This window comes from Bifidobacterium platyrrhinorum (assembly GCF_010667645.1).
GTDB lineage: Bacteria > Actinomycetota > Actinomycetes > Actinomycetales > Bifidobacteriaceae > Bifidobacterium > Bifidobacterium platyrrhinorum.
This window is the reverse complement of sequence record NZ_WHZV01000006.1, coordinates 1-57671: the sequence shown is the minus strand read 5'-3', so window position 1 is coordinate 57671 and position 57671 is coordinate 1. Positions and strand designations below refer to the sequence as shown.

At 65.2% G+C, this 57671-nt stretch carries 38 protein-coding genes and 1 pseudogene (1 of these 39 running past the window's edge); 26 read left to right on the top strand and 13 right to left on the bottom strand.

Annotation, left to right across the window (positions count from 1 at the left end; all coding sequences use genetic code 11):
• Positions 1–346, top strand: the final stretch of a protein-coding gene (locus GFD21_RS07480; RefSeq protein WP_163197353.1) for a peptide ABC transporter substrate-binding protein. It extends 1310 nt beyond the left edge of the window; 346 of the gene's 1656 nt are visible here — the last part of the coding sequence; its start codon lies beyond the left edge, outside the window; the stop codon is at positions 344–346.
• Positions 347–1249: 903 nt separating this feature from the next.
• Here GFD21_RS07480 and GFD21_RS07475 read toward each other — a convergent pair.
• Positions 1250–1729: a Dps family protein gene (locus tag GFD21_RS07475; RefSeq protein WP_163197352.1), complete on the bottom strand. Its 480-nt coding sequence runs from the start codon at positions 1727–1729 to the stop codon at positions 1250–1252.
• A 721-nt stretch (positions 1730–2450) separates the two neighbouring features.
• Here GFD21_RS07475 and GFD21_RS07470 point away from each other — a divergent pair.
• From GFD21_RS07470 to yicI, 6 genes are all read left to right on the top strand, one after another.
• On the top strand, positions 2451–4568 hold the full coding sequence (locus GFD21_RS07470; RefSeq protein ID WP_163197351.1) for a glycoside hydrolase family 36 protein: 2118 nt from the start codon (positions 2451–2453) through the stop codon (positions 4566–4568).
• Positions 4569–4655: 87 nt separating this feature from the next.
• Entirely contained in the window at positions 4656–6011 is a 1356-nt protein-coding gene (locus GFD21_RS07465) for an ABC transporter substrate-binding protein (protein WP_225431724.1), read from the top strand.
• 135 nt (positions 6012–6146) lie between these two features.
• Positions 6147–7082 (top strand): carbohydrate ABC transporter permease, encoded by a 936-nt coding sequence (locus GFD21_RS07460; RefSeq protein WP_163197350.1) that lies wholly within the window; start codon positions 6147–6149, stop codon positions 7080–7082.
• Positions 7079–7963, top strand: a complete 885-nt coding sequence (locus tag GFD21_RS07455; protein ID WP_163197349.1) for a carbohydrate ABC transporter permease — start codon at positions 7079–7081, stop codon at positions 7961–7963. The genes GFD21_RS07460 and GFD21_RS07455 overlap by 4 nt, the downstream gene beginning before the upstream one ends.
• A 144-nt stretch (positions 7964–8107) precedes the next feature.
• Positions 8108–9199, top strand: coding sequence for a LacI family DNA-binding transcriptional regulator (locus tag GFD21_RS07450; RefSeq protein WP_163197348.1), 1092 nt, complete (start codon positions 8108–8110; stop codon positions 9197–9199).
• Positions 9200–9262: 63 nt separating this feature from the next.
• Positions 9263–11707 (top strand): alpha-xylosidase, encoded by a 2445-nt coding sequence (gene yicI / locus GFD21_RS07445; RefSeq protein ID WP_163197347.1) that lies wholly within the window; start codon positions 9263–9265, stop codon positions 11705–11707.
• 3 nt (positions 11708–11710) lie between these two features.
• Here yicI and GFD21_RS07440 read toward each other — a convergent pair whose 3' ends face one another.
• Positions 11711–13042 (bottom strand): hemolysin family protein, encoded by a 1332-nt coding sequence (locus GFD21_RS07440; RefSeq protein ID WP_163197346.1) that lies wholly within the window; start codon positions 13040–13042, stop codon positions 11711–11713.
• An 872-nt stretch (positions 13043–13914) separates the two neighbouring features.
• Here GFD21_RS07440 and GFD21_RS07435 point away from each other — a divergent pair.
• The 6 genes from GFD21_RS07435 (at position 13915) to GFD21_RS07410 (ending at position 21307) form a co-directional block, all read left to right on the top strand.
• Positions 13915–15000, top strand: coding sequence for a LacI family DNA-binding transcriptional regulator (locus GFD21_RS07435; protein WP_163197345.1), 1086 nt, complete (start codon positions 13915–13917; stop codon positions 14998–15000).
• Positions 15001–15203: 203 nt separating this feature from the next.
• Complete coding sequence (locus GFD21_RS07430; RefSeq protein ID WP_163197344.1) at positions 15204–16508, top strand: ABC transporter substrate-binding protein; 1305 nt, start codon at positions 15204–15206, stop codon at positions 16506–16508.
• 193 nt (positions 16509–16701) lie between these two features.
• Positions 16702–17643 carry a carbohydrate ABC transporter permease gene (locus GFD21_RS07425; protein ID WP_055426679.1) on the top strand — a complete coding sequence of 314 codons (942 nt, stop codon included), beginning with the start codon at positions 16702–16704 and terminating at the stop codon, positions 17641–17643.
• 72 nt (positions 17644–17715) lie between these two features.
• Complete coding sequence (locus GFD21_RS07420; RefSeq protein WP_163197343.1) at positions 17716–18594, top strand: carbohydrate ABC transporter permease; 879 nt, start codon at positions 17716–17718, stop codon at positions 18592–18594.
• A gap of 120 nt (positions 18595–18714) precedes the next feature.
• Positions 18715–19842 (top strand): glycoside hydrolase family 172 protein, encoded by a 1128-nt coding sequence (locus GFD21_RS07415; protein WP_163197342.1) that lies wholly within the window; start codon positions 18715–18717, stop codon positions 19840–19842.
• A gap of 328 nt (positions 19843–20170) precedes the next feature.
• Complete coding sequence (locus GFD21_RS07410; RefSeq protein ID WP_163197341.1) at positions 20171–21307, top strand: ATP-binding protein; 1137 nt, start codon at positions 20171–20173, stop codon at positions 21305–21307.
• 24 nt (positions 21308–21331) lie between these two features.
• Here the strand turns inward: GFD21_RS07410 and GFD21_RS07405 are convergent, their stop codons facing one another.
• Together GFD21_RS07405 and GFD21_RS07400 are read right to left on the bottom strand one after the other, a co-directional pair.
• Positions 21332–22351, bottom strand: coding sequence for a hypothetical protein (locus tag GFD21_RS07405; RefSeq protein WP_163197340.1), 1020 nt, complete (start codon positions 22349–22351; stop codon positions 21332–21334).
• Positions 22352–22494: 143 nt separating this feature from the next.
• Positions 22495–23109 carry a sugar O-acetyltransferase gene (locus GFD21_RS07400; RefSeq protein WP_163197339.1) on the bottom strand — a complete coding sequence of 205 codons (615 nt, stop codon included), beginning with the start codon at positions 23107–23109 and terminating at the stop codon, positions 22495–22497.
• Positions 23110–23285: 176 nt separating this feature from the next.
• Between GFD21_RS07400 and GFD21_RS07395 the strand changes: the two genes are divergently transcribed.
• Positions 23286–24290: a hypothetical protein gene (locus GFD21_RS07395; protein ID WP_225431723.1), complete on the top strand. Its 1005-nt coding sequence runs from the start codon at positions 23286–23288 to the stop codon at positions 24288–24290.
• A 592-nt stretch (positions 24291–24882) separates the two neighbouring features.
• Here GFD21_RS07395 and GFD21_RS07390 read toward each other — a convergent pair.
• Together GFD21_RS07390 and GFD21_RS07385 are read right to left on the bottom strand one after the other, a co-directional pair.
• Positions 24883–27564: an FHA domain-containing protein gene (locus GFD21_RS07390; protein ID WP_163197338.1), complete on the bottom strand. Its 2682-nt coding sequence runs from the start codon at positions 27562–27564 to the stop codon at positions 24883–24885.
• Between the two features lie 133 nt (positions 27565–27697).
• Positions 27698–28423 carry a carbonic anhydrase gene (locus tag GFD21_RS07385; RefSeq protein WP_163197337.1) on the bottom strand — a complete coding sequence of 242 codons (726 nt, stop codon included), beginning with the start codon at positions 28421–28423 and terminating at the stop codon, positions 27698–27700.
• A gap of 806 nt (positions 28424–29229) precedes the next feature.
• Here GFD21_RS07385 and GFD21_RS07380 point away from each other — a divergent pair.
• The 6 genes from GFD21_RS07380 to GFD21_RS07355 all read left to right on the top strand — a co-directional run bounded on the left by GFD21_RS07380 (position 29230) and on the right by GFD21_RS07355 (position 37355).
• Positions 29230–30753, top strand: coding sequence for a sugar ABC transporter ATP-binding protein (locus GFD21_RS07380; protein WP_163197423.1), 1524 nt, complete (start codon positions 29230–29232; stop codon positions 30751–30753).
• Positions 30743–31786: an ABC transporter permease gene (locus tag GFD21_RS07375; protein WP_163197336.1), complete on the top strand. Its 1044-nt coding sequence runs from the start codon at positions 30743–30745 to the stop codon at positions 31784–31786. The genes GFD21_RS07380 and GFD21_RS07375 overlap by 11 nt, the downstream gene beginning before the upstream one ends.
• The gene (locus GFD21_RS07370) at positions 31783–32748 is read left to right on the top strand and encodes an ABC transporter permease (RefSeq protein WP_163197335.1); all 966 of its coding nucleotides are present in this window, start codon (positions 31783–31785) and stop codon (positions 32746–32748) included. The genes GFD21_RS07375 and GFD21_RS07370 overlap by 4 nt, the downstream gene beginning before the upstream one ends.
• Positions 32749–32924: 176 nt before the next feature.
• Positions 32925–33968: an autoinducer 2 ABC transporter substrate-binding protein gene (locus GFD21_RS07365; protein ID WP_163197334.1), complete on the top strand. Its 1044-nt coding sequence runs from the start codon at positions 32925–32927 to the stop codon at positions 33966–33968.
• A gap of 724 nt (positions 33969–34692) precedes the next feature.
• Positions 34693–35256 (top strand): alkyl hydroperoxide reductase subunit C, encoded by a 564-nt coding sequence (gene ahpC, locus GFD21_RS07360; protein WP_163197333.1) that lies wholly within the window; start codon positions 34693–34695, stop codon positions 35254–35256.
• A 164-nt stretch (positions 35257–35420) separates the two neighbouring features.
• Positions 35421–37355, top strand: a complete 1935-nt coding sequence (locus tag GFD21_RS07355) for an FAD-dependent oxidoreductase (protein ID WP_163197332.1) — start codon at positions 35421–35423, stop codon at positions 37353–37355.
• Positions 37356–38138: 783 nt separating this feature from the next.
• Here GFD21_RS07355 and GFD21_RS07350 read toward each other — a convergent pair.
• Positions 38139–39401 (bottom strand): annotated as a pseudogene (locus tag GFD21_RS07350) (OFA family MFS transporter); the annotation flags it as partial.
• 716 nt (positions 39402–40117) lie between these two features.
• Positions 40118–42874, bottom strand: a complete 2757-nt coding sequence (locus tag GFD21_RS07345; RefSeq protein ID WP_163197330.1) for a phosphoenolpyruvate carboxylase — start codon at positions 42872–42874, stop codon at positions 40118–40120.
• Positions 42875–43145: 271 nt separating this feature from the next.
• On the opposite strand from GFD21_RS07345, the gene GFD21_RS07340 reads away from it, so the two are divergent.
• The 3 genes from GFD21_RS07340 (at position 43146) to GFD21_RS07330 (ending at position 49150) form a co-directional block, all read left to right on the top strand.
• Complete coding sequence (locus GFD21_RS07340) at positions 43146–45089, top strand: threonine/serine exporter family protein (protein ID WP_163197329.1); 1944 nt, start codon at positions 43146–43148, stop codon at positions 45087–45089.
• A gap of 380 nt (positions 45090–45469) precedes the next feature.
• Positions 45470–47116 (top strand): sodium/proline symporter, encoded by a 1647-nt coding sequence (locus GFD21_RS07335; protein WP_318643743.1) that lies wholly within the window; start codon positions 45470–45472, stop codon positions 47114–47116.
• 507 nt (positions 47117–47623) lie between these two features.
• Complete coding sequence (locus tag GFD21_RS07330; RefSeq protein WP_404801566.1) at positions 47624–49150, top strand: amidohydrolase; 1527 nt, start codon at positions 47624–47626, stop codon at positions 49148–49150.
• 56 nt (positions 49151–49206) lie between these two features.
• Here GFD21_RS07330 and GFD21_RS07325 read toward each other — a convergent pair whose 3' ends face one another.
• The 3 genes from GFD21_RS07325 to trpS all read right to left on the bottom strand — a co-directional run bounded on the left by GFD21_RS07325 (position 49207) and on the right by trpS (position 51590).
• A complete protein-coding gene (locus GFD21_RS07325) occupies positions 49207–49440 on the bottom strand; it encodes a hypothetical protein (protein WP_163197327.1) in 234 nt (77 codons plus the stop codon).
• On the bottom strand, positions 49437–50252 hold the full coding sequence (locus GFD21_RS07320) for a hypothetical protein (protein WP_163197326.1): 816 nt from the start codon (positions 50250–50252) through the stop codon (positions 49437–49439). The genes GFD21_RS07325 and GFD21_RS07320 overlap by 4 nt, the downstream gene beginning before the upstream one ends.
• A 237-nt stretch (positions 50253–50489) precedes the next feature.
• Positions 50490–51590 carry a tryptophan--tRNA ligase gene (gene trpS / locus GFD21_RS07315; protein WP_163197325.1) on the bottom strand — a complete coding sequence of 367 codons (1101 nt, stop codon included), beginning with the start codon at positions 51588–51590 and terminating at the stop codon, positions 50490–50492.
• Between the two features lie 181 nt (positions 51591–51771).
• Between trpS and GFD21_RS07310 the strand changes: the two genes are divergently transcribed.
• The gene (locus GFD21_RS07310; RefSeq protein WP_163197324.1) at positions 51772–52158 is read left to right on the top strand and encodes a DUF3073 domain-containing protein; all 387 of its coding nucleotides are present in this window, start codon (positions 51772–51774) and stop codon (positions 52156–52158) included.
• Positions 52159–52205: 47 nt separating this feature from the next.
• Here GFD21_RS07310 and GFD21_RS07305 read toward each other — a convergent pair whose 3' ends face one another.
• On the bottom strand, positions 52206–52634 hold the full coding sequence (locus tag GFD21_RS07305) for a sterol carrier family protein (RefSeq protein ID WP_163197323.1): 429 nt from the start codon (positions 52632–52634) through the stop codon (positions 52206–52208).
• Positions 52635–52872: 238 nt separating this feature from the next.
• Here GFD21_RS07305 and GFD21_RS07300 point away from each other — a divergent pair, with 238 nt between their 5' ends.
• Entirely contained in the window at positions 52873–55320 is a 2448-nt protein-coding gene (locus GFD21_RS07300) for a glycogen/starch/alpha-glucan phosphorylase (RefSeq protein WP_163197322.1), read from the top strand.
• Between the two features lie 284 nt (positions 55321–55604).
• On the opposite strand, the gene GFD21_RS07295 is transcribed toward GFD21_RS07300, so the two are convergent.
• Positions 55605–55844, bottom strand: coding sequence for a hypothetical protein (locus GFD21_RS07295; RefSeq protein WP_163197321.1), 240 nt, complete (start codon positions 55842–55844; stop codon positions 55605–55607).
• Between the two features lie 205 nt (positions 55845–56049).
• On the opposite strand from GFD21_RS07295, the gene GFD21_RS07290 reads away from it, so the two are divergent.
• Positions 56050–56757, top strand: coding sequence for a rhomboid family intramembrane serine protease (locus GFD21_RS07290; protein ID WP_163197320.1), 708 nt, complete (start codon positions 56050–56052; stop codon positions 56755–56757).
• The last annotated feature ends 914 nt before the right edge of the window (positions 56758–57671 follow it).

The following is a 57671-nucleotide window of genomic DNA, read 5'->3' as shown; positions in this document are numbered from 1 at the left end:
CCGCACCATCGACGCCGCGTTCACGCAGGGACTGCAATCCGACTACCCGCATCCCGAGGGCTATCTGGTGCAGGCGTACGACTCCTCCTTCGCCGACGGCAAGGGGCTCAACAACGGCGACTACAAGAGCTCCGGGTTCGACGCGCTGATCGACGAGGCCGCGAGGCAGACCACGCTCGACGGCTCGGTGAAGTACTACCATCAGGCCGAGGAGCAGCTGCTCAAGGACCTGCCGGTGATCCCGCTGTGGTACGGCAACGTCTCCGCGGGCGCGTCCAAGGGCGTCGAGAACGTGAAGTTCAACTACATGGGCCTGCCCGAGTACCAGAACCTGGTGAAGGAGTAGGACCGCGGCCGGGGTTCGTCCCCTGTGCCTTTCGCGCCATCCGTGCCATGGAACCCGTCCTCCTTGTGGGGGCGGGTTCCGTCGTTTTGCGGGTGGGTGCGCGATTCGTCGCTGCACACAACCGCGATTCGGCTGGTTTTGTTGTTGTGTGCAGCGAGCCTCCGCGTGGTGGTGATGTGATGAAATGGTGAATCGGCCATTTTCCAACGTTGCTGTGACGAGGGTCTTCGCCACTCACCGCATATCAATCGATTGACATGCGTCGAGGGGCAAATCGGGATCTCCCCCAACCCGAAAACCCGCCGACTTCGTATTGAGGGATACGGTTCCGGGGAATGATGGGGTGGCGCGGCGTGGCGTCGGCGTTCGGGAAGTGGATCTTGTTGAGCTGCAAGGATGCGGTTCCGGGGGGTGCCGGCGGTATGAGTCGCGGTGCGGGCCTCGTTGAGGCATGGGGGCGGCGCGGTGCCGGACTCAACGGGCCTGATCAGGTGGTCGCGGCATTGGGGTGTCCCGCAAACTGTGGTCTAGCGTGTCGTCTCGTCTGCGTCGGTTGCGCCGTCGCCGGTCACGCCGGCCTCGTCTCCCGTGGAGAGGGCGAACCGCACCCGATTGTCGGGTCGGATCGCTCCGGATTCGATGGTTTTTCGGGAGGACGCGGTTTTCCGTGTCGGGGAATCGTGGGCGGTGTTGCAACGGTGACGTCATGCGGATCAAGCGTCCGTTGTTACGGAGATGAGCCCATTGCTCCGTAACAACGGACGCTTACGTATGCTCAGCGGCGGACATTACGGAGCATAGGGTGGATTTCCGTAATTTCCGCCGCTGGGAACGAATAAGCGGCGGAAAATACGGAGCAATGGGATGTTCTCCGTAGAATCCGCCGCTCGTGGCCGTGTCGCCTCACGCGAGGTGGGAGCGCATGAACCACTGGAACTTCTCGAGTTCCTGGACGTGGTCCTGGATGATGTTGGAGCTGATCACGTCGAGTTCGTCCAGCTCGGCGATGGCCTTGCGGTCGTCGGCGATGAACGCGTCGTAGTACTCGATGAGCGCCTGCAGGTAGGCTTCGGTGCCGGCGCGGCCCTCGAGGTCGAACGGCTTCCACGTGCGGTTGCGGGTAATCGCGTCGGCGCGGCCGTCCGGGGTGCCGCCCAGCGTGGCGATGCGCTCGGCGGTCTCGTCCGCCTGCGCGAGCACGACCTCGACCTGCGGGTCGAGCATCTCGTGCACGGCGATGAAGTTCGGGCCGGTCACGTTCCAGTGCGCGTGCTTGAGGACGAGCGCGGCCTCCTGCTCCTGGCTGAGACGGTTCTGCAGAATGGCGATGGCCTTCTCCGAGGTCGCTTCGTCGAGGCCCGGGACGATGAATGCAAGGGTCATTGGTGTTCCTTCCTGTCCTTGTGGGAATCTCCCGTAAGGAACCTATCCTCCAAGTCTACGTTCCCCGGCTTCGCTCCGGGCCGAGACGGCGGTCCGGGAAAGGTGAGAAGTGTCACACCGTTGATGGCATACCCCTCTCGGACGGATTTATGTCCGGGTGGGGGCCGGTGGAATTCATGTCCGGGTGGGGGCCGGTCCGGGTGGGGGTCCCGACGGATCGTCCGGTCATCCCGGGGTCATCTCGGTGTGATCGTCCGATGAGTCGTCGGGATTCACTCCGCTTGTCGGTCTCTCCGTTGGCTTCTCCATTGGCCTCTCCGACGGATTCGTCGCCGCTGTTTCGATTGCCGTGTCCGTTGGTTCCCTCGATGCCGTTGCCGTCTCGGACGACGACGCCTTGGTGAATGAATGACGACGACGCCTTGGTGGATGAATCGCCCGTCCGTCTCCGGACCGTGGCCTCGGCGTGTCGCCAGTGATGACGCGCCTTATGCCGCTCGATGCAGAAACGACATTGGTCGCCAACTTGAATTCGAAACGTTACCAGTTTATGATGAGAGTCATAAACAAAGACGGAAAAGGTACGCTGAAGTACTGAAATATAAGGGTTTCTTACGCATATAAACACACGTTGAAGTGTTTGCATGTGCAATGAAATTAGAAACGTTCTTATATGTTGGTTTCACGTGCCGCAGCAGAACTGCGAAAGGGATGGGCAACGATGGCCGGAACGTTTACATGGGGCAATGACGCGGTGACATTGCGATTCGCGTACGCCGACGACAAACCCGTGGTGATCAATGGCATCGAGGACCGCAACGGTGCCGTCGCATTCCCGCACGAGCAGCCGTTCGTCGAGGTGCTCGCCGCCGGCCGCGGCACCGGCCACTGGATCTGCAACCACCGCCTCACCCAGACCTCGCTCGGCCAGTCGCTGCGCTACCGCTCCTCCAACGCCACGAGCACCGACCTCGGCGACGAACTCGACATCGTCATGGCATCCGACGAATACGGCTTCACCGCCACCGCGCACTTCCTGCTGCCGCGCGGATGCCGCATGTTCCGGACCACGGTGACCATCGCCAACACCGCGGACACCCCGCTGGTGCTGGAATCGGCGACCTCGTTCGCGGCGTCGTTCGGCACACGCGACCCGGACGGCGGCACCGACTTCGACGGCTGGAACCTGCTGCAGTGCGACACCGATTGGCTCGGCGAGGGCCGCTGGCATGAGACGCCGATGCGCGAACTGTGCCCGTTCCTCAACCAGCAGATGGTGGGCCGCGACCCGCAGGGCACCCATGAGGTGATCTCCGAAGGCACCTTCTCCACCGGCACCGCGCTGCCCATCGGCGTGCTCAGGAACGTTCGTGGCGGTCTCGCGTGGGCGTTCCAGGTCGAGCACAACGGCGCCTGGCGCTGGGAGGCCGGCGAGGACAACGCCGACGGCTACTTCGCGCTGTCCGGCCCCGACTACCGCGACCACGGCTGGACCGTCAGCCTCGACAAGGGTGAGACGTTCACCACCGTCCCCGCCTCCGCCGTGCTCGGCAAGGACTTCGACGACGCGATCGCCGAACTCACCGCGTACCGTCGCGCCATGCACAACCCCGACGACGACATCGTGACCAACAAGGTGGTGTTCAACGACTACATGAACACCCTCAACGGCGATCCCACCACCGACAAGCTGCTGCCGCTCATCCCGCGCGCCGCCGAGGCCGGCGCCGAGATCTTCTGCGTGGACGCCGGCTGGTACGACGACACCGGCTACTGGTGGCCGTCCGTCGGCGAATGGAAGCCGTCCACCGTGCGCTTCCCCAACGGCCTCGGCGAGGTCATCGACGCGATCCACGCCAACGGCATGGTCCCCGGCCTGTGGCTCGAACCCGAGGTCGTGGGCGTAGAAAGCCCCGTCGCCGAGCAGCTCCCCGACGAGGCGTTCTTCCTCAACCACGGCCAGCGCGTGGTCGAGCAGCAGCGCTACCTGCTCGACTTCCGCAACCCGATCGTCATCGACCACATGAACGCCATCGTCGACCGTCTCATCGACGAGTTCGGCGTGGGCTACTTCAAGTTCGACTACAACGTGATGCCCGGCCCCGGCACCACCCGCGACGCGGACAGCGCCGGCGACGGCCTGCTCGGCCACAACCGCGCCTACACGGAGTGGATCAAGGGCCTGTACCGCCGCCACCCCGGCCTCATCCTCGAGAACTGCTCGTCCGGCGGCATGCGCACCGACTTCGCGCAGTCCTCGAACTTCCAGCTGCTGTCCACCTCCGACCAGCAGGACTTCCGCCTGTACCCGGTGATCACGGCCGCCGCCCCGATGAGCATGCTTCCCGAGCAGGCCGGCAACTGGGCGTACCCGGAACGGTCGATGAACGACGAGGAGTTCACGTTCGCCATCACCAACTCGCTGCTGGGCCGCTTCTTCCTGTCCGGTTACGTCAACCGGTTCTCCGACCGCCAGATGGTGCTCGTCGAGGACGCGGTCGAGGCGTACAAGAACGTCGTCCGCCCGGTCATCACCCGGTCCGTGCCGTTCTGGCCGCTCGGACTGGCCGGCTGGACCGACGACGTCGTCAGCACGGGCCTGCGCGCCGACGACACCGCGCTCATCAGCGTCTGGTCGCGCAACTGCGCCGGCCGCGAAGTGGAACTCGTCGTGCCGGAGGCCGCCGGACGCGCGGCCGAGGTGACCACGCTGTACCCGGTCCGCGACGGGCTGCCGGAATGGGCATCCCGCTGGGACGCGACGACAGGCACGCTGCACGTCACCGTCCCCGCAAGCGAATACGTCGCACGCACCTTCCGGGTCGCCTTCGCGCGGTGACCGCCGGGGCCGCCGCCCCGAACCGCAACAGCTTTGCTCCGAGACAAGGAACACGGTCCCTCGGGATCGACAAAGGAAAGGAAAACAATGAGGTTCACCACGAACATGAAGCGAGTCGCCGCCGCGATCGCCGCCATGGCCATGCTGGGGGGGGGGCTAGCCGCCTGCGGTAACCCCACCGCCAAGACCGATTCCACCGACACCTCCGCATCCGACTACTGGCCGGAGGCCACCAAGGACCTCAAGGGCGTCAAGCTCACGTTCTGGTCCTCGCCCCAGGCGAACAAGATCCCGGTCCAGGTCATCAAGGACTTCGAGAAGGCCACCGGCGCCGAAGTCGACCTGCAGACCATCCCCGAGGTCTACGAGAACAACGCCCAGACGAAGATCACCACCGGCGACATGCCCGACATCGCCTTCTGGCAGCCCACCACCTCGATGCTCACCGGCTTCGTCGCCCAAGGCAAGCTCCAGAAGCTCGACAACGCCCCGTTCCTCGACAACTACAAGGACGGCCTGAAGGACGCCGCCGGCGTCTACAACGGCACCCGCTACGCGGTGCTCGTCTCCGCCCCGTCCACCATCGGCGTCTACTACAACAAGGACGTGTTCAAGTCCGCCGGCATCACCGACGTGCCGAAGAACTGGGACGAGTTCGTCGCCGACGCGCAGAAGATCAAGGACGCCAACGTCAGCGGCGTCGCCTCGCCGCTGTTCGAGATGGGCGGCTCCCAGTGGGGCACCCAGTGGGCCGTGCAGGCGCAGCTGGCCGAAGCCGCCAAGGACGGCCTGTGGGATCGCGTGAACACCGGCAAGGAGAAGTTCACCGACAGCACCATCATGGAGGCCATCAACAACTACAACGACCTGTTCAAGAAGGGCCTGTACAACTCCGACGCCGGCTCGGCGAAGGACACCGAGCAGGAACAGGCGCTGTGGGAGGGCAAGACCGGCATGATCTTCGGCAACGCCAGCCAGTTCCTCGCCATCGCCGCGCTCGCCAACAACGACAAGTCCGCTCTGGACGCGAAGATCGGATACTTCCCGATCTCCAAGGACGGCACCATGACCACGCTGATCCCGGACGGCTCCAGCGGCGTGGTCGCCTTCAAGACCGGTGACGCCACCCGTGAGGCCGCGGCCCGCCAGTTCATCAACTTCTGGATGAGCGACGGCTACGCGAACTTCGTGAAGCAGCAGAACATCGTCTCCGCCCTCAAGACCGTGGACACCCCGGACACCGTGCCGCAGGCCGCCATCGACGCCTCCGACTCCATCGCGAACAGCGTCGGCTCCATGCAGTCGCTGGCCATCGCCAATCCGGATCTCTACGTCAACCTGGCCAGCATGGTCAACGGCACGATGACCCCGAAGGAAGTCGCCCAGACCACCCAGGACCAGTTCAACCAGGTCGCCAAGGCGCAGGGCGCCAAGGGCTTCTAGCCCCTTCCCCGCCGATGCCGGTCGGCCCCGCAGGAGCCGGTCGGTCGGCATCGGCCACTCGTTCCGCTTACATCCGATCCGCAATCCAACCCGTATTTCATCCGCATTCCGATCCACGTGAAATAGAGAGGTCACATGTCCACCGCATCATCGACGAGCGGTGCCTCGCACGCCGGCGGCTCACCGGTCGAGCAACGCGCGTTGCTCAAGAAAAACTACCCGGTGAAGTTCGTCCTGCCGGCCGCGATCATCCTCGTCATCTTCTTCTTCGTCCCCACCATCCTGAACTTCGTCTACGCGTTCACCGACTGGTCCGCGTTCAAGACCACCATCGACTTCAACGGTCTCGACAACTTCACCAGCCTGTTCTCGAACGGCATGCTGTTGCGTGATCTGAGGATCACGCTGGTATTCGCCATCTGCGTCGCGTTCTTCCAGAACACGTTCGGCCTCGCGCTGGCCGTGTTCCTCGAGAAGGACACCGTCGAGAACCAGATCGCCCGAGTCCTGTTCTTCATCCCGGTGCTCATGTCCGCCCTGGCCGTCGGCTACGTGTGGCAGGCGATGCTCAAGTCCAACGGCGCCGTCAACCAGATCCTGTCGGCCATCGTCGGGCATACGGTCGCCACCCCGTGGCTGGGCAGCACGACGTGGTCCATCGTCCTCGTCTCCGCCATCCAGGGATGGAAGTGGGCGGGCCTGGCCATGCTCATCTACTTGGCCGGCCTGAAGACCATCGACCAGGACGTGCTCGAGGCTGCCGCCATCGACGGCGCGAACCGCTGGCAGATCTTCTGGAAGATCAAGTTCCCGCTGCTCGCCCCCGCGCTCACCTTCAACGTCGCCACCTCGTTGCTGGGCTCGATGAACGGCTTCGACACCGTGCAGGCCACCACGCAGGGCGGCCCCGGCGGTTCGACCGAGATCCTCAACCTGTTCGTGTGGCGCACGTTCGGTCAGGGACTGTATTCGCAGTCCACGATGATGAGCCTCATCCTGTTCATCGTCGTGATGATCATTGCCATCCCGTTGATTTGGTACCTGCGTAGAAGAGAGGCGAAGATCCTATGAGTAACGCGGCATTCGGCGCCACGAAGACCAATGACGGCGGCGCCGGCATCGTAGGCAAGAAGTCCCAGGGCGGACGCATCGTCCACATCATCCTGCTCACGCTGCTGGTGGTGATCTCCCTCGGACTGCCGTTCTATCTGCTCATCGTCACGGCCGGCAAGGACCAGGCGGAGGCGCTGCAGCTGTCGCTGAGCCTGCCCTCCCAGTGGCATCTGCTCGAGAACTTCGCGACGGTCCTGTCGCAGGGCAAGATGATCGCCGCCTTCTTCGGCAGCGTCATCGTGACGGTCCCGTCCGTGCTCATCGCGCTGCTGTTCGGCTCGATGGCGTCGTGGATCTTCGCCCGGCGCACCACGAAGACCATGTCGCTGGTGTACGCGCTGTGCATCTCCGGACTGATCCTGCCGCCGGCCGTCGTCACCGTGATGATGCTGCTCAAGATGATCGGCCTGGCCGGCACGGCCATCGGCATGATCTGCGTGTACGTGGGCATCTACCTCGCCACCGTCATCTTCTTCGTGACCGGCTTCATCCGTACGATCCCGATTTCCCTCGAGGAAGCGGCCCGCATCGACGGCGCCTCCCCGATGCGCATCTTCTTCACGATCGTGTTCCCGCTGCTCGGCCCCACCATGGCATCGGCGACGATCATGCTGATCCTGTACATCTGGAACGACGTCTTCTACGCGCTGTTCATCCTCTCCGGCAACATGGATACGCTGCCGCTGAACCTGTACAACGTGGCGTCCGCCGGCCTGTACCTCAACAACTGGCATCTCATCTTCGCCTACATCATCCTGATGAGCCTGCCCCTCCTGATCATCTTCGCCATCGCCCAGAAGAAGATCATCAGCGGCATCACGGGCGGAGCGGTCAAATAAACGGCCCGCCATCAATCCAGACCGACAACGTTGTCATCACGGTCTCCGTTTCGGGTACCATGTGAGGCAAGCTGTTACCGGTACCGTCGGCCACGTCCCGGCATCTCGGGGCGTGGCCGTTTCCATAGCATGTGAGGAAGCATCGTGGCCCAGGAAGCGAGAACGAAGAGCGTGGAGCGCAAGGCAGCGTCCATCAAGGACGTCGCCCGCTTCGCCGGCGTATCCATATCGACGGTGTCCCGGTATCTCAACGACGGCCCCCATCTGAGCGAGCAGAAGCGCATCGCCATCGAACAGGCCATCGACGTGCTCAACTACCGTCCGAACGCCATCGCCAGGGCATTGGTGTCCAGCGAGTTCTCCTCCATCGCCGTGGTGGCCTGCGACATCTCGCTGTACGGTCCGATGCAGCTGCTCGAAGGCATCGAGATGGAGGCGCGCAAGCGTGGCTACCTGGTGAGCATCACCCTGCTCGACGACGACGTGGTGAAGGCCAAGGAGACCGTGGACGCGCTGCTGCGCAACAACCCGGTCGGCTGCATCCTGCTGGACGTGGCCCGCACCTCGTCCCTGCACTCCCTGGTGGGGTACATCGAGAAGCGCGTGCCCACATCGGTCATCAACGAGGCCGCCGACGACAACAACGCGAAAAGCCTGATCATCGGCTCCTACCAGGGCGGCTACCAGATCACCAAATACCTGCTCGGGCTGGGGCATCGCACGGTGTGGCATGTGTCGATCCCGGAGAACGGCAACGAGTACACGCGTCAGTTCGGTTGGCGGCAGGCGCTGGAGGACGTCGGCGCGTTCGTGCCCGAACCCATCTCCACCACATGGGATGTGAGCAAGGCCGAGGCGATCGGCAGGTCCCTCGCCGCAATGGCCGACGTGACGGCCGTGTTCGCCGGCAACGACGAGATCGCCGCCGGCGTGATCCGCGGCATCGTCCGTAGCGGCAAGCGCGTGCCGGAGGACATCAGCGTGGCCGGGTTCGACGGCAATCCGATCTCCTCGCTCACCGTGCCGAGCATCACGACGTGGCGTCAGGACTTCCAGCGTCTGGGCCGTCTGTCCGTCGAGAAACTGCTGGCCGGGCATCGCGGCGACGCGCAATCCGGTGGTGGCGCCGACGATCCCGATTCCGTGGGCGACGTCTCCGGCGACGTGTTCGCCGGTGGCGACGTGAGCGAGCATCTCGTGATCCGCGAGTCCACGGCGCCGCCGCGCGAGGCGTAGCGGCCCGGTGACAATACCGGCAACACCGACCCACCCACATCCCCGATACAAGGAACGGCAACGATGAAGTTCACCAACGGATATTGGCTGATGCGCGACGGCGTCGACGCGCTGTACGCGCGCGAGGCGTACGGGATCTCCGCGGATCCCGACCGCGAATCACTGCACGTGCTCGCGCCCGCCGCGGTGATCCGCGGGCGTGCCGATACGCTCAACCTGCCCACCTTCGACGTGGACGTCACGTCGCCGGCGGAAGGCGTGATCCGCGTGCGCGCCGAGCACTGGCGCGGCGCGACGGCGTATCCCGGCTTCCCGCTCGACGAGGACGAGCCTGGCGGCCGCGACTACGTGACGGTGACCGCAAACGGCGACGGCGACGGCGAGACCGGCGAGGACGGCGCGACCGTCACGCTGACCACCGGCGGGCTGACGGCGAAGGTCGTCAAGGGCGCGCCGTGGAACCTCACGTTCCTCGGCGAGGACGGCAGGACGCTCACCGAATCCGCCGGCAAGTCGCTGGCCCGCTTCAAGCTGCGTCCCGATGCCAACGTCACCGCCCAGCCGGTCGGCGAGTTCGGCGTCAGCATGGACGGTTCCGCCTACGACGAATCGGACGTGTTCACCGCGATGCAGCTGCGCCTGTCGGTCGGCGAGACCGTGTACGGATTGGGTGAACGGTTCGGCGCCTACGTCAAGAACGGGCAGACCGTGGACGTATGGAACGAGGATGGCGGCACCGCCTCCGAGCAGGGGTACAAGGACATCCCGTTCTACATGACCTCCAACGGCTACGGCGTGCTGGTGAACAACCGCGGGCACGTGTCCTTCGAGGTGGGCTCCGAGAACACCGAGGCCGTGCAGTTCTCCGTGCCCGGCGAGGCCGTCGACTTCTGCGTGATCTACGGTCCGACGCCCAAGCGGATCCTCGACCGGTACACGCGGCTCGTGGGCCGCCCCGCCAACGTGCCGGCGTGGAGCTACGGCCTGTGGCTGACGACCTCATTCACCACGAAGTACGACGAGGCGACCATCAACTCGTTCGTCGACGGCATGGCCGAACGCGACATCCCGCTCGCCGCGTTCCACTACGACTGCTATTGGATGCGGGAATTCCACTGGTGCGACTTCGAGTGGGACACCCGTTTCTTCGGCGACATCGAATCGACGCTGCGCCGGCTGCACGAGGACAAGGGCCTGCATATCTGCGCGTGGATCAACCCGTACGTCGGCCAGCAGGGCGACATGTTCCGTGAGGGCATGGAACACGGCTATCTGGTCCGCAAGCCGGACGGCGAGGTCTGGCAGACCGATTTCTGGCAGGCCGGCATGGGGTTGGTGGACTTCACCAATCCGGAGGCCCGCGACTGGTTCAAGGGCAAGGTCAAGCGGCTGCTGCGCCAGGGCGTGGACGCCATTAAAACCGATTTCGGCGAACGCATCCCGCGCGACGTGGTCTGGCACGACCGCTCCCCCAAACTGTCGATGCACAACTGGTACACGCAGCTGTACAACCAGGCCGTGTTCGAGGCCATCGAGGAGACGTACGGCAAGGGCAACGCCTGCCTGTACGCGCGTTCCGCGACCGTGGGCGGCCAGCGCCAGCCCGTGCATTGGGGCGGTGACTGCGAATCGACGTTCAACGGCATGGCACAGACGCTGCGCGCCGGCCTGTCGCTGACCTCGTCCGGCTTCGGGTTCTGGAGCCACGACATCGGCGGGTTCGAGGGAGCCCACCCCGATCCGGCCGTCTACAAGCGCTGGCTGGCGTTCGGCCTGCTGGGATCGCACTCGCGCCTGCACGGGTCCAGCGTGTACCGCGTGCCGTGGCTGTTCGACGAGGAGGACCGGAGGAACGGCGTGGAGCCCGCTCCCGGCCAGACGGCCGTGGACGTGGCCCGCCGGTTCACCAAGCTCAAGCTCGAACTCATGCCGTACCTGTACGAGGCCGGTCTGCAGCCGCACGAGAACGGCACGCCGGTCATGCGCTCCATGTTCCTGGAATTCCCCGACGACCCCACTTGCCGCACGTTGGACCGGCAGTACATGTTCGGCCCGTCGCTGCTGGTGGCGCCTGTGTTCACCTACTCCGGCGAGGTGTCCTATTACCTGCCGGCCGGCGTGTGGACCAACTGGTTCACCGGCGAGCGGGCGCGCGGCGGCGTCTGGCGCCAGGAGACGCATGGTTATGATTCGGTGCCGCTCTGGGTGCGCGACGGCAGCGTCGTCGTCACCAATCCCGGCGAGACGAAGCCGGACCGCACGTACGGCGATCACGCGCTGGTGTCGGTGTTCCTGAGCGATGATGCCGATGGCGCCGGCGCCGATGGCGTTGAAGGCCGTGCCGAGGCGCGCGTCACCGAGATCGACGGGTCGTCGGTGACGTTCACGGCCGTGCGGACCGGTGACGGCGGCGTCGAGGTGCGCAGTTCCGACGGTCGCGCGTTCGCCGCCCGTCTCGGTTCGACGGGCGGGATCGTCGAGTCGGTCGGCGGCGTCGCGACGCTGTGACCGTCACGCCTTGGCCGGCGACGGCACATCGGCGTGATCGGGCGCGCCGGCCTTCTTCACGTCGATGGTGTCGATGCGGCGGCCGTCGATCTTGGTGACGACCATGTCGTAGCCGTCGGAGTGGAGCACGTCGCCGACCTCGCCCATCTTGCCGGTGTGCGCGAGGAAGTAGCCGGCGACGGTCTCGTACGGGCCGTCCTCGAGCTCGATGCCGGTCAGGTCCTCGAAGTCCTCGAGCGTCATGCCGCCCTCGATGGTGGCCACGCCGTTGACGAACGCGGTGCGGCGGTCGCGTCGCGCGCCGCCCGGTTCGCTCGGCAGATCGTATTCGTCGCGGATGTCGCCGACCAGCTCCTCGGTCATGTCCTCCAACGTGACGATGCCGTCCGTGCCGCCGTACTCGTCGATGACGACGGCCAGGTGGATGCCGCGCTTGCGCAGCAGTTCGAGGCTGGGCAGCAGCTTCGACGTGCCGGGCAGGGAGATGCCCTCGCGCGTCACGTCGGCCACGGTCTTCGCGTCCGGATCGCGCACGTCGAGCAGGTCGCGCACGTGCACGAAGCCGAGTACGTCGTCGAAGTCCTTGCCGGTGACCGGGTAGCGCGAGTACGGCATCTCGCGCACGTACGCGGCGGCGTCGGCGATCGGCATCGCGCCCTCGATGAACACGACGTCGGCGCGCGGGCGCATCACCTCGGCGACGATCGTCTCGGAGGCGTCGAACACGTCGTCGAGAATCGTGCGTTCGTCCTTGCTCAGGTTCGTGTTCGAGTTGACGAGCACGCGCAGTTCGTCGTCGCTCACCTCGGATTCGGTCTCGTTCGGATCGAAGCCGAGCAGACGCACCAGGCCGTTCGTGTTCTTGCCGATGAGCCAGATGATCGGGCTGCACACTTTCGCGAAGATGTCAATCGCGGGCACCACCGCACGCGCGATCGCCTCGGTGCGCTGCATGGCGATGCGCTTCGGCACCATCTCCGAGATGACGATCGAGCAGTAGGAGATGATGAGCGTGAGGCTGATCGTGGTCAGCGGCGCGGCGATGTGCGCGGGCACGCCCCAACCCTCCACGACGGGCGTGATGTACGGGGAGATTGACGATTCGCCGAACGATGCGGACAGGAAGCCGCACAGCGTGACGCCGATCTGCACGGTGGACAGGAACGTGTTCGGGTCGCGGGCGATCTTGGCCACGCGTGCGCCGCGTGCGTCCTCCTGCTCCATCTGGTCGACCTGGGAGCCGCGCAGGCTCACCAGCGCCAGCTCGGTGCCGGAGAAGATGGAGCCGAGCAGCAGGAAGACGAAGATCAGCAGGATGTTCAGGCCAAGTGACATGCCCTCCACTCTAAGGGGGAGGCGCGTCAAAGCGTTTCCTGTGGCGGCTTTGTCTGCGGTGTGGCTTTGTCTGCGGTGTGGCGGTGCCTGCGCGGAGCGGGGAAGAGTGCGCGGCGAATGATCCGAGCGCGGTGGACCGCCCGGTTCGGGAGGCGCACCTTTATGGTGCCCAGGTTTGTCGGGAAGCATGTCCACATGCACAGGGGGCGCAGCTGCGTGCCCCCGGTTCGCCCATGCGGATGGTTTTCGATTGCGGGGTACGGTCGTGTGCCCCAGTGGCAGTGTCGGGTACTTATGGCGGAACGGGGGCGTGATTTTGCGCCCCGGTAACGGCATTGGGCGTGTATGACAGAACAGGGGTGCAGCCGTGTGCCCCTGTGACGGCGTTGGATATGCATGGTGAAACAGGGGCACGGCATCGAAGCTGCAAATCGTTGGAATTCCGCCATTCTGTAGCAAGCATGCAAAAACCGGTCCGGAAGGTGAGTGCCCCGGAGACTCGGAATAGGTCAATATCGCGAACAGGGGCACACCATGGCGGGTCGTGCCGTCTGATTTGCGAGGGTCGTGCCCTCCGATTCGTTAGGGTCGTTCCGGATGCGGGGGCCGGATGCGCTGACCGTCTCCGTCGGAACGGTCGCATCGAAGCGGCGGCGTGTCGCGTTGTTGACAAGTCGAAACGATTCGACGTATGATGTTCGCGAAACGTTTCGACAGTGACTGTCGGAACGGAGACGACGTGGACGAGACCGCAATGGCGTGGCGATGACAGTCGACATGACGACGCGGGACCGGCCGCGAACGGTTCGGTGAGGATATCATCGAAGACAGTGCCGTCGACGCGCAAGCGCGACCGTGGAAAGGAGGCGATGATGGCTGGAATCAAGGATGTGGCTCGTGCCGCCGGGGTCTCGGTCAGCACCGTGTCCTATGTGCTGTCGGGCAAGCGCGCGATTTCGGAGAAGACCTCCAGCAAGGTGATGGAAGCGGTCCGGGAGCTTCGGTACACCCCGGACGCGTCGGCGCAGAAGATGCGCGGCCGCCGCAACCAGATCCTGGCGGTGAGCGAGCCGATCCGTGGCGACATCAACGAGGCAAAGTACAACGCGTACTTCCTCCACACCGCGTGGCAGGCGAAGAACGCCGGCTACGACGTGCTGTTGCTGACCGGCGAGGACGCGGTGGACGACATCCAGCGCGTGACCCGCAGCAACATGGTCGACGGCGTGGTCCTGCTCGACATCGTCGAGGACGACGACCGCGTCATGCAGGCCGATTCGTACGGCAAGCCGTGCGTCGCCATCGGCTACCCCGCGAACCGCGGCGACTGCGCGTGCGTGGACGTCGATTTCGACGCCGCCGCCACGATGGCGATGGACTACCTCCATGAGCGCGGCCACCGCACCATGGCGCTGCTGCGCGACAACGAGCGCGACTACGCGCGAGGCTCCGGTTATGTGGTGACGCTGCGTCAGCGCATGCTGGACCGCGCCGCCGGGCTTGGCATGCGGGTCGTCGAGTCCGGGAAGAACGAGGCCGGCAGCTTCGACGCCGCCGCGTTCGTCCGCGAGCTCATGGCCATAGACCCCCGTCCCACCGCGATCGTCAACCAGGCCGGCGCCACCGTGCTCAACATGGTGATGCAGGAGCTGGTCGAGCGTGGGCTGGACATCCCCTCCGACATCTCCGTGCTGTCGGTGGGCACGTTCTTCGAGAACGACCTGGTGGTCCGTCCGGTCACCGAGATCCCCCTGATGCCGAGGCTGCTGTGCTCCAAGGCCGTCGGACTGCTGGTGTCCGCCGTGGAGGGCGGCGCCGACATCGCCGACGCCGGCGAGTTCGTGCTCCCGCAGGTCCAGGAGCATGGCTCGGTCCATGCGGTGGACCCGGACGACGAGGCGGGACTTGACGTCCCCCCCCCCTATTCAAAGACTTCCCTGACGGAAAGCGTGGCGTGACGCCGATGAAGGAACATACCGCACTTTCCCCATCACGGTAATCGAAACGATTCGATTCCAGCGATGGCCGCCCCGGCCGCAAGGCCGGCCACCACGATGCCGGGCATGAAAGGAACCCGGTGTCCGTCCCTCTAATCGAAACGATTCGACAAGAGATGAAGCAGCTGTTGCGCAAGCAATAACCAAAGGAAAAGGAGAATCCCATGAACATCAAACGAGGCCTCGCAGCACTGGCCGTGGCGGCCATGTCCGTGACCGCGCTGGCGGCGTGCGGCAGCGACACCGCGCAGGACGAGGGCACCCCGGACAGCCTGTCCTTCTGGTACTACGAGGAGGAGGGCGCCGGCCAGACCCAGGCGTGGAAGAAGGCCGCCGAAATGTTCAAGAAGGAGACCGGCGTCACCATCAAGTTCGAGCGCAAGTCCTTCACCCAGATCGCGCAGAACGGCAGCCAGTTCCTCAACTCCGACGAAGCCCCGGACCTCATGGAATCCAACCGCGGCAACGGTTCCGCCGGCGTGCTGTCCACCATGGGCCTGCTCACCGACCTCGGCGACTACGTCGACCAGTACGGCTGGGACAAGAAGGTCACCGGCTCCAACGCCGAAACCGCCAAGTACGACGAGAACGGTATCATGGGCGGCGACACCTGGTACGGCATGTCCAGCTACGCCGAGTTCCAGCGCGTCTACTACAACAAGGACCTGTTCGCCAAGTACGGCATCGAGATCCCGACCACCTACGACGAGTTCGTCGACGCCTGCCAGAAGTTCGTCGACGCCGGCGTGACCCCGATCGCCGCCGACGCCCAGGAGTACGGCGTGATGTGGCTGTGGTGGCAGCTGGTCTCCAAGAACGCCGACGCCAAGTTCATGGACGCCTGGCACCTGTACAAGGGCGACGTGAACTGGAACTCCAAGACCCTCACCGGCGCCACCAACACCATCAGCGACTGGCTCGACAAGGGCTTCATCTCCAAGAACGCGACCGGCATGAAGGCCGAGGACACCACCCAGGCGTTCATCAAGGGCGAGTACCCGATCTACCAGACCGGCACCTGGAACCAGGGCCGCTTCGCCAAGCAGATCAAGAACTTCGACTGGACCGCCGCCGTCATGCCCGACTCCGAGTACGCCGTCGGCTGCGCCGGCAACCTGCTGGTCATCCCCGAGCGTTCCAAGCACAAGGACCTCGCCGCCAAGTTCATCAACTACGTGCTCTCCGATGACGTCCAGAACTTCCTCGGCAACGCCGGCGGCATCCCCGTCGCCGCCGACCCCGACAAGATCACCGACGAGAAGAGCAAGGCCATGATCGAGGAGTACGACTCCTACGCGAGCAAGAGCAAGCTCAGCTACTACCCCGACTACGCCGCCTCCAGCCTCACCGACGCCATCCCGGCCTCCTTCCAGGAGCTCGTGAACGGCACCAAGGACTCCTCCGCCGTGCTCAAGGACATCCACTCCAAGTACGACTCCGGCGTCGAGGAGATGGGCTTCGCCAACTGATCCCGGCCGGGCGGGCCGACCCCAACGCGATCGGCCCGCCCTCCCCACCGAAACCATCCGTGGCGGGGTGCGTGCGCCCCTTCCCGCATCCCGCCCTCCACACTTCATCCGTCACCATTCATCCATCGCATCCGTAAGACATCGCGCATCGCATCGACCGCACATCGTCATCGCACATAAGGAGTAGAGAGCAATGGCAGGCAACCGCAAGCATGCTCATCACGAATCGCTGTCGCGACTTCCCGGCAACAAATCCTCGCGATTCGTGCCCTACCTCATCCCGGGCATCCTGGGCCTGACCATCATCGTCATCGTCCCGTTCGTCTGGAACATCTACCTGAGCTTCACCCGCTGGCGCGGCGTTGGCCCGGTCCGCTTCATCGGACTGCAGAACTGGCAGCGCCTCTTCAAGGACTCCACGTTCTGGATCTCCTTCCTCAACTCGTTCTGGATCATCGTGGCCATCGTGGTCATCCCGACCATCCTCGGCCTGTTCATCTCCTCCCTGCTCACCGACGTCATCCAGAAGAAGTTCGGCGGCAAGACCGCATCCTTCCTGCGCGCCCTGTTCTACCTGCCGCAGCTGCTGCCGGTCGCCGTCGCCGCGATCATCATGGGCTGGATCTTCCGCCCCGAGGACGGCGCCGTCAACGCGCTCCTCGAACAGATCGGCCTCGGCTCGCTGACCCACAACTGGCTCGGCAGCCCCGACAGCGCCCTGCCCGTGCTCATGTTCATCCTCGTGTGGATCCAGCTCGGCTACCCGATCGTCATCTTCATGTCCGGCCTGCAGCGCGTCGACCCGGAGCTGTACGAGGCCGCCAGCCTCGACGGCGCCAACTGGTGGCAGAAGTTCCGCGTCGTCACCCTGCCGTCCATCATCCCCGAACTGCTCGTGGTCATCCTCACCGCCACCATCGGCGCGCTGAAGACCTTCGCCCCGGTCTACCTGCTCACCAAGGGCGGACCCGGCACCGCGACCACCGTGCCGTCCTACTACTCGTACAACCAGTTCTTCCAGGTGCAGCAGGTCGGCTACGGCGCCGCCATCTCCACCGCGCTGACCGCCGTGATCATCGTCTTCTCCGTGGTGTTCACCATCATCCAGAAGCGCGTCGAGAAGAACCTGGTCTGACCGCCGCACCCGCGCATCGACCGAAACCATCGCATCGCAATCATCGAAACGACTGAAACCGAGGGCTGAACCATGACGCAATCAATGACCGCCGCCGCGGCGAAGAGGGCATCGCACAAAACGCAGCACGTACGCTCCGCAGGGGACTGGGTGACACTCGTCCTGCTCGTCGTCGCCGCACTGGTCGTGCTGTTCCCGCTGCTGGTGCTCACCGTCAACGCATTCAAGACGCAGGCCGACTACAACGCCACCGGCCCGCTGAGCCTGCCGAAGAGCTTCACGATGGAAGGCATCGTCTCCTTCTGGACCACGACCAAGTTCCCGCTGAAGTTCATGAACTCCCTGATCATCTCGCTCGTGGTGGCCGTCGCCGCCGTCGTGCTCTCCGTGCTCAACTCCTTCGCGCTGGGCATCGGCAAGGTCAAGGGCAACACGTGGATCGTGCTCGCCATCATGCTTGCCAACATGATGCCGCAGGAGGCGCTCCTCTACCCGCTGTACACGATGTTCAAGGCCGCCGGACTGTACAACACCAAGCTCGCGATCATCATCATCTTCACGATCATCCAGAGCGCGTACGGCACCTACCTGCTCTCCAGCGTGTACGGCACGTTCCCGCAGGCCATCCTCGAGGCCGCCGCCATCGACGGCGCCTCCCGCTGGCAGGTGCTGCGCAAGGTCGTGCTGCCGATCTCCTGGCCGACCATCAGCGTGCTGTTCGTGTTCTTCTTCGTGTGGACCTGGAACGAGTACATGATCCCGATGGCGTTCCTCATGGGCGACGACGTGCAGACCATCCCGCTGGCGCTCGCCACCCTGCAGGGCCAGCACACGATGGAGGCCACCACCCTGGCGTCCGCCTCGCTGCTCAGCATCGTGCCGACCATCATCTTCTTCATCATCTTCCAGCGCAAGCTCTCCCAGGGCATCACCGCCGGCGCCGTGAAGTAAGGCATCATCCGCACACAATCCAACACACACGCCACGGCCCGTTCCGCGATCTGCCTGGGAATACGCGCGACGCGGCGCACGGAACGGGCCATGGCATCCCACGGAAGGAAGTGAACCACCATGTTCAACGCAAACGCGAATCTCGGATACGGGCAGGGCGCCCTCGACGCCGTGACCCTGCGGTCCCAGGGCCGCACCCGCTGCATCAACGCCGAGAACCCGAACGGCGGCAAGGGGCGCGCCGCGATGGCCGCCAGCGCCCTTGGCCCCTCGCGCAAGGGCAGCCCGTGCATCCGCACGGTCAGGGCCGGCGAATCCGTCACGCTGATGGACGTCGACGGCCCGGGCGTCATCCGCCACATCTGGATGACCGTGACCGACAAGACCTCCCCCACCGGGCCGGACGTGCTGCGCAACCTCATCCTCGAGTTCTACTGGGACGGCGAGGAGACGCCTTCCGTGCAGTGCCCGATCGGCGACTTCTTCTGCTGCGGCCACGCGCAGTCGTGCGACATCAACTCGATCCCGATCATGGTGAACCCGAACCGCGGCTTCAACTGCTACTTCGCGATGCCGTTCGAACACGCGCGCATCGTGCTGCGCAGCGACCACAACGAGGACGTGCCCGCGTTCTTCTACCAGATCGACTACACCGAATACGACGAGCTGCCCGCCGACGCGATGCGCTTCCACGCGCAGTGGCGCCGCGAACGCGTCACCGAGCTCGGCCGCGACTACGTCGTGCTCGACGGCGTCGAGGGCCACGGCACCTACATCGGCACGTACCTGGCGCTCACCGCGCTGGAAAGCCGCTGGTGGGGCGAGGGCGAGTTCAAGTTCTACATCGACGACGACGGCGAATACCCCACGTGGTGCAGCACCGGCGCCGAGGACTACTTCGGCGGCGCATGGAGCTTCGCCGACTTCGACGAGAACGGCCGCATGTACGAGAAGACGTTCACCGGCCCGTACCTCGGGTTCCCGTTCTACTCGCAGAACCTCGCCGGGCGCGAGAGCCGCTACTGGGACACCGCCACGCCGGTGACGCGCGGCCTGTACCGCTGGCACCTGCCCGATCCGATGTACTTCGAGAAGAACCTGCGCGTCACCTGGCAGCAGATCGGCACCGAGGAAGGCGGCAACTTCGAGCGTCAGGACGACGTGGCGACCGTCGCCTACTGGTACCAGTCCGAGCCGCACCAGCCGTTCCCGTCCGTCGGCGACCGCAAGTTCCGCCGCCCGCGGTGACGTCTTTCCCTTCCTTTCCTCCTCCATTGCGGCCCGTGTGCCGTCGCGTTTCACGTGAAACATGACGGCGCACGGGCCGCAATGTTTTGTTTGGATGTGCCGGGATCCGGGGCGCCGGCATGCGCCTCCGCGATTGCGGATAATCGAACATTTGGTTGTTCGGGGGCTTGACAGTGCGCAACAGTGCGCAATGGTGCACATTGGTATACATTCGTGTACATTGGTATATATTCGTGTACATCGGTATGCGGTAGCGCAACTGTCGACGATGCACCCGTACTGTTGATCGGCGGCATGCCGACGTCATGTCATTGATGAAGGAGGGGTCATGTCGGTCAATCCGTTCAAACCCACAGCCGGGAAGATGCCGCCGATTCTTATCGGACGGCAGTCCGTCATCGATGATTTCTCGGAAGCGTTGACGAATGGCGTGGGCGCGCCGGGCCGCATCATGTTGATCACCGGTCAGCGTGGTTTCGGCAAGACCGTGATGCTCACCGAATTTCGTCGCATCGCCAAGTCGCAACATTGGGAAACCATAGGCGAGACCGCGTCCGAGGGGTTGGTGTCACGGTTGGTGCAGGCCCTTTCCCCGTCCGGCATGCGTATCGACCAGGCGACCATCAGCCCGTCCATCGGCATACCGGGGGTTGCCACCGCGAGCCTGGGGCAGGCGCATCTTTCGGCCGCGGTCAATCCGCTGACGCTGCGCAACGCCATCAACGCCCGGCTTGGCAGCAGGAAGATCGGCAAGGGGAAGGGCATCCTCATCACCATCGATGAAACCCAGGCGGCCTCGCATGAGGATGTGGTCGCCATTGCGACGGCGGTGCAGCATGTCATCGCCGACGCCGACGAAAGCGATGTCGCCGACATCGACAAAAAGGGCGTGGCGATAGTCTTCGCCGGATTGCCGTACATGGTCAATGAACTGCTGGACAACGAAGTGACCACATTCCTTCGGCGTGCGCTACGGCGTGAGTTGGACAACGTCCCCATCGTGGACGTGAAGAACGCGTTTTTGGAGACGATCGCCGATTCCGGCAAAACCATCGGCGAGGAAGAGGCCCTTCAAGCCGCGCGCCAGTCCGACGGCTACCCATACATGGTGCAGCTGATCGGCTACTACATGTGGCAATCCGCGGAGCGTCGTGGCTCCGACTCCATCACTTCGCAGGATGTGGAGACGGGCTTGCGGGATGCGCTGCTTGCCTTCGATGATGCCGTATGCGCTCCCGCGTTGGACGGCGCCACCGGCGCGGAACGACTGTTCCTGACCGCCATGGCCCAGGATTCCCCCGGTCCCACGCGGGTCGCCGACATTGCGCAGCGGGCGCGCCGCAGCCGGAGTTGGGTGGGTAAGTACCGTGCGATCCTCATCAAGGACCGGCTCATTCGCCCGGCAGGGCATGGGACGGTCGAATTCGCCGTGCCGCATCTCGGCGAATATCTCGCCTCGCGCTGACGTTTCGGCGCACGGGCCGCTTCGTCACGAATAGTTCGGGTCGTCCTCGAGACCCACGTAGATGGGGCCGGAGATCGTGTCGTAGTAACGCAGCACCACGTGGTCGGAATGCGTGCGCAGCAGGTCCTGCGCGATGCGGTTGTTCGTGCTGACGCTGCCGTCGTCCTCGCATGATCCCGCGTCGAACGACAGGTCCCGCGTGAACCTCCACGCGCACACCTGATAATCGCCGTCATCGCTCGATTTCGTTTCGCGCGTCACCGTCGGCCGGTCCACCGCCATCGTCTTCGGCCCCGCGATGATCGCCGTCGCGTACGAAGCCGTGTTGACCGCGCCATAGCCGAACGCGACCACGGCGAGGACCATGGCGAGGATGATCTTGCCCGACGTGCCGTTGCGTCGCCGCCGGACCATCGTCACGATGATGACGATCAGCCCCGCGACGAGATACAGCACCGCGACACCCAGTCGGAGATCCATCGCGTTCGCGTCGTAACTGCCGTTGGTGTCCGACATCATGAACGGCAGCATGAAAGGAAGCATGACCGCCATCAGCGCGAGCGGATACCCCAGGATCGCCATCAACGCGATGCCGATCCCCTTGACGATGGTGAAGGCGACGTATCCGACGCGCTTCAGGATGCGGATGGGGACAGGGTCGTTCTGTGCGATTTGGAACGGTACCGACGTCTTGGCCGCGGCGTGGTGGGCCGCGGTCGCCGTATCGGTCGCGGCGTCCGTTGCGGGTGTGGCTTCCGGCGCAGGTGTGGCTTCCGGGTCCGGCTTCGCCGTATCTATCGTGGTCGTGGTCACTGTGGTCGTTTCCCCGGTTCCAGATGTGCCGGTCGGATCCGTGACGTCGGCCGAGCCGTCGCCGCGCGCGCCGCGCGCATCGGCAGGATCTGCGACACCGTTCATGACGCCGTCCGTGTCGCCGGCATACGCGCTGGTCATACCGGATGATGCGCCATCCCAAGACTCCCCGTTCGAAAGACCCTGGTCGAAGGGGATCTGCGCCTCGTCGCGTGAACCGTTCATCCGCATCCCTCACCATCGTCCATTGCCGCCGCGCTTCCGCGCCGCGCCGTTGCGTCCCTTTTCCACGGTACGACCGTATGACGCGTGCGACCGCTCCCCCACATGAACATTCAATGAACGCGGGTACGTTGTGGCTCGGCGTATGACGTTCAGATATCGTCCGGAATACGCCTGTCCCGCCAGTAGTATTCACGGTCGTGCTCGTTGATTTCGCGGATGACGCGGGCGGGAGCGCCGACCGCCACGCTGTTCGCGGGCACATCCTTCGTGACGAGACTGCACGCGCCGATGACCGCGTTGTCGCCGATCGTGACTCCCGGCAGCACCGTCACGTTCGCGCCGATCCACACGTTGCGGCCGATATGGATCGGTTCCGAGAACTGCGCGACGCGTTCGCGCAGGTCGGGGCGGATCGGGTGGCCGGTGGTCACGAGCGTGACGTTCGGGCCGATCATCGTGTACTCGCCGATGAAGATCTCTCCGTCGTCCACGAGCGTGAGATTGAAGTTCGCGTAGGAGTGCGCGCCGAAATGCGTGCTGCACCCCCAGTTGGCGTGCACGGGCGGTTCGAGGTATACGCCTTCGCCATATTCGGCGAACAAGCGCTCGCCGATTTCACGGCGCTTCGGGTCGCCGGGGCGTGTGGCATTGAAGTCGTAGAGCAGGTTGAGCTGCTCCTTCTGCGCGGCCTCCATCTCCGGGTCGTCACAGAAGTAGATGCCCGGGGAATGCATGAGATCAAGCACCCGCTGCGGAACGGTCATGGCGTTGCTCCTTCGTTGGAATCATCGGATTCTCCAATCCTATGCGGTCTCATATGGTCTTGACGTTCATGCATGACATCGGTGGATGGCGGCCGCGCCTGTGGATATCCCTGGAGTTCTGTACACATTGCCCGTACCGGTTGCGTCGCCGTGTGCGGCGACGGTACGGTGCGGGCATGAACGGATCGATCGATGATGATGCGGCCGCCATGGATGACTTCATCCGGTCCCGCACGGGCGCGGCGGCCCAGGTCTCCATGCGGCAGGGGCTGGCCCAGCTGCGACGCGACACCATCGCGCGGTGCGCCGCGGAGGTGCGGGCGTCCGGACGCCGGTTGATGTTCGGGATGGTCACCTCGCTGGCGTTGCAGTCCATTCCCCTGCCCGCGGATTGTGATCTCGACATGTCGTCGCTGCATGTCGTGTCCAGTCGCAAGACGCGCCGCATCGCCCGGCGCCCGGCGCATCATCCGCGCGGCGCATTGTCCCCGCACGTGTGGAGCGCGCTCCCCCAGGGCGAGAACGTGTGCATCGCGGGAAACGTATACGCGTTGGACCTCCGTCACACCTGGGCCCAGCTCGCCGTGCACCTGCCGCTGGAATCGTTGATCGCGCTCGGGGATTCCATCGTCTCCGCCACCGCCGATCGTCCCGCCGTGGCGAAAGGTCGGGACGGAACCGCGATTCGCGAGGATCTCGTCGGATTCGTATCCGGTCTGCCCAAGTTCAAAGGCAAGCTGGCGTGCGCCCGCGCCGCGGCGCTGGTCATGCCGGACGTGGACTCGCCATGGGAGACGGCGACCCGGCTCGCGCTATGCCGTCACGGGATACCGTTCCCGACGACGAATCATGCCGTGCGCGATGCGTTCTTCCGTTCCGGTTCGCCGATGACGCTTGATCTGGCCTGGCCCGAATACCGTGTTGCAGTCGAATATGACGGTGATCATCATCGCACGGACAAGACGCAGTGGCGGCGCGACCAGGAGAAACGCACCAAACTGGGCAACCACGGTTGGACGGTCGTCACTATTACGGCCGATACGCTCCGGACGGAATCCTCCCGGGCGGAGTTCGCGTTCATCGTGGCAAGGCATCTGATGCTGCGCGGGGCCGATTTCATGTTCCGTCCGGTCGCGACGCCGGTCGAAGCGCTCGCGGATTCCCGTCGCAAGGTCCGTTGAGATGAGAGAAGAGGAGGATGGCTTCTCCCTCAATGCGCCCGAGACCGAGTTTTCGAATTGAGGGAGAGGGCGATCCTTTGGTCTGACACCAGGCGGCAGCGGACCGTCATCGAAATGCGCCATTTTCCAACGATTTCGTTGTCGATGGCTATATCCCTCAACGGTGATTCACGTATCGTCACGGTTGAGGGACGAATCGTGTTCTCCCTCAATCGCGAAATCGGGGCAAAGATAGATGAGGGAGAGGGGATTTCGCGCACTCAATGCAGGTTGCAGCGATTCCGTAGTTGAGTGCGACAATGCGCGGCGCCGACACAGAGCCCGGCCCGAGCATCACCGGCAATTCCTCAGTTGAGTGCGATAGGAGGGGCTTCTGCAGGTGGTTTCGTGCGTGATCGTGGCGGAAACACATGCGCTCCCATACCGATCACGCGTTCTCCCGTAGCACGGTTCGGCCATGGAACATGGTTGCTTCTCAATGAGTGCGCCGCAACGAGGCATGCGAGGGCATGCGAGGGCATACAAGGGCATACAAGCCCACAACCGGTGGTTTCCGCGCACGCCACCGCGTGCGGAAACCGCCCACACTCCCCTACTTCCGTCGTTTCGCGACGAAGTTGCTCACGCACACGCGCAGCACGAGCGTGAACACGACGACCATCACCACGAGCACGGCGATGTCGAACCAGAACTGGTCGGGCGTGTTCTTCCACAGGTCGTCCTTCTTGAAGGTCGGCACCTTGGTCGGCCCGTAGAGCAGCTTGTTGAGTCCGATGTCCGCGGCGGCGGCCGAGAAGCCCCAACGCCCCGGGAAGATCATCGACGCCTGCTCGAGCCCGTCACGGTCGGTCACAGGGATCATGCCTCCGGAGAACACGAGCTGCGCCATCACGAGGATCACCAGCAGCGGCATCGTCTGCTCGCCGGACTTGACCAGCGCGGACCCCACCTCGCCGAGCATCGCGGACGCCCACGCGGTCAGCCACACCACAAGCACCAGCTCGGGCACGCCCGAATCGGTGATCACACCGCTTTCCGGACGTGGCTTACCCACGCTCACCGCCGCCGTGAGGATCGCCGCCTGCAGCAGCGTCTGCAACCCCATCACGATGAGCTTCGACGCGGTGTACGAACTCGGAGACAGGCCCACCGCGCGCTCGCGGTCGTAAATCGCGCGTTCGGAGACGATGTCGCGCACGGAGAGCGCCGATCCCATGAAGCACGCGCCGAGAATCACGAGCGCGAGCAGCTGGCTCGGCTCGGTGGCCGCGTCCTTGAAGTCCGGCTCCCCCAATCCGTGCGATCCCGGCACGACGAGCGAAAGCAGCCCGAGCAGCAGCGGCAGCAACAGCAGGAAGACGAGCAACCCGGGATCGGCGACGATGAGATGCAGCTGGCGCATGACCAGCGTGAGCATCTGGCGGAAGCGGAACACCTTCACCGGTTTCTCGTGGTTCGGTTTCGGCCGGACCTTCGCCTTCGCCTCCATGGTGCGCAGGTGCGAGTCGGTCACCGAATACACCTGCGTGGGCGTTTCGGCCACCTCCTTGAAGATGTCCGCCCAGTCCTTGTCGCCGAACGCCTGGTGCATCTCCTTGATGGTGCCGAAGAACGCGGGGTGGCCGCCGGGCGCGAGCATGAGCACGTTGTCGCACAGTTTGTCGATGTACGAGAGCGAGTGCGTCACGACGAGCACCACGCGCCCCTTGTCGGCGAGCTTGCGCAGCATCGTCATGACGGTCAGGTCGAGCGCCGGGTCGAGTCCGGAGGTCGGTTCGTCGAGGATGAGCAGTTCCGGCCCGGTGAGCAGCTCGATGGCGGTGGACACGCGTTTGCGCTGGCCGCCGGAGAGCCGGTCGATGCGGTTGTGCCGGCGCGACGTGAGTTCCAGCTCGTCGAGCACGTCGTCGATGATCTGCGCGCGTTCCGCCTTCGACGATCCGGGCAGACGCAGCTTCGCGGCGTATTCGAGCGCCGCGTCGACGGTGAGCTTGCGGTGCACGACGTCGTCCTGCGGCACGAAACCGATGCGGCTGCGCAGCAGTTCGATGTTCTGGTGCACGTCGTAGCCGTCGAACAGCACATGGCCTTCCGTGGGCGAGTTGAGTCCCGCCACGATGGAGGTGAAGGTCGATTTTCCGGCGCCGGACGGTCCGATGACGGCGGTGAGCGTGCCCTTGGCGAACACGGCGTCGATGCCGTCGAGCAGGCGCACGCCCTTGCCGACGGTCAGCCCGATGTTCTCCGCGATGACCGCGTCGGTGCCGGCGATCGGCTCGCGGGCCTGCAGCACGCCGTCGGCGACGGTCAGGTCGGTGTTGCCGACCGTGACGACGTCGGCCTCCTCGAGCCACACCTTCGCGACGCGGCGGCCGTTGACGTACGTGCCGTTCGCCGAATCGAGGTCGGTCAGGAGGATGCCGTTCGGCGTGGCCTCCAGCGAGCAGTGCTTGCGGGAGACGAGGAAGTCGTTGATGCGGATGAGGCTCGACGGATCGCGGCCGATGACGCCGCTGCGGTCGCGGGTCGGGTCGAAGTTGCCGAGCACGCGCTGCGGGGCGAGCTGGGAGGCGAGACGTTGCGCCTGCGTGCTGCCGGCCATCACCGTGCCGGCGAACCCGGTCTGCTGCGAGGCGGGTGCGGCGGGGGCCGGCGCGGTGTTCGCTGCCGGCACCGGACTCGTGGTCGTGGTGTTCGCCACGGTGTTCGGCAGTGATTTCGCGATGTTGGGGAACGCCGTGTTCGTCGGGGGATTCGCCGGTGCCGGGATTCCCGTCTGCGGCGGCTGCGCGGGTTGGCGGGAGGGGACGGACGGTGCCGGGGGCAGGGGCGTGGATGCGGTCTGGGCCGGGACCTTGGGCGTGGTCGAGGCCGGGGCGGGACGCGCGGGTGCGGGCATGGCCGGGCGGGGCGTCGTCGCCGGACGCGCCGGAACGGCCGGGGCCGCACCCGGCACCTTCACGGCCGGGGTGGCCGGTGCGGGCGCCGCGATCATGCAGATGATGGGCACGCCCTCCGCGAGCATCACCGTGGTCGTGTTGGCGAGCAGCACCTGCGTGACGCGCACGCCGTTGACGGTCAGGCCGTTCGCGCTGCCCATGTCCTCGAGCAGCCAGCCGTCGGCGGTGGGCGTGAAGCGGGCGTGGTGGTGCGAGACGTGCGGGTCGCGCACCACCAGGTCGCAGTCGGCGGCGCGGCCGATGACGGAGGGTCGCGTGGGATCGACGACATGGCCGGTCGACCCGATGTAGACGGTGAGGGTGGGCAGCATCATGATGGACTTCTCTCTGTCGTGCTTCTCTGCCTTCCATGTCTACCACCGCGGCATGTCCCCCGCATGGCGCGTTCCGGGCGGCGGCGCGCCTCGGGTGACATGGGGTGCGCGCCTCGGCGTCCCGCGGCGGGTGTCAGAACGACAGCACCTCGACCAGGCCGTCGTGCATCACGTAGCGGGCGCCGGCGATCATCAGGCGGCCCTCGGCCAGCGCGAGGCGGATCGTCTCGCTGCCGTCGACGAGCAGTTCGATGGTGCGGGCCACGTGCGCGCGCTCGAAGTCGGCGGCGTCCTCCAGGTCGGCGTCCATCGCCTGCGCGACCGACGCGCCCACCTCGCGCACGATCGGCGAATCCTGCGCGGCGAGCAGCGCCTCCAGATGGTCGGCGTGCGCCTCGTCGCGCGCGGCGCCTTCCGGCACGTCGAAGCAGTCGCAGTCGTCGAAGCGGGTGGCGAGCTCGGCCACGCCGTCCACGGCGGCCTTCACCGCGCCGCAGCCCTCGTGCCCGAGCACGACGATGAGGCTCACCTCCAGATGTTCGACCGCGTATTCGATCGAGGCGATGACCGCGTCGTCGAGCACCTCGCCGGCGGTGCGCACGTCGAACAGGTCGCCGAGGCCCTGGTCGAAGATGATCTCCGGCGGCACGCGCGAATCGGAGCAGGAGAGCACGACCGCGTCCGGGTGCTGGCCGTCGAGGAGGCGTTCGCGCGTCTCGCGGTCCTGCCACGGGTGCTCGGCCGTGCCTGAAGCGAAGCGGCGGTTGCCCTGCAGCAGTCGGCTCCACGCGGCGTTCGCCTTGGATTCGTGGGATTCGTATGCCTCGCTGGCGAATGCGTTCTCGAACGGTTCGGGCATGTCGGGTCTCCTTGCTGACGGGTTTTCTCTGGTGCGCCGTGCCGGCGTGCCGGTTCGGCGTGTTCCGGTGCGTTTCGGTCCGGTTCCATAGTAGGGGCCGGCGGGATGGTGATGGCGGAGGACGCACGCCGTGCGGATGCGTGACTCGTGATCGATCCGTGATCGGTGGTGACCGACCCGTGATCAATGGTGATCGATGCCGTCCGTTTATGATGTGCGAAGTACTCCTCCCTGTGCGGTTTCCGGGAGGTGCTGTGCGATTGGCGTGCATTGCGCCGGTCGATGCAAGGCGGGACAAGGCGTCTCGAGGATTGGCTTGATAACGAGCTTGTTAGGGTTAACACGAACACACTTAATACTTGACAAACAAACCGGGGGGGGGGTACTCTCTGCGGTGTGAGGTAATCGAAACGATTATCGCACAGAGGGATTGTGAGATTCGTGGACGAATCGGCACAAAAGGAGGGAATCATGGAGGATTCTTCGGGCTGACCGTATCCGCCATACATGCGCACACACGTGCATAACACACGTACAACAACAGCGTCTGTCGCATTCACACCTGCGTCCCGTTGATCGGCGGGGCAAGAGGGTGAGGCGAAGCTTTGCCCTATGAGAGGAGGGACGACCACCATCTGTTCCGTCGCGATGACGATGACGGGAAATGATTGGACCGCGGCGACGCCCGTGGAACGCACCTCGCCGACGAGGCCCGGCGTTCCGCGCGGATGAACCGCCCGGCGTTCCGGATGCCGGCAACGTTGCGCACCCGGGAAGCCATGACTGTATCGAAAGGATGCAATGTGATGGAAGCGGTCGACGACAAAACGACTGTGCCGCGTTTGCGCATCGAACATATCACGAAGTCGTTCGGTGGCACGCACGCCCTGAACGACATTTCGTTCGATCTCATGCCCGGTGAGATCCACGCCCTCGTGGGCGAGAACGGCGCCGGCAAATCGACGCTCATCAAGACGATCACCGGCCTGATCCACCAGGATTCCGGCCAGCTCGTGCTGGACGGCACGCCGGTGCTCTACGCCGACACCAAGGCCGCGAAGGACCACGGCGTGACGGCCGTCTACCAGGATCCGAACCTGTTCCCGCACCTGTCCGTGGCGGAGAACATCTACACCGGCCGCTACCCGATGAAGTCCGGCAGGCTCGACCGCGAGAAGATGCGCGCCGACGCCCAGGCCATCCTCGACAAGCTCGGCTTCGAGATCGACGCCCGCACCAAGGTGGGCGACCTGTCCGTCGCCGAGGCCGAATACGTGGAGATCGCGCGAGCGCTCACCACCGACCTCAAGCTCCTCATCCTCGACGAGCCGACCTCCGCGCTCACCAGCCGCGAGGCGAACCTCCTGTACAAGGCCGTGCGCGACGTGCGCGCCAAGGGCACCACCGTCGTGTGGATCTCCCACCGCATGGAGGAGATCAGGCCGCTCGTGGACACCGTCACCATCATGCGCGACGGCACGCACGTGCGCACCTGCCCGATCGGCGACATCACCGACGACGAGATCATCGCCCAGATGGTCGGCCACCCGGTCAGCGAACGCACCACCGCGCCGAAGACCACCGTGGGCAAGGAGGCGCTGCGCGTCGAGAACGTCAGCTCCCCCGGCCTGTTCGAAGGCATCTCCCTCAACGTGCACCACGGCGAGGTCGTCGGCCTCGCGGGCCTGGTCGGCGCCGGCCGCTCCGAACTCGTGCAGGCCGTGTTCGGCATGATCAAGCCGCTGCACGGCGACGTCTACGTGGAAGGCAAGAAGGTGCCGCGCGTGACCACCGCGCAGATGGTCAAGCAGAGCGTCATCTACTGCCCCGAGAACCGAGACAGCGAAGGCGTGGTCATGCAGATGGGCGTGGGCGACAACATCTGCCTGCCGAACCTCAAGACCCTCTCGCACTTCGGGTTCCGCTCCGCGAAGAAGGAACGCCAGACCGCGCAGGAGCAGCACGATTCGCTGGCCATCAAGGCCTCGCTGACCGATCTGGTCTCCTCGCTGTCCGGCGGCAACCGCCAGAAGGTCGCGCTCGGCCGCTGGCTCGCCCGCGGGCCGCGCGTGCTCATCCTCGACGAGCCGACCCACGGCATCGACGTCGGCACCAAGACCGAGATCCACGAGCTCATCGCGAAGCTCGTCGAACAGGGACTGGCCGTGCTGCTCATCTCCTCCGACATGCCGGAGCTGCTCGAGATGAGCGACCGCATCTACGTCATGGCCCGCGGCCGCCTTACCGCGGAGCTGAAGACGCAGGACACGACACAGGAGGAAATCATGGCGGCGGCCATGGGCAAGGGTGGTGACAAGCATGTCAAGTGACAAGGGCAATGCCTCGAACAAGTCGTTCGGGCAGCAGCTGAGCGCCCGCGCGCGTTCCGCGATGAAATCGCAGGGCGCCGGCGTGATCGTGTTCCTGCTGCTGATCATCGTCTTCTTCAGCATCTTCGCACCGCACTTCATGTCGATGCAGAACGTGAAGAACATCCTCTTCAGCGCCGCGGTGCTCGCCATCGCGGCCGTGGGCGAATCGCTCGTGCTGCTCACCGGAAACTACGACCTGTCGGTCGGCTCCATCGTGGGCATCGTGGCGTTCATCTCCTACGACGTGTGCTCCAAGGCACCGGGGCTGGGCTACATCGTGGTCATCTTCGGCCTGGTGTTCGGCATCCTGCTCGGCGCGTTCAACGGCTTCCTCGTCGGCTACCTCAAGATCCCGTCGATGGTGGCCACGCTGGGCACGCTGTCCGTCTACCGCGGCCTCGACTCCCTGTACGCGGGCTCGCGCGAGGTGACGAAGAACCAGATCCCGCACTGGGTCAACGTCTTCGCCCCCAGCACGTTCCTCGGCATCCCGTCCTACGTGTGGATCTGCCTGATCCTGTGCGTCGTGGCGTCGTTCTTCCTGTTCTACCGTCCGTCCGGCCGCATGCTGTACGCGTACGGTTCCAACCCGAAGGCCGCCGAGTCGTTCGGCCTCAAGAGCCCCAGGATCATCTTCGGCGCGTACACGCTCTCCGGCCTGCTCGCCGGCTTCGTGGGCATCCTCATGGGCGCCCAGGTCGGCACCATCAACTCCGTGATGGGCAACGGCTATGAGATGGAGGTCATCGCCGCGGCCGTGATCGGCGGCGTGAGCCTGTGGGGCGGCGTCGGCACCCCGGCCGGCGCGATGCTCGGCGCGCTCGTCTACGCCTGCCTCGACAACGGCCTCATCCTCATCGGCGTCAACGAGTACTTCCGTCTTATCTTCCAAGGTGTCGCGGTCATCGCCGCCGTTGGTGTCGACGCCTTCATCCGTATGCAATCCGCGCGGTTCAGCACCCGCCACGCCATCCTGGAGGTGCAGGCATGAAAAGCTTCATCCGTCGCTACCAATGGCAGGAAGTGCTCATCGGACTGCTCGTCATCGCCGTCTTCATCGGCACGCAGCTGTCCCCCTACTTCCTCAACTACCTCAACCTCGCCAACTCGTCCGTGACGTTCGTGCCCACGGCGCTGATGGGCCTCGGCCTGTTCCCGATCGTGGTGCTCGGCGAGATCGACATCTCCCTGACCTCCACGCTCGCCGTGAGCGCCGTGCTCTACGCGCGCTGCTGGGAGGCCGGCATGCCGGTGGTCGAGGGCGCGCTGATCTCGCTCGCCGTGGCCGTGGTGATGGGCGTCGTCAACGGCGTGCTCGTCGCCGTCGCCAAGCTGCCGTCCATGGCCGTCACGCTGGGCACGATGGGCGCCTACCGCGGCGCCGCCTACCTCATCGCCGGTGACGCCGGCATCAACGGCATCGAAGGCGGCTACGCCTCCCTCGGCTCCACGTGGGTTGGCTACATCCCCGTGCCGGTGCTCGTGTTCGCCATCGTCGCGTTCGTGATCTGGGTGATCATGGCCAAGACGAACTACGGCCAGTACTGCTATGCGATCGGCAACCAGGCGCCCGCCGTCAAGTCGGCCGGCATCTCCATCACGTTCGTGAAGATCGTGGCCTACGTGCTCGGCGCCGTCACCGCATGGCTCGCCGGCGTCGTGTGGGCCGGCCAGTACGCCTCCGCCCGAGGCGACAACGCGGACGGCACCATCATGCTGGTGCTGACCATCGTGGTCCTCGGCGGCGTGTCCATCTTCGGCGGTTCCGGCCTGACCAGCGGCGTCGTGCTCGCGGTCGCCCTGCTGTTCGTCGTGCAGTCCGCGATGAGCCTGGCGAACGTGCCCGGCACCACGCAGACGCTCATCTCCGGCCTGATCCTGCTCATCGCCATCGTCCTGCCCAACCTGTCGAGACTGAAGGAGCTGATAGTCAAGAAACCAACCACCAAGTAATCGTCGCGCGGCCGTGACGACGCGGCCACGCAACAGCCGGGGCGTGACGCCGGACCGCATGCGCATCGCCCGATGCGCATGCGGTCCGGATGGAGCCCCGCCCCGGCGGGCGAGCACCGGGATCGCCGACCAACCCAAACCCGGAACCAATAGGAAAGAACTAGAGGAGGATTTCAATGTTGAAGTCTATCGTTCAGCGCGGCAAGATCGCCCTCGGCGTCGTGTGCGCCCTGGCCATGCTCGGCTCCGTCGGAGCCTGCAGCAGCAGCGCCCCGCAGGGTGCCAGCGGCTCGTCCGACAACAAGAAGATCCTGGTCATCCCGAAGTACACCGGCCTGAAGTACTTCGACGTCTCCGGCGACGGCGCCAAGGAGGAAGGCAAGAAGCTCGGCCTCGACGTGCAGTACATCGGCACCCAGGACGCCACCGCCAACGCGCAGATCCAGACCATCACCAACGCGATCGCCCAGAAGCCGGCCGCCATGGTGGTGTCCGCCATCGATGAGAACGCCGTCACGCCGATCCTGAAGAAGGCGCAGTCGCAGGGCATCAAGGTTGTCACCTATGATGCGGACGCCGACAGCTCCGCCCGCACGGTCTTCGTCAACCAGCTGAGCTACGAGCTCGCCGCCCGCACCATGCTCGACTCCGCGCTGAAGAACGATCCGAACGGCGGCCTGGTCGCGTTCATCTCCGCGTCGCCGTCCGCCACCAACCACCGCAAGCACGTCGAGTGGATGAAGAAGCTCATCGACTCCGACGCGAAGTACTCGAAGCTCAAGTACGTGGACACCGTCCAGTACTCGCAGGACGACGCCACCAAGTCCGAGGAGATCTCCCGTAACCTCATGCAGGCCCATCCGGACCTGAAGTTCATCATCTCCTCCTCCGTGCCGACCACCGCCGCCGCCGCGAACGCCATCGAGAACGCCGGCAAGCAGGGCCAGGTCTACGCCCCCGGCTTCTCCATGCCGAGCTCGATGAGCCACTTCGTCGAGGACGGCACCATCAAGGCCTTCTGCCTGTGGGATCCGGCCCAGCTGGGCGCGGTCTCCGTCGCCGTGGCCGATCAGCTCGTCCAGGGCAAGATCACCGGCAAGAAGGGCGAGAAGGTCAAGGTCGACGGCATCGGCGAGTTCACCATCGGCGACAAGGGCGAACTCAACGTCGACAAGCCGCTCACCTTCACCAAGGACAACATCTCCCAGTACAAGTTCTGATCCGTCCCGTCCCGTCATCGGACCGGAACGCCGGGTTCGCGCCCGGCTCCGATCCGGCGGGGCCGGTGCGGCGGCCGCGGAGGGTTTTTACGACCTTTTCCTCCCTCCGTGGCCGTTGCGCCGGTTCGGCCGGGGCGCCCCGTCCCAAGGGATATGGCAACGACCATCCATTGAGGCCGCCGCCGTTCCGGTCGGGACGCGCATCCCTTTCGTCTTTTCCGTTTTTCTTCATTCCGTTTCCTTTCTCCTCCCCGTCCCCCGTCGCGGCCGATCGCCGCGGCGGGGGACGGTCCGTTATGCGGCCTTTCCGCGTGCTGAGTTTTCGTGCGGAGTTTGGAAGGCGGCGTGCAGAGTTTTCCACGAACGTGCGGAATCACGTACTGAACGTGTGGAGGTGTCCTGTGAAGAACGGCTTCAGGTTGAATGCAGATCGTTGGAATGATGCGGTTTTGTACGGCCGGGGATGCCGTTATTTCGGTGTTCTTCAGAGGGGTGCTCCGCACGTCGGGTCGTGAACCGCGCACGCTGTCTGCGAACTCCGCACGTAGGTGGTCGAACTCCGCACGAAGTCGGTGTGATGTTTGTCATACGCCCGTGATGACGCTGTGAGCGTGCCCCTCGCGCGGGCGGCGCCGTTCCGGGATACGATGAGACCGGTGCCCGAACACCGAGACCCGTTCCGGGGGAACGTTCGGGCCGAACGCATTTTCGGAAAGGAACGATGATGACTCTTCTGCAGCACGAGATCACCGATTTCAAGGTCCAGGCCTTCCAGAACGGCGAGTTCAAGGAGGTGACCAAGGACGACGTGCTCGGCCACTGGTCCGTGTTCTTCTTCTACCCGGCCGACTTCACCTTCGTGTGCCCCACCGAGCTCGAGGACCTCGCCAACAAGTACGAGGAGTTCCAGAAGATCGGCTGCGAGATCTACTCCGTGTCTTGCGACACCCACTTCGTGCACAAGGCGTGGCATGACGCCAGCGAGAAGATCGCCAAGATCCAGTACCCGATGCTCGCCGACCCGACCGCCCTGCTCGCCCGCGACCTCGACACCTACAACGAGGCCGACGGCATGGCCGAGCGCGGCGACTTCATCGTGAACCCGGAGGGCAAGGTCGTGGCCTACGAGGTCACCTCCTCCAACGTGGGCCGCAACGCCGACGAGCTGCTGCGCCGCGTCCAGGCCTCCCAGTTCGTCTACGAGCACGGCGATCAGGTCTGCCCGGCCAACTGGACCCCGGGCGAGGAGACCATCGAGCCCAGCCTCGACCTCGTCGGCCAGCTGTGACGAAGAGCTTCGTGGCAGCGAGCAGCGAAGCGCTGCGAGCGTCGCACGACATGCGAAGCGCTTGGTGCTGAACCGTTAAGCGGGCGGCGATGGCGTCATTCGCATCATGGAAGAAAAACGGGCTCCCTCGTGTGAGGGAGCCCTTGTCATAGAAAGCATGAAACATGTCCCAGAACGATTTGTATGACGTCGTCGTCATCGGCGGTGGTCCCGCGGGCCTCACCGCCGGTCTGTATCTCGCGCGCGCCCGTTACCGCGTGCTCGTGCTCGAGAAGGACGATTTCGGCGGCCAGATCACCATCACCAACGAGGTCGTGAACTACCCGGGCGTAGGCCGCACGACCGGCCGCGCGCTCACCCGGACCATGAAGAACCAGGCCAAGGATTTCGGCGCCGAGTTCCTCTCCGCCGAAGCGACCGGCCTCGACGTCGAGGGCGACGTCAAGACCGTGCACACCACGCGCGGCGACCTCAAGACCTTCGGCATCCTCATCGCCACCGGCGCCTCGCCGCGCAAGCTCGGCTTCGAGGGCGAGCGTGAATACGCGGGCCGCGGCGTCGCCTACTGCGCCACCTGCGACGGCGAGTTCTTCACCGGCAAGGAGGTGCTCGTGGTCGGCGGCGGGTTCGCCGCCGCCGAGGAGTCCGTGTTCCTCACCAAGTACGCGAGCAAGGTCACCGTGCTTGTGCGCGAGGACGATTTCACCTGCGACGCGTCGGTCGCCGCCGAGGCGAAGAACAATCCGAAGATCGACGTGCGCTACGGCGTCGAGCTCAAGGGCGTCACCGCCGGTCAGGGCGGTCTGCGCGAGGCGACGATCGCGGATCGTGATTCCGGCGTGACCGAAACGTGGAAGCCGGCCGACGGCGGCACGTTCGGCGTGTTCGTGTTCGCCGGCTACGTGCCCGCCACCGATCTGGTGAAAGGCGTCGTCGAGCTCGACGACCACGGCTATGTGGTCACGCATGATTATCTCGAAACGTCCGTGCCGGGCGTGTACGCGGCCGGCGATCTGCGTGTGAAGAACCTGCGTCAGGTGGTCACCGCCACCGCCGACGGTGCGATCGCGGCCGTCGAGCTGGAGCGGTACGCGAAGTCGATGAGCGAGAAGACCGGACTGGTGCCGCCGCGTCCGACCGCCTCCGCGTATGAGAAGGCGGAGGCCGAGGCGGCGGCGAAGAGCGCGGCGAACGCGGGTACGTCGCCCGCTCCCGCGCCGGCCAAGCGCAGCGCGGACGCTGCCGCCGCGAAGGCCGCGTCCGCGCGCAAGCCGGGCGAACTGTTCTCCGCCGCGATCAAACAGCAGCTCGGCGTGGTGTTCGGGCGCATGACCCGCCCGGTCGCGCTTGCCCTTGAGCTCGACGACACCCCGCTGTCTGCGGAATTGCAGGGGTTCGTGGGCGAGATGGTCGCGCTGTCCGGCGGCAAGCTCAACTCGGTGGCCGTGGATGCGTCCGGGGTGATCACGGCGGTCGACGGTGCGGCGGTGCCGACCGGACTGGTCGTCGGCGAACCATTGGAGATCGCCGCGTCGGCGGGTGATTCCGGTGATGCTTCTGGTGACGGCGCCGTGCTGCCGGTGTACGGCACTCTTGATGATTCCGGCCGTGCCGAATTCGATCCGGCCGGCGTGATGCCGGTCGCCCGTCCGGCCGTGCGTCTGTGCGTGGCCGGCGACGGTGCGGGGGCCGGCGATGGGGCCCGTCTCGTCTTCACCGGTCTCGCCTTCCATGGCGTGCCGTCCGGTCACGAGTTCAACTCGTTCGTGCTTGGCCTGTATAACGCGGCGGGTCCTGGCCAGCCGCTTGACGATGATCTGCGTGCACGTGCCGCGGCGATCGATGCGCCGACCGATGTGATGATCCTCGTGTCCCTGACCTGCACGATGTGCCCGGAGACGGTGCTCGCCTCGCAGCGTATCGCCTCGCTCAACCCGAACGTGCGCGCCGAGGCCTACGACGTCTCGCACTTCCCGGAGCTGCGCGACCAGTACGGCGCGATGAGCGTGCCCTGCATCGTCATCGACAAGGGCGGCGAGCAGAAGGTCGAGTTCGGCAAGAAGAACATCGCCCAGATGCTCGATCTCGTCGGCGCGTGACGCCGTTTGAGGCGTATGGGTCTTGTGTCTTGTACGTCTCTCGGTAAGGGTCCTTGGGCAACGGGTTCCGGTTTCTTCCGGTGGATTCGGTTTCCTCCGGTGGATCTGGTTTCCCGGTGGTTCTTTCTGGTGGTTTCGCCTTCCCGGTGGATCTTTCTGGTGGTTCCACCTTCTCGGTGGTTTCGCCTTCCCGGTGGATCCGCCTTCTCGGTGGTTTCGCCTCGCCACCGCCTCGCTGCCGCCCGGTTCCTTTGCCTCAGCGGCGGTTTCCACGGAGATAAGACCATTGCTCCGTAAGAACCGCCGCTCACGGTGGATCAGCGGCGGATTCTACGGAGAACGCCGATTATCTCCGTAAGAACCGCCGCTGATGAAGACTCAGCGGCGGATTTTACGGAGCAGTGGGATGTTTTCCGTGGAATCCGCCGCTGGTGGACCACTTGATGGTGGGTTGCGCGGACAATGGCTACATGGTGGCGACCATGGGGATAGCCATAAGGGGATAGCCATAAGGGGATAGCCATAAGGGGATGGCCCACAAGGGGATGGCCCACAAGGGGATGGCGACCACGGGGATAGCCCACAAGGGGATAGCGTCATGGGGATAGCCCACAAGGGAGATAGCCACAAAGGACGACCCCCATGGGATAGCCGCCTTGCGGCGAATCACCTGACGATGGATGACATGCCCGTGGTTCAGGCGGCCTTGCCGACGACCGGATTGGACGAGCTGGTCGTCGATGCCGTCGCGGGGGCGGGCGTCGTAGCCGGATCCGTATCACCGGTGGCGGCGCGCCTGCCTGCGGCCTTGACCAGGGTGACGCTTGCCAGCGCCACCGCATACAGCGCGGTGAGCACCGGGATCAGTGCTGCGTAGCGATGCGCCTGATCCGGCGCGTGCGTCACCACGAACGACGCCAGCTGGTTGCCGGACAGGCCGGCGAACGCCCACGCGCTGAGCGTGAGGCCGTGCGTGGTGGAGACGGTCTTCGTGCCGAAATGCTGGTCGAGCAGCACCGGCAACGTGGAGAATCCGCCGCCGTAGCCCGCGTTGACGAGGAACAGCATGGCGAGCACCGCCCATAGCAGGGCGTTGCCGATGCTGTCCAATGCGATCTGCAGCAGGCAGACTGCGATCGACATGGCGAAGAGCACCTGATACACGCTCTCGCGGCGCTTCAGATGGTCGGAAAGCGTGGAGAAGCCGATGCGGCCGGCCGTGTTGAACACGGAATCGACGGCCAGCACCAAGCCGATGACGCCCGCAGAGGAGGCGGCGAACGCGCCCGAATCCAGCGAGGCGTACCGCGGCAGCGCGGCCAGCACGTCGTGCAGGATGTCCTTCTCCTGGCTGATGAGCGCCAGACCGCAGGTGATGTTGAGGTAGAACGCGATCCAGATGCCCCAGAACACGGGCTTGCCGAGGATCGAACGGCGGCTGACATGCGAGGTGACCGGATCGTACGTCCATCCGGCCGGGCGGCGGATGAGCAGGAATCCGGCGAGCATCATCACCGCGTACACCGCGGCCAGCACATAGAACATGTTCACGAGGCCGACCGCGCCGATCAGGACCTCCATGAGCGGGCTGCCGATCGCCTTGGCGAGGCCGAATCCGGCGACCGCGATGCCCGTGGCGAGGCCCTTGTTGTCCGCGAACCAGAGCATGAGGTTCTTCACCGGCGTCAGATAGCCGACGCCGAGCCCCACGCCCATGATCGCGCCGTAACAGATGAACACGCCCGGCAGGAAGCCCAGCGCGATGCTCGCGCCCGTGCCGGCGAAGCCGACCGTGAAGCAGAGCATCGATACGAGCGCCGACTTGCGGATGTCCTTCTCCACCATCGGCCCGGCGAACGCGGCGGACATGCCGAGGAAGAAGATGGCGAGGGAGAACGCCCATTCCACGGAAGCGGGGGCGGTGTGCATCTGGTCGGCGATGAGCTGCTTGAAGACGCTCCAGCAGTAGACGGTGCCGATCGGGATGTGGATGAGCAGCGCTGGGGCGATCGCACTGGTCCAACGGTTCGCGGTGAGTCTTGCCATGTGCGGGTTCCTTTCGTAGCCGGATACGATGGTCCGCCGATGTCGCGCAGGGGATGGTTGGCCGCCGAGTCGTTTCGTGAGAAACGGGTGCGTGCGATGATGCATGGTCCGCGTCCCCACGACCGTATGACCATGCGATACGGCCATGCGAACGCGCGCATCATGCGCATTGACGCTGTTCGACCGAACATCGTCAATGTGTGTTTCGCCGGCGCTGTTGCCCCCTGTCGACGCCGACAACCAGCACTATAACGGGGATTCGCGGCAGGGCTCGCGGGGCGGTGATGGCGTGGCGCGTGAGATTGTTCACACGGATTATGCGGGTTCGTGATCCGCCGCGATGGCAGTGGAATGGGAATGGGGACGGCGGTGGATTTTACGGAGATGGGCCCACTGCTCCGTAGAAACAGCCGCTAGTGATGATTAAGCGGCGGATTTTACGGAGGATACTGGTGATCTCCGTGGAAACCGCCTCTGAGATGGGATAAGCGGCGGAAAATACGGAGCAATGAGGTGATTTCCGTAGTATCCGCCGCAGGCGGCGGCGGGAAAAGGAAAGACCTCCGCACAATGCGGAGGTCTTGCTGTATTGCGGGGTGTTTGCGCGCGCGAAGCGCGATAAGCGCAAACACCCCGCTACGTTTTGACCTGTGAAAGCCCACCGGGCTTTCACAGCGGTGTTGCACGGCACGTGCCGTGCAACACCGGTCAAAACGTCAGCCCGTGTTCTGCAGGCCGGCGGCGACGCCCGAAACGGTGCAGAGGATGAGATAGATGAACTCGGCCTGCTGGCTGTGGCTGAGCTCCTCCTTGTCCACCTTCTTGCGCAGCGAACGCAGCGCGAGCACCTGGGTGACGGACAGCGCGTCGACGTACGGGGAGCGGATTCGGATGGCCTGGCCGAGCACGTGGCGGTGCTGCAGCGGCCACTTGTCACCGACGATGGCGAGCACCCACTTGCGGGTGAGCTCCATCTCGTGCATGACCTTCTCCGGCAGATCGGTGCGGTCGTCCAGCGCCAGGTACATCTTCGCGATGCGCTCGTCGGTCTTGGCCAGCGACATCTCGATGTTGTCGATGAACGTGGAGAACAGCGGCCACTCCTCGTAGGCCTGGCGCATCGTCTCCAGATCGCCGAACTGCTCGCACGCGGTGCCGAGGCCGTACCAGGCGGCCAGGTTGATGCGGGCCTGCGCCCAGGAGAAGATCCACGGGATCGTGCGCAGGTCGTCGAGCGACTTCGCGCCGAGGCCGCGCTTGGCCGGGCGGGAGCCGATCGGCAGCAGGCCGATCTCGGTCAGCGGCGTCACGGTGGAGAACCACTGCGCGAAATCGGGCGTGTGCAGCAGGTCGAGGAAGCGGTTGTGCGCCGCCTCGTCGAGCTCATGCGCCATCTGCGCGTACTTGGCGGTCATGTCCGTGTTGCGCTTCTCGACGCTCGGCGCCGACTGCAGCAGCGTGGCGGCCGCGACGGACTCGACGTGGCGGATGGCCAGCACCGGGTTGCCGTAGCGGGCGAAAATGACCTCGCCCTGCTCGGTGAGCTTGAAGCGGCACTTCACGGAACCGACCGGCTGGGCGAGCACCGCGCGGTTGGCGGGACCGCCGCCACGGCCAACGGCGCCGCCGCGGCCATGGAACAGGGTCAGGTCGATGCCGTGCGACTCCGCCCACTTGGCGATGCGCTCCTGCGCGGAGTGCAGGGCCAGCGTGGCGGAGGTCGGGCCGGCGTCCTTCGACGAATCGGAGTAGCCGAGCATGACCTCGAGCTTGTTGCCGGTGGCCTTGAGACGCGCCTGGACCTCCGGGATCTTGATCATGTCCTCGAGCACGTCCACCGAGTTCTGCAGATCCTCGAGCTGCTCGAACAGCGGGATCACGTCGATGGTCGGCACGTCCTCCGGATGGGCGAAGGCGAGGCGGTTGAGCTCGTAGACATCCTTGATGTTCTGCGCGCTCTTCGTGAACGAGATGATGTAGCGGCGGGCGGCCTTCGTGCCGTTGCGCTTCTGGATCGAACCGAGGGCGCGGAAGGTGTCGAGCACCTCCTGGGTCATCGGCTGCAGGTCGCCGCGTTCGCCGTGCAGGCCGTGCTCGCGGATGTCCGCGAGGGCGCGCGAATGCACCACGGAATGCTGGCGGAACTCCATCTCGACCATGTGGAAGCCGAAGGTCTCGGCCTGCCAGATGAGGTCCTGCAGCGGGCCGTAGGCGGAACGCCTGGCGCCCGCGTCGGCCAGCGACTTCTGGACCGTCTTGAGGTCGGCGATGTAGTCCTCGCACGTGTGGTACATGAGGTCGGCGTCGCGCTCGATCGTGTAGTGCAGGCGGTCGGCGATCACCAGCATGACGGCGCGGTGCAGCTCCTTGGTGGAGATCAGGGCGGCCTTGTCGGTGAGCCTCTCGCTCATCTCCTTCTGGTGGCTCCACAGCACCTTGAGCGCGGAGCTCGGCGGCGTGGTCTCGGCCTCCATCGTGAGGTTGCGGCCCACGGTGCGGGTGGCCTCCTCGAGGGCGGCCAGCACGTGGTCGGAGAACTTGCGGGCCACCTGACGGCTCACCTTGGCGGTGACGTTCGGGTTGCCGTCGCGGTCGGAGCCGATCCAGCTGCCCGGGTGGAAGAACGCGGGGCAGACGGGCTCGACGAGTCCGGCCTTGTCGCCCAGCACCCAGTCGTCGAAACGACGGTAGACCTGCGGGATCGTGTGGAACAGCGTGTTGTCGAAGATGTCGAGGATGGTGTCCGCCTCCTCGACCGGGGTCGGCTTCTTCAGCGCGATCGGCGAGGTGCGGAACAACGCGTCGATCTCGTTGTAGAGGCGGCGGCTGTTCTCCTTCTTGTCCGAGCCGCCGAGCGTCTTGTGCGCGGTGAGCAGTTCGGAGATGCGGCGGATTTTGCCCTCGACCGCCTTGCGGCGGGCCTCGGTCGGGTGCGCGGTGAACACCGGGTGGAACTCGAGCCGGTCGAGCAGCTCCTTCGCCTTCGCCGGGCCCATCTCGTTGATGAGCTGGTGGTAGGCGACGGTGAGCTCGTTGATCGGGTCCACAGCGCTGTCCTCGGTGACCTTCGCCTCGCGCGCGTGCAGCACGGAGACGCGGTAGTCCTCCTCGCACAGGTTCGCGAGATGGAAGTAGGTGGCGAACGCGCGGGCGAGCAGCTGGGCGTCGTGGAGCTTCATCTTGTCGATGACGTCCACGGCCTTCTTCAGTCCGTCGTGTTCGGGGTCGGGATCGACCATCACGCCTTCGAAGTGTTCGGCGCTGGCCTCGACCGCATACTGCCGCACTTCGTCGAACGTGGCGAGCAGTTCGGGATCGAACTCGCCGAGCACGTCGCGCAGAATGCGCAGACACAGATCCATGTCGCTGGCGAGCGATTCAGGAAGATGACGCTCTTCGGGACCCTTGGTTCCGGTGCCGGTCGAGACTATCGTCGCGTCGGCGGGCGTGATCTGCTGATCGTTATCTGTCATCAGACCTCCTTCTGCCGCGTTGAGGGTTGCTCGGTCTGCCGGTCGTCCATGGCTCCTCCATGGTTGTTGAGACCGGCCGTTGCGAGCCCACAGCCCTGCGCGGCGTTTGGTTTTCGCTGGACATTCTATCGTCGGTAAATCGCATCTCACGTTACGAGTCCCATTTTCTCCATGCATACTTCGCGGGAATTGTCGAATGCCGAGTGTCGATTGTCCGGAAAATGGACAAAAAAGTGGTATGCATGCGTTGCGGGCAGACCGCGCGCTAGTAATGGACAGCGTGAGTGAGAGCCAACATCAGGAGGGTCCGTCCCCGGTCCAGGGGCATGCCGACCTCAAGAACAGCCATGAACACGGCGCCATCGCCGTCCAGCATTTCCACACCCACTCCATTCCGCTGGATATGGAGGACATCGAACGCGATTGGGACAAGCCCATCGCCGAGGCGGGCATCGCGGCGAAGGCCAGCGTCATCGTGCGCGTCGGCCTGCTCGACCTGTCCGCCGGAACCGGATCGTTCCGCGTGCGCGAGATGATGCACCGCATCGCGTACCCGCTCGGCGTGCACGTGCGCGCCGACGTCAACCTCACCGACATCGAGGCCGCCTGCACGGACGGCAAGGACCGCATCACCGAGGTCATCGACCTGCCGAGCACCGGCGTGAACACCGAACGCATCTGGCTGCTCGAGCACTTCGCCGACTGGTTCAGCGTGAACCTCGGCGAGGAGAGCATGTACCACGTGCAGCCCGAGGTCTCACAGGGCCTCATGCAGCACCTCGATGTGCGCGACGCCTCGCAGGTGTCCGCCGACCTGTCCAAGCAGCTGCGCAAGGAGGAGAAGGCGGAGCGCGCCGCCTCCAAGCCCGGTCAGGACGCGGTCCTCGACGCGCTCGAGGACGCCTCCCGCCACACCGATCCCGGCGACCCGCGCGCCCACCAGCTGCACGTGCATGAAACCGACTGGTCGCAGTCCGCGATGACCCAATCCCTCGCCGCCCGCGCCGCCGACGAACGCAAACGCGAGGCCGAGGCGCACGGCGCGACGGTGCCGGATGCGAGGGAATCGAACTTCCCCGACCATGCCGCCGGACACGTCTCCGCCAACGCCGCCAAGCCGGCGCAACGGCGCAAATCGAAGCTGTCCGACCGCAGGCCGCCGAAGGAATACGCCGAACACTTCGCCCCGCTCGACGGCGAACCGACGGGAGCCGGCAACGGCGGCCGCGGCATCACCGTGCGCCAGGCGCATCATCGCCTCGACATGATCGAGCACCGCAAGCCGCTCTACTCCCCCGCCTTCGCCGGCCTCGCCTCCGCGATCGCCTGCGCGTCCTTCGTGTTCCTGCTCGGCGGCGGCCCCTACGACATGGTCGGCGCGTTCGTCGGCGCCGGACTCGGCCACTGGCTGCGCCGCCGCCTGTTCAAGCACCACCTCAACCAGTTCTTCGTCACGTTCGTATGCGTCGCGCTCGCCGCGCTCGCCTGCACCGGCACGCTGCGCCTCATCGGCATGTTCGACCCGGTCGCGCTGCAGCACGACACCGCGTACATCGGCGCGATGCTGTTCGTCATCCCCGGATTCCCGCTCATCACCAGCGGACTCGACATGGCGAAGATCGACTTCCCGTCCGGCGTGCAGCGTCTCACCTACTTCTTCTGCATCGTGCTCATGGCCACGCTCGCGGGCTGGATGGTCGCCTCCATCGTCCACCTCAACCCCACCGGATTCGAGCCGCTCGGCCTTAACCCGTGGGTGAACGGCGCGCTGCGCTTCGTGTTCGCGTTCCTCGGGGTCTGGGGCTTCTCCGTGATGTTCAACTCGCCGCAGCGCATGTGCCTCGTGGCCGCGATCATCGGCGCCATCACCGACACGCTGCGCCTCGAGATCGTAGACCACGGCGTGCCGGCCGAGGCGGGCGCGTTCATCGGCGCCCTCCTTGCCGGCCTGCTCGCCACCGCGTGGCGTTCGTCCGTGCGCAAGGGGTGGCTCGCGCCGCACTTCGGCTACCCGCGCATCTGCCTGACCGTGCCGTCGATCGTGATCATGGTGCCCGGCCTGTACATGTACCAGGCCATGTTCCACCTCGGTTCGTTCGACACGTTGACCGCGCTCGACTGGGCGTTCCGCGCGTTCATGGTCATCATCTGCCTGCCGATCGGACTGGCGATGGCCCGCGTCATCACCGACAAGTCCTGGCGTTACGACATCTGATTTCCTTTGCCCGGCCCGACCGCAATTACGGACGGCCTACGGCTGGCCCCATATCGGCTCGCCCGTCGGCTCGCACATCGCCTACAAACGCCTCCGGCGTTTGCTTCACGGCGATGTCCCGTCGGAGGGCCCTTTCCCATGGGATACGCCCAACATGCGAGACGTGGGCGCGGGATTGTCCGCACTTTCGGGGAAGGTCGGCGACAGTACGAAAGTAAGAGATACGCTCCGTCCAACCATCTTCGACGCGTCACCCCTCCTTCCGGCTCCCCTCGCGAGGGGAGCCGTCGGCGACAACGGCCGAGGGGCGTCCCCGGCGGCATACGCCGCTTCCGGTTGGACCGAGGCAACGGATCGAGACAACGGATAAGGCGGTTAGCGTGGCGAACGATTTCTGGATCCTGCTGGCCATGGTCATTTATTTCGCGGCCATGCTCTCCATCGGATTCATCTACTCCAAGCGGTCCAACTCCTCCTCCAAGGAGTACTTCGCGGGCGGCCGCGGCGTCGGCCCGTGGCTGACCGCACTGTCCGCCGAAGCCTCCGACATGTCCGGCTGGCTGCTCATGGGCCTGCCCGGCCTCGCCTACTTCACCGGCGCCGCCGACCCGCTGTGGACCGCGCTCGGCCTCGCCATCGGAACCTACCTCAACTGGAAGATCGTCGCCCGCCGCCTGCGCCGCTACTCGGTCGTCGCCGGCGACGCGATCACCATCCCCGACTTCTTCGCCAAACGATTCCACGACAGGAAAGGCGTCATCTCGACGATCTCCGCGATCATCATCCTCGTCTTCTTCTGCGTGTACGTGGGCAGCTGCTTCGTGACCGTCGGCAAGCTGTTCAGCGCCCTGTTCGGATTCGACTACCACCTCATGATGGTGCTCGGCGCGCTCGTCGTGTTCGTGTACACGATCGTCGGCGGCTACCTGTCCGTCGTGATGACCGACTTCATCCAGGGGCTGCTCATGTTCTTCGCGCTCGCCGTCGTGTTCGTCGGCACGGTCGCCTCCGCCGGCGGCATCGGCGAGACCGTCGCGTTCCTGCGCGCGATCCCCGGCTTCATCTCCGGCACGCAGGTCGCCTCCCCGACGCTCGACCCGCAGACCGGCAAGCAGATCGTCGAGGCCGGCAAGGCCGTGTTCGGCGCTCCGACCGACTACGGCATCATCACGATCGTCTCGATGCTCGCGTGGGGTCTCGGCTACTTCGGCATGCCGCAGGTGCTCGTGCGCTTCCTGTCCATCCGCGACGCCGAGGAGGTGCGCAAATCGCGTATCATCGCCACCTCCTGGTGCGTGCTGTCGCTCGCCAGCGCCGTGTGCATCGGCCTCGTCGGCCGTGCGATGATGCCCACGCACCTGCTCACCGGCACCGACGCGGAGACCATCTTCATCGTGCTCGCGCAGACGCTGCTGCCGAGCTTCGTGTGCGGCGTGGTCGTCTCGGGCATCTTCGCCGCGTCGATGAGCTCCAGCTCCTCGTACATGATCATCGGCGCCTCCGCGATGGGCGAGAACATCTTCCGCGGCCTGTTCCACAAGAAGGCCACCGACCGTCAGGTGATGATCGTCGCGCGCATCACGCTGGTCGTGATGTTCCTGTTCGGCTGCCTCGTCGCCTACGACCAGAACTCCTCGATCTTCCAGGTCGTCTCCTACGCGTGGGCCGGCCTCGGTGCCTCGTTCGGCCCGCTCATGCTGTGCGCGCTCTACTGGCGCCGCGCGAACAAGGTGGGCGCCGTCGCCGGCATGGTCTCCGGCACCGCCACCGTGTTCATCTGGCACAACCTCGTCAAGCCGCTGGGCGGCGTGTTCGCGATCTACGAGCTGCTGCCCGCGTTCCTCGTCTCGCTGCTGTGCATCGTCGTGTTCTCGCTCGTCACCGAGAAGCCGAACGACCAGATGCTCTACGAGTTCGACCACTACATGGACGACCCGCTCCCCGGCACCCTGCCGTCCGGTTCCGTCCTCGTCGACGAGCCGATGGAGGCCATGGAGGCCGAGGTCCGCAGCGGCAAGGCGGAGTGAGCCCCGCCGACCTTCTTTCCGGTTCCGTAGAAGTTGACCGGAAGGAACGTACTCTAGGCAGCATTCCCGTGTACGTTCCTTCCGGCTTCACGGCCGTTGACCGGAGATACCGTACTCATGACGATTCTTCGTGTACGTTATCCCCGGTACCACCGCCGCTGACCGGAGATACCGTACTTCGAGTGGCGCATGGCGTACGTTTGGTCCGGTCCCACAGTCGACGACCGGGAAACCCCGGCTTCCGATAACTAGGAAGACCCGGCTTCCGATGACTGAGGGGACCTGGTTCCCAAAGACGGGAAGACTCGGCTCCCGATGGCATACGGCGTACGTTGTTCCGGGGTTTTCCTCCACCAATCCGGAGGAACGTATGCTGAGTGATCCGTAGCGTACGTTGTTCCGGATGCCGTCGTCATTTGTCCGGGATGCCGTACTCTTGGCCCACCCTCCCCGTGTTTCGACACCGAATCGGAACGGACGGCGTACGGGCGGGCCGCCGGTGGCATGATGGCGCGTATGACTACTGTGCTCATCTCCAACGCCGGGATTCCTGGCACGTCGGAACGTGTGGACCTGCTCATCCGTGAAGGGCGGATCGAGTCCGTCACCCCGTCCCCGTCCTCCTCCCCATCCGACGGTTCCGCCCCGGACGCCGTCATCGACGCCGACGGCCTGTGGGCCATCCCCGGTCTGTGGGATTGCCACACGCACTTCACGCAATGGTCGAAGACGCTCGGACGTCTCGACCTCATCGACGCGCGTTCCGCCGCCGAGGCGATGGCCATGCTGCGCTCGCATCTCGACGCACGCCGCGCCGCCGGCACGCTCGACCCGCACGCGTTCGTGGTGGGCATGCGCTTCCGCCATTCGCTGTGGGCCGACGATGAACAGCCCACGCTGGCGGCCATCGACGCCGTCGCCGGCGAGCAGCCCGTCGCCCTGTCCAGTGCCGACATGCACTGCGGCTGGGTGAATTCGGCCGCCGCGCGCCGGCTCGGCGTGCATGCGGACGAGACCACCGGCCTGGTCGGCGAGCTCGAATGGTTCGACGCATACACCAAGTTCGACAAGGCACCGGGCGCCGCCGAGGAGACCGACCGCCTGCTGCGCGAGGCCGAACGGGACGCCGCAGGCAAGGGCGTCACCGGCATCCGCGACTACGAGATGGCGGAGAACATCGACACGTGGGCCGCACGCTTCGCCGCCGGCATCGACAAACTCCGCGTGAGGGCCGGCGTCTACCCGGAACGGCTCGAAGCCGCCATCGCCGCCGGCTGGCATACCGGCAAGCCCCTGCCCGGCAGCCACGGCCTGGGTGAGGTCGGCGCGATGAAGCTCATCTCCGACGGTTCGCTCAACACGCGTTCCGCCTACTGTTCCAAGCCGTATTCCGGCATCACGCCGGCCACGTACGGCACGCTCAGCTACACGCCGAGCCAGATCGCGCGCTACATGCGTCTCGCCACCGAGCACGGGTTCACGATCGCCTGCCATGCGATCGGCGACGAGGCGAACGCCATCGTACTCGACGCGGCGGAGCTCACGCACGCCCGCGGCTCCATCGAGCACGCGCAGATGCTGCGTCGCGAGGATATCCCGCGTCTGGCGGCGTTGGGACTCGAGGCGAGCATCCAGCCGCAGCACGCGATGGACGACCGCGACGTCATCTCGCGGTTCTGGGCGGAGCCGGCCGGCATCCCGTACGCGTTCCATTCGCTGCACGCCGCGAGGACCCGCCTGCGTATGGGTTCGGACGCGCCGGTCGCGCCGCTCGACCCGTGGATGGCGATTTCGGCTGCCGTGTTCGGCACGGAAAGTTCGTCCCGCGAGCCGTTCCAGCCGGAGCAGCGGCTGCCGGTCGGGGTCGCGCTGGCCGCGTCGACGGAGGTCGGTCGCGTCCGTCTGCACGCCGGCGATCCGGCCGACGTCGTGCTGCTCGACGCCGATCCGTATGCGGCCGCGACGCCCGAGGCGATGCGCGCGATGCCCGGTCACGTCACGATGACGTTCCTCGCCGGAACCCGCGTGCACTGACCGGTCGGCGATCGGCAGCCGGTCCGACCGTCGGTCCGACCCGGTCCGCTCGCCAGTCAGTCCGCCCGTCGATCGGTTTCCGACGGACCGTCCCCGTCCCCGGTCACGCCCGACGACGGTTCCCACGGGTCGTCCGGTCCGCGCAGGCCCTCGCGGACGAGCATCGGATGGACGTCGCGGCGGATGGTGCGGCGGTAGCGCCGGAAGTTGAACACGAACGTCAGCACCAGCGCCGGGGCGAGGGCGAGGCCCGTGAGCACGGCGTAGAGGATGATGGCCGCGGGGCTCATGACCGTTCCCCCGTGCCGTGGCCCGCATCGGGCGTTCCCATGGGCCGCTCCCCCGCGGACCGTTCCGCGTCGGCCCGCATCCGGCGTTGTTTCCGCCGCCACGCGCCGACCCGCAGCCAGACCGCCGCCATGACCGGGTAGTCCACCCACGCGGCGAGCGACCACCACAGCAGCCGGTCGGGCAACGAGCCGCGCCATCCCGGCAACGTCCCGAGGAACGGGCGGCACAGGGCGTTCGCCGGGACGCTCCATATCATCACCATGAACGGCAGGAACAACGGCCAGACTCCGCGTCGGTATGAGTATTCGCCGTGACGGGACAAGGCGGACGCGACCTCGCGCGCGGTGGCCGGTTCGAGGTCGCGCGGCGAGCCGAAGCACATGCGCCACCATATCCAGCACAGCAGCGTGCCGTACAGTATCGCGCACGCGACGGCGACGATGCGCGGCGCGAGCGACGAACCGCCGATCTGGCCGATCATCGCGGGGAACCATGAATGGCGGGAATAGTATCGTCTCGGCTTGAGGAACTCGGAACAGACGAGCATCGTCATCGGGACGAATCCTATGGCGAGCATCAGCATGGGGACGCCGGCTTCGGGGCCGTACGCGGTGCGGTTGCGCGACCCGTGCTTGGTGCCGGGCTTCGGCGTGGCGTCGGCGCGTCCGTCGGCGGCGGCCTTGCGCTCCTCCACCCTGCTGCGGCGCTTCCAGTGGTCGTGCGCGAGCTTGACGCCGCGATGCTCCTTCGTGTCCCAATACACGAGCGAACCGTCGGCGATGGAGCCGAGCGAAACGTAGCGGAAGAACATCGTCGTCCCCTCCCGGCCTGCGGCCGAACCCTGCGGTCGATGGATCTGCGCCGGCGCACGTCGGTATGCGCCGATGATGCGATGATACGTCCGCGCGACGCGCCCGGATACGCGATGGCCCCCTCCGTGTCGTGCGGAGGGGGCCATCGGCGGCGGCCCGATGAGGGGGCGGTGCTTGGCGGTGCTTGGCGATGCCCGATCATGCCGGCGGCACCGGGCCGGGCAAGGTACTGTAACTCAGTACTTCATGCCCATCGCCTCGCGCACCTCGTCGAGGGTGGCGTTGGCGATCTCGTTGGCGCGCTTGTTGCCGTCGTGCAGCACGTCGCGGATGTAGTCCATGTCCTTGGCGAGCTCCTCGCGGCGCTCGCGGTGCGGGGCGAGGAACTCGTTCACGGACTCGATGACGTACGCCTTGAGCGCGCCGGCGCCGGCGGAGCCGATCTCGGCGGCGATGTCCTTCGGGTCGCGGCCGGTGACCAGGCCCGCGGTGGTGAGCAGCGCGGAGACCTGCGGACGGTTCACCGGGTCGAAGGTGATGGTGCGCTCGGAATCGGTGGGGCTCTTCTTGATGAGCTTCGCGGTCTCGGCCGCGGTGGCGCCCAGCATGATCGAGTTGCCATAGGACTTGCTCATCTTGCGGCCGTCGAGGCCCGGGATCTCCGGGGCGTCGGACAGGATGGCGGCCGGCTCCGGGAACACCGGGTGCTTCTTCGCGTAGCGCTCGTTGAAACGGCGGGCGATCGTGCGCGTGATCTCGATGTGCGGCAGGTTGTCCTTGCCGATCGGCACGACGTTCGCCTTGCAGAACAGGATGTCGCACGCCTGATGCACCGGGTAGGTGAGCAGCAGGCCGGTCAGCGCGTGGCCGGAGGCCTCCATCTCCGACTTGACGGTCGGGTTGCGGTGCAGCTCGGCCTCGGTGACGAGGGAAAGGAACGGCAGCAGCAGCTGGTTCTCGGCCGGCACGGCGGAGTGCGCGTAGATCATCGTCTTCTTCGGGTCGATGCCCGCGGCCATGTAGTCGAGCACGAGGTTGAGGACGTTGTCCTGGATGTGCTCGGTGGTGTCGCGGTCGGTGATCACCTGGTAGTCCGCGATGATGATGTTCGAGTGCACGCCCTTGTTCTGCATGGCCACGCGCTCGCGGATGGAGCCGAAGTAGTGGCCGAGGTGCAGGCGACCGGTCGGACGGTCGCCGGTGAGCATCGTGAACTTGCCCGGATCGGCCTCGAGCTTGGCCAGGGTCGCGTCCGAGCGCTTCTTCGCCGCCAGGAAGCTTGCGCTCATCTCGTTGCCGGCCGCCGTGACCTGCGGTTCCTGCGTTTCGTCCGTCATGCTCATCGTCCTTTGATATAGGGGTGTTCCGGCCGCGGCCGGAGGGTCGTCCGGTTGTGTCAAAACCGTGCAAAATATCGCTTTTATCGTAAAAGTGCGAGCCGACAAGCCCGGTGCGGGAAACAAGTGGTACTCTTCTAAGTTGATGAATCGATAGCAAGCATATTTTCCAGGGGGTCACATGGGCCGCGGACGTCAGAAAGCCAAGCAGCAGAAAATAGCCCGTAAGCTCAAGTATCTGACTACCGACACCGATTATGACGAGCTTGCGAAGGAACTGAGCGGCCAGGAGCCGGGCACCGGCTCGGTCGACCCGTTCGCCGATCTTGATGACCATTATGCGGACGTCGCCGCGCATGACGCGCATGACGACGACTCCGCGGACGCCGACGGCGCGCCGGCCTCCGCCCCCGCCGCCGATGATCTTGACGAATACGCCAAGTGGGCCGCCGAGGCCGCCGCGAAGGCGACCAGCGGCGAATTCCCGAAGACGACCGCCAAGCCGGCCGCGCCGCACAGGCCCATCCCGATGCCGATGCCGAGCGCGCTCAAGCACAAGAAGGACTGAGCGTCGCCCGGTCCGCGGTCCGCCGGCCGACCGTTCAGCGTTATCGGTCAGAGCGGCAGCAGCCATCCCAGATCGTCACGTTCGCCGACCGCCGAGATGCGGCCGGCGTTCCTTTCCTCATCCCATGAGGTCACGCCCGAGGCCACACGCAGCCACACGTCCGGATCGAGCTCGACGACGTCCGGCGGCGTGAGGTTGTGCGGGTCCGAGGCGGGCCCCTCGAGGACCTTCACCGCGCCCCACGGCGCCACGCGCACCTCGACGCCGGGGCCCGGCGCCTTGCGTTCCAGCAGGAACAGCGAATAGCGCACGGCCATCGCCGTCGTCGGGCGGGGCAGCCTCGGCGCGACCTCCAGACGTCGCGCGAGGGTCGCGGCGTCCCCCGCCGCTCCCGCCGTCTCCTTCGCCGCCGCCTCGCGCCACGAGGCGAACGCCAGGCGCCCGCGCTCCAGGTCCTTCTCCAAAATCACAGCCATGACAGCCATTGTGCCACGGCGGCTCCCGGACGGCCGCCGGGACCCTCGGTGCGGCCGGTCGAAACGGTGCCACGCCGGTCGTTCGCACTACGTAGTACAGTGGCGTATGTTGACCAATGAAAACGTATGCACGACGCCGTGCGAATGTAACGCACTGTTCATGTATGGGTTGGGGGTGCGCCGGAACGCGCGCCTTATGATGGTCAGGGAAGTCCCATCCCGGAAGGAAAACGAGAATATGACCGAGATTACCGCTCCGAAATCTCCTGTCACGGCCGATCAGTTCGCCGACGAGATTCGTGAACAACTGAAGTACGCGCAGGGCGTCACCGCCGAGCAGGCCACCGCCGCCGACGTGTACGTCGCCGCCGCCAAGGCCGTCCGTAACCACCTGCAGGACGCCTGGTTCACCACCCAGGCCGACACCGTCAACGGCAACACCAAGGCCGTCGGCTACCTGTCCGCCGAATTCCTCATGGGCAAGCAGCTGGAGAACGCGCTGCTCAACGCCGGTCTGACCGACCAGTTCGACGAGGCCGTCAAGGCCCTCGGCTTCGAGCCGAAGGACATCGTCGACGCCGAGTACGAGCCGGGCCTCGGCAACGGCGGCCTCGGCCGTCTCGCCGCCTGCTTCATCGACTCCCTCGCCTCCCTGGGCGTGCCCGCCTTCGGCTACGGCATCCAGTACCGCTACGGCATCTTCAAGCAGCAGTTCGACGAGAACGGCAAGCAGGTGGAGACCCCGGACTACTGGCTCTCCAACGAGGAGCCGTGGGGCCACATCGACTACAACCGCGACCAGAAGGTCTCCTTCGGCGGCGAAGTCGTCGAGGAGAACGGCAAGAAGGTGTGGAAGCCGGCCTGGTCCGTGCGCGCCGTGCCGGTCGACTACCTCGTGCCCGGCTACAAGTCCCAGCGCGTGAACACGCTGCGCCTGTGGACCGCCCGCAGCTACGACGAGTTCGACCTGCTCGCCTTCAACCGCTCCGAGTACATGGAGGCCGTCGAGCCGAAGGTCAAGGCCGAGAACATCTCCAAGATCCTCTACCCGGAGGATTCCACCAAGGTCGGCAAGGAGCTGCGCCTCGAGCAGCAGTACTTCTTCGTCTCCGCCTCCCTGCACGACGCCATCCGCGTCTTCTACCCGGGCCAGGACAAGCCGGATCTGACCACCTTCCCGGACAAGATCACGTTCCAGCTCAACGACACCCACCCGGTCATCGGTATCCCCGAGCTCATGCGCATCCTCATCGATGAGTACGGCTACGACTGGGACACCGCGTGGACCATCACGCAGAAGACCTTCAACTACACCTGCCACACGCTGCTGCCGGAGGCCCTCGAGGTCTGGCCGTCCAGCCTGATCGGCGAGCTGCTGCCGCGTCACCTCGAGATCATCGAGAAGATCAGCGACCAGTTCAAGGCCGAGCTGCGCGAAAAGGGCGTGGCCGAGAACACCATCAACGACATGGCGATCTACACCGGCGACGCCGTGCGCATGGCCTACCTCGCCACCTACGGCGGCTCCCACGTCAACGGCGTGGCCGAGCTGCACTCCCAGCTGCTCAAGGACGTCACGCTGAAGAACTTCTCCGACGCCTACCCGGACAAGTTCACCAACGTGACCAACGGCGTCACCCCGCGTCGCTTCGTCAAGCTCGCCAACCCGGCGCTGTCCGACCTCATCACCGAGGGCCTCGGCACCGACAAGTGGGTCTCCGACCTCGAGATGCTGCAGGGCCTCGTGCCGCTCGCCCAGGACGACGAGTTCGTCAAGAAGTTCGCCGCCGTCAAGCAGGCCAACAAGCACGCTTTCGTCGGCTTCGCCAAGGACCACTACGGCATCGACATCGACGAGAACACCATGTTCAACACGATGGTCAAGCGCCTGCACGAGTACAAGCGCCAGAGCCTGAAGATCCTCGCCGTCATCTCCCGCTACGCCGGCATCAAGAACGGCACCGTCGCGGCCGACGACGTGCTGCCGCGCACCGTGTTCTTCGGCGCCAAGGCCGCCCCGGGCTACTACCTGGCCAAGATGACCATCCAGCTCATCAACAACGTCGCCCGCGTCATCAACAACGATCCGGACGTCAAGGGCAAGCTGGCCGTCCACATGCTCCCGAACTACAACATCGAGATGGCCCAGAACCTCATCCCGGCCACCGAGCTCGACGAGCAGATCTCCCAGGCCGGCAAGGAGGCCTCCGGCACCGGCAACATGAAGTTCGCCCTCAACGGCGCGCTCACCGTCGGCACCCTCGACGGCGCGAATGTCGAGATCCGCGAACGCGTCGGCGCCGAGAACTTCTTCCTCTTCGGCATGAACGTCGACGAGGTCGAGGCCCTCTACGCCAACGGCTACGATCCGGCCAAGTACTACGAGGCCGATCCGCGCCTCAAGCAGGCCATCGACCTCGTCGCCGGCGGCACCTTCTCCGAGGGCGACCGCAACGCCTACGCGCCGCTCGTCTCCGACTGGCTCACCAAGGACTGGTTCATGACGCTGGCGGACTTCACCTCCTACGCCAACATCCAGGCCAAGATCGAGGAGCTGTACACCCACCCGCTCGACTGGAACCGCAAGGCCCTCCTCAACGTCGCGAACTCCGGCTTCTTCAGCTCGGACCGCTCCATCGAGGATTACCTGGAGCGCATCTGGCACACCGGTCCACTGGCTGACTGACGGAGCGTTATCTGCGTTGTGGGAGGTTCGACGTACCTTCGTACGCCTTCACCTCCCACGCCTTGATACCGCACGCGTCAGTCAACTCGTTCCGCTCGCGTGATGATGGGGTGTCCTCGTCGTTGCAGGAGGTTCGACGTATCTTCGTACGCCTTCGCCTTTTGCGCCTGGGGGCGCACACATCATCACACTCGCTCCGCTTGGTGAGTGACGGATAACGAAAGAGCCCGCAACCATTGTGGTTGCGGGCTCTTCGTATGTGTGCGCGGAACGCGAAGCCGGGATCAGGCCTCGGCGGCAGCGGCCGGGGCGTCCTCTTCGGCGGCCGGCTCGGCCGCCTCGTCCTCGTCCTTGCCCTTGTTCAGGCCCAGGTCGACCGGCGAGGAGCTGTTCTCCCACGGCTCCTCCCACGGGTCGTAATCCGGGTTCTGCTGCTTGTAGATGTACAGGCCCACCAGACCTGCGAGCAGCGCGCCGAACAGCAGCGCGAAGAATTTCCAACCGTTCGAAGACTTGTTGTCCATGACGGCTCCTTTCCCATTCTCGTTGGCCTGTCCATTCAAACCAACCCTGCTGTCCATGATAGGCCGGGTTATGTGAGGATTGGGTGGAACGACACCGGCGGAATCCGCCCTTTCGTGAACGTTCTCGGGCCTGTCGCCGGCGGTGTTCGGAAGATTGTCCGTGGCGTCCACGGTATCGGGCGGCTGGCATACTGGGGCCATGCAGATGCGACTCCCCACGGCACGACAGATCCGATACGAGTGGAAGAACAACGGCCCCGTGGTCACGTGGGCGGTCATCGTCCTGTGCGTGGCCGTGTGGGCGGTCGAGATGGTGCTGCGTCTCGTCGCGCCCGCCGCGTTCAACGTGCTGGTCGGCGCCGGCATGGTGATGCCGCTGACGATGCTCGCGCAGCCGTGGACCTGGTTCACGTCGATGTTCCTGCACGCGCCGAACCTCATGCACATCCTGTTCAACATGATTGCGCTGTGGTCGGTCGGGCCGGTGCTGGAACGGCTCATGGGGCATTGGCGCTTCCTGGCGCTCTACCTGATCTGCGGCTTCGGCGGCGCCGTGGGCATGCGCGTATGGGCGTTCGCATCCGGTGACTGGCTGACCGCCGCCTACGGCGCGTCCGGCGCGCTGTTCGGCCTGTTCGCCGCGGTCCTGGTGGTGTACCGCCGCATCGGCGAGGACATCCGGTCGATGCTCGTGTGGATGGGCGTCAACTTCCTGTTGCCGTTCGTCGTCGGCGGCATCGCCTGGCAGGCCCATGTGGGCGGGTTCGTGACCGGCGGTGTGCTCACCTGGCTGCTGGTGGCCGGCGTGCCCGCGCTGCGCACACGCTCCTTCACGCAACGCATGTGGATCTACGGCGTCGTCGTGGTCGCGCTGCTCATCGCCGCAGCCGTCCTGTGCGGTCCGCGTCTGTGATCTTTCGTGTGGGTTAATAGACAAAACGTGGGTCTTAAATCCTGAGTAAGGCCTACTGCGGATTTGCATGTCGGGGTGTGATTAACACCCGAACCGCTAGTCGCACCCCGATACACAAAACAGGAGAACGGCTCCCACCAGATTTAAGACCCACGTTTTGTCTATTAACCCTGTCTGACGCTATATCTGGCGCCATCGATAAGGAATTACACATATGTAGTTTTCCACAAATGTGGAAAACCGTGTGGATAACTTGGGGATAAGTGGTTGATAACTGGTGGACAATGGTGGATATCCACAGTGCACAACTTGCTTAATCCTTGTTATTTCAACGATTGTTGGGTGTGGATAAGCGTGGTTCCGAGTTATCCACATTGCCGATATCTACGTATGCATGTAGTGGATATGCACATCCGGAGCCGCTCGCGGGCGGTTCGTCGCCCGCGATGGTGGATAACTCGGCGATATCGGTGGATAACCAGTGGATAAGTTGTTCACAACTGTGGATAACCTGTGGATAACCCAAATCTAAACCCGTCAAATCCAAGTATTTCCAACGGTTTTACCACTGTGGATAACTGTGGATAACTTCCACCAGACTTATCCACACTCATCCACTTATTCGAGTGTCCATCTATCCGCTCCCACTTTCTTAATTACTTATCCACTCGTCCCTCATTACTTATCCACTCGTCCCTTCATCCATTTATCCATTTATCCGCCTGCCCACTCATCCCCACTCACCCGTACACCTCCCTATCTCCCCATTTATGAGGACTGGGGACTGTCCCGTTAAGTGTGTAACGGTTTTTCGTCGTCGGTTCCTGTCGTCCGGCCGGCGGCGGATTCCACGGAGATCGGCCCATTGCTCCGTAAGATCCGCCGTTTACGGCCACTCAGCGTCCGGATTTACG

Bases quoted from the DNA above. Each gene is read 5' to 3' on its own strand.
- GFD21_RS07325 (WP_163197327.1), bottom strand. From the start codon at position 49,440: ATGAGCCCCGCGGCCATCATCCTCTACGCCGTGCTCACGGGCCTCGCC.
- GFD21_RS07310 (WP_163197324.1), top strand. From the start codon at position 51,772: ATGGGCCGCGGACGTCAGAAAGCCAAGCAGCAGAAAATAGCCCGTAAG.
- GFD21_RS07465 (WP_225431724.1), top strand. From the start codon at position 4,656: ATGAGGTTCACCACGAACATGAAGCGAGTCGCCGCCGCGATCGCCGCC.
- GFD21_RS07435 (WP_163197345.1), top strand. From the start codon at position 13,915: ATGGCTGGAATCAAGGATGTGGCTCGTGCCGCCGGGGTCTCGGTCAGC.
- GFD21_RS07370 (WP_163197335.1), top strand. From the start codon at position 31,783: ATGAAAAGCTTCATCCGTCGCTACCAATGGCAGGAAGTGCTCATCGGA.
- GFD21_RS07345 (WP_163197330.1), bottom strand. From the start codon at position 42,874: ATGACAGATAACGATCAGCAGATCACGCCCGCCGACGCGACGATAGTC.
- GFD21_RS07375 (WP_163197336.1), top strand. From the start codon at position 30,743: ATGTCAAGTGACAAGGGCAATGCCTCGAACAAGTCGTTCGGGCAGCAG.
- GFD21_RS07460 (WP_163197350.1), top strand. From the start codon at position 6,147: ATGTCCACCGCATCATCGACGAGCGGTGCCTCGCACGCCGGCGGCTCA.
- GFD21_RS07365 (WP_163197334.1), top strand. From the start codon at position 32,925: ATGTTGAAGTCTATCGTTCAGCGCGGCAAGATCGCCCTCGGCGTCGTG.
- GFD21_RS07385 (WP_163197337.1), bottom strand. From the start codon at position 28,423: ATGCCCGAACCGTTCGAGAACGCATTCGCCAGCGAGGCATACGAATCC.
- GFD21_RS07355 (WP_163197332.1), top strand. From the start codon at position 35,421: ATGTCCCAGAACGATTTGTATGACGTCGTCGTCATCGGCGGTGGTCCC.
- GFD21_RS07390 (WP_163197338.1), bottom strand. From the start codon at position 27,564: ATGATGCTGCCCACCCTCACCGTCTACATCGGGTCGACCGGCCATGTC.
- GFD21_RS07475 (WP_163197352.1), bottom strand. From the start codon at position 1,729: ATGACCCTTGCATTCATCGTCCCGGGCCTCGACGAAGCGACCTCGGAG.
- GFD21_RS07400 (WP_163197339.1), bottom strand. From the start codon at position 23,109: ATGACCGTTCCGCAGCGGGTGCTTGATCTCATGCATTCCCCGGGCATC.
- GFD21_RS07340 (WP_163197329.1), top strand. From the start codon at position 43,146: ATGGACAGCGTGAGTGAGAGCCAACATCAGGAGGGTCCGTCCCCGGTC.
- yicI (WP_163197347.1), top strand. From the start codon at position 9,263: ATGAAGTTCACCAACGGATATTGGCTGATGCGCGACGGCGTCGACGCG.
- GFD21_RS07320 (WP_163197326.1), bottom strand. From the start codon at position 50,252: ATGTTCTTCCGCTACGTTTCGCTCGGCTCCATCGCCGACGGTTCGCTC.
- trpS (WP_163197325.1), bottom strand. From the start codon at position 51,590: ATGACGGACGAAACGCAGGAACCGCAGGTCACGGCGGCCGGCAACGAG.
- GFD21_RS07295 (WP_163197321.1), bottom strand. From the start codon at position 55,844: ATGGACAACAAGTCTTCGAACGGTTGGAAATTCTTCGCGCTGCTGTTC.
- GFD21_RS07300 (WP_163197322.1), top strand. From the start codon at position 52,873: ATGACCGAGATTACCGCTCCGAAATCTCCTGTCACGGCCGATCAGTTC.
- GFD21_RS07290 (WP_163197320.1), top strand. From the start codon at position 56,050: ATGCGACTCCCCACGGCACGACAGATCCGATACGAGTGGAAGAACAAC.
- GFD21_RS07430 (WP_163197344.1), top strand. From the start codon at position 15,204: ATGAACATCAAACGAGGCCTCGCAGCACTGGCCGTGGCGGCCATGTCC.
- GFD21_RS07330 (WP_404801566.1), top strand. From the start codon at position 47,624: ATGGCGCGTATGACTACTGTGCTCATCTCCAACGCCGGGATTCCTGGC.
- GFD21_RS07395 (WP_225431723.1), top strand. From the start codon at position 23,286: ATGAACGGATCGATCGATGATGATGCGGCCGCCATGGATGACTTCATC.
- GFD21_RS07440 (WP_163197346.1), bottom strand. From the start codon at position 13,042: ATGTCACTTGGCCTGAACATCCTGCTGATCTTCGTCTTCCTGCTGCTC.
- GFD21_RS07405 (WP_163197340.1), bottom strand. From the start codon at position 22,351: ATGCGGATGAACGGTTCACGCGACGAGGCGCAGATCCCCTTCGACCAG.
- ahpC (WP_163197333.1), top strand. From the start codon at position 34,693: ATGACTCTTCTGCAGCACGAGATCACCGATTTCAAGGTCCAGGCCTTC.
- GFD21_RS07415 (WP_163197342.1), top strand. From the start codon at position 18,715: ATGTTCAACGCAAACGCGAATCTCGGATACGGGCAGGGCGCCCTCGAC.
- GFD21_RS07420 (WP_163197343.1), top strand. From the start codon at position 17,716: ATGACGCAATCAATGACCGCCGCCGCGGCGAAGAGGGCATCGCACAAA.
- GFD21_RS07410 (WP_163197341.1), top strand. From the start codon at position 20,171: ATGTCGGTCAATCCGTTCAAACCCACAGCCGGGAAGATGCCGCCGATT.
- GFD21_RS07455 (WP_163197349.1), top strand. From the start codon at position 7,079: ATGAGTAACGCGGCATTCGGCGCCACGAAGACCAATGACGGCGGCGCC.
- GFD21_RS07305 (WP_163197323.1), bottom strand. From the start codon at position 52,634: ATGGCTGTGATTTTGGAGAAGGACCTGGAGCGCGGGCGCCTGGCGTTC.
- GFD21_RS07380 (WP_163197423.1), top strand. From the start codon at position 29,230: ATGGAAGCGGTCGACGACAAAACGACTGTGCCGCGTTTGCGCATCGAA.
- GFD21_RS07425 (WP_055426679.1), top strand. From the start codon at position 16,702: ATGGCAGGCAACCGCAAGCATGCTCATCACGAATCGCTGTCGCGACTT.
- GFD21_RS07470 (WP_163197351.1), top strand. From the start codon at position 2,451: ATGGCCGGAACGTTTACATGGGGCAATGACGCGGTGACATTGCGATTC.